This window comes from Bosea sp. 685 (assembly GCF_031884435.1).
In the GTDB taxonomy this organism is placed as follows: Bacteria; Pseudomonadota; Alphaproteobacteria; order Rhizobiales; family Beijerinckiaceae; genus Allobosea.
The window spans coordinates 4,236,031-4,293,168 of the sequence record NZ_CP134779.1; the positions used below are offsets into that span (position 1 = coordinate 4,236,031).

Below are 57,138 nucleotides of genomic sequence, written 5' to 3' on the forward strand. Positions count from 1 at the left end.
CCTTCGTGCCCCAATAGCCGTCATTGCGCTTCACCGTGACGGCGACGCCGCGTTGCCAGCTCTCAAAACGATAGGGACCGCTGCCGACCGGCCTCAGATTGAAGGCGTCATTGCCGACCTGCTCGACGACCTTCCTGGGCACGATCGAGAGCTTCACGAGCTGGGCGAGCAGTGCGGGATAGGGACCGTCGGTGACGAGCTTGACCTCAGTCGCGGAGAGCGGAACCGCCGCGATGATCTTGTCGAATTGCCCGCGCTGGGGACTGGCAAAGGTCTTGTCGGTGATGCGCTTGATGCTGAAGGCGACATCCTCGGCGGTGAGTTTGGAACCGTCATGGAAGGTCACATCGCCACGCAGCGTGAACAGGATTTCCGTGTCGGACAGGTTGCGCCAGCCGGCCGCGATCTCAGGAACGATCTGCCCCGCATCGTCGCGCGTGACGAGATTGTCGAAGATGTTGCGGTAGACATAGTAGCTGTCGGGATTCCACTGAACCTGCGGATCGAGCGTCGAAGGCTCGGCTGCGAGGTCCACCACGAAGCGGTCAGCCCCCGCAAGCGCGGGTGTTGCTGCAGCAGTGAGTGCCAGGGCGGCTGCGACGAGCCATTTGCCAATCTGCGTCATCGCTCAGTCCTTTTTTGCAGTCGGAGCCGGCCGGATGCAAAGGCGGGCGGCCAGGGCGTGCCGCCATTGTGGTGCTGGACCCGAGTGATCACAATTCCATTGTGAGACGTCATCATGGGATGATGTCTCGGCCACGCCGTCTCTCCGAGATGGTTCATCTCCGTCCGGATGCCGTCATGATGCGGCCGTTGCAGTCTCGATCATGATCGATGCTGCCGCCATCGACCTTCTGCCGCTGACTTAACGCTGCAATCTCGCGCTTCAGGCCGCACGATACTGACGCCCTTGACGCTGACTTATGGCTGAGGCTCCCCCGTCATTCCGGGGCGATCCGAAGGATCGAGCCCGGAACCCAGAACCGATGCCGTGAGTAGAGAAGGCACGGGCAGCCGGCTCGCTTCACGAGGACGCGCATCGGTTCTGGGTTCCGGGCTCAGGCCTGCGGCCTGCCCCGGAATGACGGCGGAGGATAACGCCTTCGATCAGCGCAGAAGGCGGTTGGTATGAGCGCACGCCGCGCTCCATGCTGCGGGCCGCAACGAAAACGGCCCCGCATCACTGCGGAGCCGCCTTCCATCGGGAGCTAGCGGTAGCTCAACCTAGGATGTCGCAAGTCTGGCCAGAGCAGGCCAGCAGCGAGCGACATGACTGCCTTACGGCATTGAGATGGCCTGGGCCACTGTCAATTGCGGGGCAAATGGTTCGCCCTCATGCAACGAGGCGCACCGCAAAGCGACGATCAGTCGATCATCGCCACCAAGGTGCACGACGAGTAGCCGCTCAGAACCTTGTTCATCTTGGCGTCGGTGACGCCGCCGCCGCGCTTGATGCACATCAGGCGAGCAATCAAGGTATCCGACATGCCTGTCGACTGGCCGATCTTCGTGCCGCCTTTCAGGAAGCGAACCGACGTAAATTTTGCACCAGCTGGAATTCCTGCCTCGACGAGGACGGCTTTTGTCCATGTCGCGATGTCGGGCAGCGTGATCGTTATCTCGGCCATTGTGTCTCCGTTTCAGGACTGCCTATGACACAACGGGCTCGGAGCACCAACGAAATACGCCTTGCCGTCGGCTCTTCCGGCTCTGATTCTGCCCGGTGGCGTATGATGAGAGATACCCGTTTGGGAGTTTGAATCACTCAGCCGGACGCTATTGGCGAACGTCCGCGGCTGTTATGATGGATTTCGGCAGCCCGAGCTTAGGTCCGCTGCCGCAGAGCTAAAGCCGACATAAGCCCGCATGCTGTTGGGCGCCTTCCGGTCGAAAACCACCCGACGCAGATGATCATAGGCCGGTTTCGCATAGGCTGATCTTGCGAGGCTTCAAACGGATGGCGGGGGATAGCCATGCTGGAAACGGACAAGGTCTTCGCCGGCTCGCTTCCGGAAAACTACGACCGCTATATGGTGCCGCTGATTTTCGAGCCGTTCGCCGCAGACCTTGCACGACGAGCAGCGTCCTTGTCGCCAAGCGCCGTCCTGGAAATCGCCGCCGGAACCGGGGTTGTCACCCGCGCATTGGCGCCAAAATTGTCCCCCCGTGCGAGCTATATTGTCACCGACCTGAACCAGCCGATGCTCGACTACGCCGCCTCGCGGCAAGCTCCCGATGGGCGCATCACGTGGCGCCAGGCGGATGCTTTGGCGCTGCCCTTTGAAAATGCGGCCTTCGACCTCGTCTGTTGTCAGTTCGGCGCGATGTTCTTTCCCGACCGCATATCTGCCTACCGACAAGCCAGGCGCGTCCTGAAGCCCGGAGGACATTTCCTGTTCAACGTCTGGGACCGCATCGAAGAGAACGTCTTTGCCGATGATGTGACGCATGCTCTCGCAAGGCTTTTTCCAAAGGATCCGCCGCGCTTTCTGGCGCGCACGCCGCATGGCTACCACGACACAGCCCTGATCCGCGGCGAACTGGAGGAGGCAGGTTTCTCCGATGTGGCGATCGAGACGAGAGCCGAGCAGAGCCGTGCGCCCTCGCCGCGCCTCCCCGCTATTGCCTATTGCCAGGGAACGCCCCTTCGCAACGAAATCGAGGCGAGAGGCGTGAGGAAACTCGACGCCGCAACCGACTGCGCCACATCCGCAATCGCAGGCAGACATGGCAGCGGCGAGGTTGCCGCCAAAATTCAGGCCCACGTCATCCTGGCTGTATTCTAAAGCGTTGAACGTTCTCTGTTGAACCGGTCGGCGAGAGGGTTTCCGACGGCGTTGTACTTCCCCACCAGCCCGTGGATACCGGAACTAACCGCAAAACCACTCGATAAATGCCCGCAGTTTCGATGGCTGATTCCGCGTGGGATAATACAGCCGGAACTGGAGGGGATGCGGCTCGAACTGCGTCAGAATCTCGACCGGTTCGGCCGTCTCGATGGCGGAGCTTTCCGCCGTTCCGAAGAGCTGAGCGATACCGAGGCCCGCGCGAACGGCAAAGTCGAAATGCTGATTGTCGTCCAACACCAGCCGCGGTGGCGGATCGAGGCGAAATACCTGCCCCTCGACATTGAAGGTCAACGGCTCCAGTCGCTGGCTCCCCGGGAACCTGTAGCGGATAAGCTGGTGATGTCCGAGATCATTGGGATGCTGGGGAGTGCCCGCAGCCTCCAGATATGAGCGTGAGGCCAGGACGCGGCGACGGACAGGCGGACCGATGGCGCGGGCGACCATATCCATCTCCAGGGTATCGGCAAAACGGATGCCCGCGTCGAAACCGCCGGCGACGATATCGGTCAAGCGATCATCCGTTGCCAGCTCGACCGAAATGTCCGGATAGTGCCCAACGAAGGCAGTCAGTCGCGGCAAGATGCAGATCTGAGCCGCCAGCCGCGACAGGTTGATCCGCAAGTTGCCTGCCGGCCGTTTCCCAACAGTCCGAACCCGGTCGAGCGCGTCGGCGATGTCGCCAAAAGCCCGATCCGTATCTTGTAGCAGGAGGCGGCCCGCCTCGGTCAGCCGGACGCTGCGGCTGGTGCGCTCGAAAAGCCGGGCTCCGACAAGGGCTTCGATCTGTCGAATCTTCTGCGATACCGCAGACGGAGTCATGCCCAACCGACCAGAGGCAGCGGTGAAGCCGCCGGTGGTCGCGACCAACCGGAACGCAGGCAGCAGCGAAAAAAGGTCAGGCCCCATCGTTAAACCCTACTTCAAGGCCCTTGAAGCATGGCCCAACTCAACTTCACGATCAAGGTAACGCATCTAGGGAAGCATCCATCCGAACAGGAGCTCCCAATGACCGACGATTCAAAAAACTTGGGCCTATCGAACGCGATCAATGCTGCGATCGAGGGCGCCGTTGCCGATGGCCGCATCGCTGGTAGCGTCGTGCTCGTCGCCGAGCATGGCGAGGTCATCTACGAGCGGGCAGCCGGCTATGCTGACCGTGAGACCGGCAGGCGGATGCAGGTCGAAACGCCCTTCCGTTTCGCTTCTGTGACGAAGGCCTTCACGACGATGGCCATCCTGAAGCTGATCGAAGCCGGACGTTTGTCAGCCGACGACAGGGTGATGACCCGCCTTCCAGGGTTTACGCCTCGTCTCGCCGACGGCTCGATTGCCGACATCCGGATCGGCCATCTGATGGCGCATACGGCCGGGCTAGACTACCGGTCCCAGCAACCTGCGGATGGACCCTATGCCCGTGCCGGAGTGTCGGACGGCCTCGACGAGAGCCGTGGCTCGCTCGAAGCCAATCTCGCCCGCATCGCGAGCGTGCCGCTGAACCGCGTTCCCGGCGAAGGCTGGCGCTACTCCGTCGCGACCGACGTGCTAGGCGGCGTGATCGAGGCCGTCACCGGCATGAGCCTCGACGGCGCGATCAGCGCCCTGGTTTCCGAGCCGCTACAGCTGAGCGCAGCGTTTCATTGGCCGCAGGAGGATCTTGCCGTCCCCTATCACGATGGCAAACCGGCGCCGGTGCGGATGACCGTCGGCGTCGAGGTGCCACAGCCTTACAGCGAGGGACCCGGCGTCCGCTTCGATCCGGAGCGCATTCGGGACGCGACCGCCTGGCCCTCGGGCGGCGCCGGGATGGCCGGACGCGCCCGCGACGTGCTGACGCTGCTCGAGGCCTATCGCACGGGCGCTTTCCTGCGCGACGATCTGCGTGAGGCGGCGAGGATGCCGAGAGTTGGCGCGGAGGCTCAGGCGATGGGGCCGGGATGGGGGTTTTCCTGGATGGGCGCCGTCCTGATCGACCCCGCGACTACCGGCAGCCAATGGAACAATGGGTCGGTTTCCTGGGGCGGAACCTATGGCAATTGGTGGGGTATCGACTTCGCCAGGAAGCGAAGCGTCATCTCGATGACCAACACGGCCTATGAGGGAATGTCGGGCAGGTTTGCCCAGAGCATCGCTGCGGCCGCCTCGATGCCACTCTCGTAGACCCGCGTCGTCGGCGGCCAAGGCATGTGGTCGCCCCGATCCGACGCCGAATAGTCAAGACGCCGGAAGCGAGCGAGCGGCACCTTGGGGTCCGGCTCGCTGGCTGCCCCTGGGCGGATCGGGTGTAGCGCGCCTCGCTCAACGCGTGCGTCAAGAGGCGACCAGGCAGGTACCCAACCCGGCGCAATGGATGATCGAGGCCCCCTCGCCGATAGCCCAGCTACTCCGCCGCGAGCGCCAGCCGGCGCAAGCGCAGTTCGGGATGTTCGTGGAAGGGCTGCAGCGGCGTCATCCAGCGACGCAAGGTTTCCGCCGCCTCGATCCGCGCCGAGAACGGGTCCTTGCCATGGACGGTCCAGGTGATCGCGTCATCGAGCTCGAGCAGGCCCCAGGAGCCGGCCGGCTCCGGCAAGGTGGTGAAGCTCTCGGTCAGCGATTGCAGCGTCAGATGCGGGATGCCGTCGACCGTCGTCAGCGTGTTCCAATGGACATGGCCGGAGAGGCAGACGACCGGGACATTCGCCTGCCGCAGCACGGCGCGCGCTCGCTCCGCACCGGGATAGGTCGAGAATTCGGGATTGCGCTCGAAATAGTAGTTCCCGGTCTGGCCATGACCGGAGATCGGGACATGGCTCATGATCGCGAGCGGGCGGTCGGCGGCGTTCACGGTCGCCGCGAGCCAGAGCAGATCGGCCTCCTGCAGCACGAAGCCGCCGGGGCGGTGGATCTTCGAATCCGCGGCCCAGAGCACGAGGCGCCAGTCGCCGAGATCGATGATGCGATGGCCGAGCGGCTGGCCCAGGATCGCCTCGTTCTCGGCGACGCTGAGATGGTCACGGTCATGATTGCCGCAGAGGTGGAAGCGCGGCACGGCGATGGCCGAGAACGCCTCGGCGACCTCCTGCTCCAGTCGCAGGTCGGTCGCATGGTCGCGGTCCGAGATGCGGTCGCCGAGATCGATCACCGCGTCGGGCCTGGCCTCCGCGACGAAGCGGCGGAACTCCGCCATCAACGGCAGGGCGTGGGCGCCCATCTTGGTGAAGCTGTTCTCGCCGTGATGGATATCGGCGACGAAGGCGAGGCGAAGGGCTTTGGCCATGACACGGCTCACGATTGTGATGGGTTGAGAAGAGGAGGAGCCGGCGCAAGCCGGCCCCTCCCGGGGCGGCTCAGCGGGCGGCCAGCGTCACGCGGCCGGCGCGGAAATCGAGCACATAGGGGATGTGTCCGGGCAGCGGACGCCAGGCGAGCGAGCGCTTCATGCCGTAGGACTCGTAGGGCTGGTAGAGCGGCAGCACCGGCGGGTCGTTCTTGATCATCTGCATCAGCCCGGCATAGGCCTGCTTGCGCTCGGCGAGATCGGTCGAGTAGCGGAACTTCTCCCACAGCGCGCTATAGGCCTCATCGGCCTTGAAGCGGCCTTCCGAGGCGGAGTTGCCGGTCGGCGCCCACATGATGCCGAAGGAGCCGGCGGGATCGGGGAAATACATCGGGTTCGACCAGTTGCGCGCCATCATCGAGGGCTCGGAGCCGGTCCATTGCTCGGTGACGTTGAGCTGGGTCTTGACGCCGACAGCGCCCCACATCTCCTGGATCGCCTGCGCGGCGAGCAAGCCGTTGGTGTAATAGGCGGCCTGGGTGTCGAAGCGGATCGGGAAACCGTCATAGCCCGCCTCCTTCAGCAGGGCCTTGGCCTTGGCGGGATCATATTCAAAGGTGTCGAGCTCCGGCATATAGAGCGGCCCGAACTGCGCGAATGTATGGGAGGTCGGCACCTTCGCCTTGCCGAACCAGAGCGCCTCGTTCAGCGTCTTGCGGTCGATGGCATAGGACAGCGCCTGGCGCAGCTTCGGATTGGCCATCTTCGGGTTCTGGGTGTTGAAGATGACGACGTGGAAGAGCGGCGTCTGCATGCCCTCGACCTTGAGCTTGGCATCGGACGCGATCGGATCGAGCTGATCGGGCGGGATATTGGTGATCAGGTCGACCTCGGCGTTCTTCAGCGCGGTCAGGCGGCCCGAGAGCTCCGGAATGCGCTGGACCGTGACCTTCTGGAACGGCGCCTTCTCGCCCCAGAAGCCGTCGAAACGCTCATAGACCAGCTTCTGGTTGGGCACGAATTCGGTGATCTTGTAGGGGCCGGTGCCGACGGGCTTGAGGGCGAAGGCCTCGAAGTCGCTGGGCTCGGCGACATTGGGATCGCCCGTCAGTGCCATGACGTATTTCTTCGGCACGATCATGCCCTGCTGCACATTGAGCAGGGTCTCGAACAGCGGCTCGGGCTTGGTTGCGGTGATCCGCACCGTCTCGGCGTCAACAGCCTCGACCTTGGCCATGTTGGGCAGCGTGTCGCGCTTGCGCACGGTATAGGGCGGGAAGGTCGAATTGATGATGCGGTCGAAGGAGAAGACCACGTCCTCCACCGTCATCGGGTCGCCATTGTGGAAGGTCACGCCCTGGCGGATCTTCAGTTCGATCTCAGTCGGCGAAACCTGCTTCCAGCTCGTAGCGATGCCGGGCTGCCAGACGCTCTCGGCGCGGGTGGCGTCCTTGCCGATCAGCGGATCGAAGGCGTTGAAGTAAAACTGCGAGCCGACATTGGAGAAATCGCGGCCGGGATCGAGCCAGGGCGCCATGTTCTGCACGCCGACCTTAAGCTCCTGCGTGGCGGCAAGCCCGGTGAGCGCCGTGGTGGCGAGCGCCGTAGCGAGCGCGGTCTTGATCAAGGTCTTGAGCATGGTTTCAGCCCTTTCGAGACGAGCGGGAGAGGAACAGGCGTGGCAAGCAGGCGTGAAAAGCAGGCGGCCGTCAGCGTTCGCGCAGGCGCACGTCGAGATGGTCGCGCAGGAAATCGCCGAGCAGCATGGCAGCGAGGCTGACGAGCACGATCAGCAGCGCCGGCACCGCCACGATCCAGGACGCGGAGGCCATGTAGTCGCGCCCCTGCCCGACCATGGAGCCGAGCGTCGCGGTCGGCGGCTGGACGCCCAGCCCCAGGAAGGAGAGCGCCGATTCCAGCAGGATCAGGTTGGAGAAGTTCAGGCTCGCCATCACCACGATGGGCGAGACGATGTTGGGGATCATGTGCACGGTGGCGATGTGCCAGCGCGTCGCGCCCGCCGCCCGCGCCGCCTCGACGAAGGGCAACTCCCTGAGGCCGAGCACCTGGGCCCGCACCAGCCTGGCGAAATGCGCCCAATAGGCGATGCCGAGCACGCAGATCAGCACCGCCACATCGGTTCCAGCCAGCGCGATGACGAGGAGCGCGACGAGCGTGAAGGGCAGCGACAGCATGATGTCGACGAAGCCCATGATCAGCGCATCGGCCCAGCCACCGAACAGGCCGGCGACGAGCCCGAGCGAGACCCCGAGCATGAGGCCGATCAGCGTGCCGAACAGGGCCAGCGCCAGTGTCAGCCTGAGGCCATGGAGGCAGCGCGAGAGCAGGTCGCGGCCGAGCTGGTCGGTGCCGAACCAATGCGCCGGATTGGCGCGCTCGAAGCCGATCGGCGGGCGTAAGCGGGCGAGCAGCTTCTGCTGGTCAGGCTCGAAGGGCGCGAGCGCCGGTGCGAAGACCGCGAGCAGGACGAGGACGAGCGCGAGCAGCGCCGCGCCTGCGACGAGGACGCTGACGCTGACGCCCTTCGGCCAAGCGAGGCGCCGGCGCGACTTGGGCTGCGCGCGTGGCTTGGGCTGCGGCGGAAAAGCGATATTGGCGTCCAGAATCTTGGCATCGAGGATATCGGTCATGACCGCTCAGGCTCCAGCCAGGCGCACGCGCGGATCGACCAGCGCATAGGTGAGATCGACCAGGAGATTGACGAGGATCACCGCGCTCGCGACGACGAGGACGCCGAATTGCAGCACCGGGTAGTCGCGCTTGATCGTCGCGCCGACCAGGAGATCTCCGACCCCGTTCCAGGCGAAGACGGTCTCGACCACCACCGCGCCCGAGACCAGCGTGGTGATCTGCAGGCCGAGCACGGTGATGACCGGGATCAGCGCATTGCGCAGGCCGTGCTCGAGGATGATCGCGCGCTCTGACAGGCCCTTGGCGCGGGCGGTGCGCATATAGTCCTCGGAGAGGACATCGAGCATGGCGTTGCGGGTGTAGCGCACCAGCGCCGCGACGAAATAGGCCGACAGCGCGATCGTCGGCATGACGTAATGCAGCAGCGTGCCGGAGCCGGCGCTGGGCAGCCAGTGCAGCGTGTAGGAGAAGACCAGCAGCAGCAGGATGGCGAGCACGAAATTCGGGATGGCGTAACCGAGGAAGGCGGCGAAGAGCACGCCGCTTCCGCCCGATCGGCCGCGCCAGACCGCCGCCAGGATGCCGGCGGGCACGCCGACGCCGATCGTCAGCGCCAGCGTCGCGACCAGGAGCGAGGCGCTCTGCCAGAGCCGCTCGGTGAAGATCGTCGCCACCGGCCGGCGCTCCATCAAGCCGAGGCCGAAATCGCCTGACAGCAGCGAGCGCCAGAACAGCCAGTATTGCTCGACGACCGAGCGATCGAGCCCCCAATAGGCGATCATCTCGCGCCTCGATGCAGCATCGAGCCCTTCCGGCATCAGGAAGTCGATCGGGTTGCCGGTCAGGCGAGTGGCGAGGAAGACGACAGAGACGATCGCCCAGAGCGTGATCGCCATCCGCAGCACGCGACCGGTGAGGAATTCGAGCATGTCTTCCCCCTGCCTGGGTTGCTACGGGACATCGCATTCGCTGCCCGGCTTGCTCCTTGGGCTTTGCTGCGATGCCGATGTGGTGGCAGCGCTTCATGACAGGACGATGAACTTAGCTCAGTAAATATCCAGTTTGACACTGAGTTAATCTCAGTTCATGGCTTCAGGCCTCTGGCTTGCAGATTTTGAGATTCGCGCGATGGGCTCGCTTCAGGATGTTCGCGGTTGTCTCGTCGATCTCGACGGAACCCTGGTGCGCGGCCAGCAGGCCCTGCCGGGCGCGAGCGCCTTTCTCGAGGCGCTGGAGGGCCGTTTCGTCATCGTCTCCAACGACGCCGAGCATACGCCGCTGGAGCTGTCGCGCGGCCTGAAGCGGCTTGGCCTGGCGGTTAATCAGCGCCGGATCGTGCTTGCGGGAACGACAGCGCTCGACGAGATCGCACGCCGCCTGCCGCGCGCCCGCATCTTTATGATGGCGAGCAAGAGCCTGATGGCCCATGCGCGCGACCAGGGGCTCGTGCCGGTGCAGACGCGACCCGACATCGTCTTCCTCGGGCGCGACCGGCAGTTTTCCTATGAACGCCTGATGATCGCGGCCAATGCGGTGCGCGACGGCGCCGAGCTCGTCGCCGCCAATCCCGACCTCGTCCATCCCGGCCCCAATGGTGCGATCGTGCCGGAGACGGGAGCACTGCTGGCAGCTCTCATCGCCTGCACCGGCCCGGTGCAGCACCGCGTCATCGGCAAGCCCGAGCCTGCCTTGTTCGAGGCCGGGCTTGCCCTGCTCACATTGCCCAAGCGTGCCGTCATGATGGTCGGCGACAATCCGGCGACCGACGGCGAAGGTGCACGGCGCTTCGGCCTGCGCTATTTCGAGATCCGCGACGGGGTGTTCCCGCTCCTGGGAAGCGTTGTGACGCATCACGGAAGCACCAGTGCATTGGCCCTGACCGCATGACAGCCGCCAAGCCCGCCTCCAAATCTGCAGAGATTCGCAAGCCCACGGAGATCCGCAAGAGCCCGTCATCCTCCGGTCTGGAGGGCGCGCTCGATCGCCTGCAGGCGCTGCGCGCCAACCTGCCGCCGACCGCCGCCCGCATCGCCGATTTCTTCATCAGTCATGCCGGCGAGGTCGTGCACATGTCGGTCACGGAAGTGGCCGAGCGCACCGGCGCCAGCGAAGGCAGCGTCATCTCGCTGTGCCAGCAGCTCGGCGCGCGCGGCTTCCAACAGGTCAAGATCGCGCTGGCGCGCGACCTGGTGCAGCCGGTCCAGTTCATCCATGAGGATCTCGCCCGCAGCGACGACACCGGCACGGTGATCGAAAAGATCTTCCGCAGCGATCTCCAGGCCCTGCACGACACCATGAAGGTGCTCGACACCGGCGCGATGGAACGGGCCGTCGCCGCGATCCTGAAAGCGCGCCGCGTCGAACTCTACGGCATCGGCAGCGCCGCCCCGATCGCGGAGGATGCGAATTACCGCCTGCTGCGCATCGGCGTCGAGGCCAAGGTGGTGGTCGATTCCCATGTCCAGGCGATCAGCGCCTCGCTGACCGGGCCGGATGTGGCCACGATCACCATCTCCCATTCCGGCAGCACGCATGAGACCGTGACGGCAACCAAGCTCGCCAAGGAGGCCGGCGCGACGACGATCTGCATCACCAATTTCGGCAAGTCGCCGCTGCTCGCTTATGCCGATATCGTGCTGCACACCATGGCGCGCGAAACCCAGTTCCGCACGGAGGCGATGACCAGCCGCATCGCCCAGCTCGCCATCATCGACGCGCTGATCGCCTGCCTGTCGCTGGCCGATTACGACAGGGCCCTGGCGACGATCGGCAAGACCTTCGACGTGCTTTCGACCAAGCGGTATTGAGGTTTTTTGGAGCCGGAGCCCCCCGTCATTGCGGGCACCCGGGTCTTGCCTTCGGCAAGCCCGAGTACAGGCTCCGCGAAGCAATCCAGGGGGCGTAGAGCGAGCCCTCCTGGATTGCTTCGTCGCTTTGCTCCTCGCAATGACCGGACAGGCTGAACAGAAAGCCCCTTAGCGACGTTCCCGCTGGCGGATCAGCCGGCGGTGGCCGCGCCAGTGCCGGGAGCGGCCGAGCGGGCTCAGATCCGCCCGCAGGACCAGCCGGGATTTGAACGGCCGCGCTCCAGCCTGCACCTGGCGGTTCCCGTTGATAGGACCGAGCCAATGGCGGGGCCGGAGCCAGGGCAGTCCACCGGACACCTGGCTCGCTTTTCCGGTTCTGGCCTCCGCGATGCCCATCGAGCGCAACGCCCGACCGGCCCGCGAGCCCTGCCTAAACCGCCTCCGAACGCTGCGGCTCCTCGCACGCCTCATCGAGGATCGCAAAGCCCGTCCTGGCCATCACTTCGGCCTCATGAGCAACAATGTTCAGGACATCCGCGAGCGAGCGCAGACCGCTTTTGCGGGTCAGGCTCGCCAGGGATTGCGCCAGTTCGGCGACATAGTCCGCCGTCTCACATTGCGCCTGCGACAGCATCGCCAGCCCGTGCAGTTCGTTGCGCGCCGTCACCGCATTCGCCGACAGCCAGGCGGAAGCGCCGCTCTTATCACCATGCGACCGCGCTTCGGTTGCGCCAGGGTGTTTCTCCAAGGATTTCGTCGCCATGTCAGTCCCCCGAGTGGCTGCATTGTTGAGGCGTCAGCAGCCGACGACGACAAGTTAGGCTCGGGATGTTGACGAGCTATTTACCATTTTTGCAGCCCGTTCGCTCCATTTGGAGTCAGTTTGAACAATTCTTGCGCCAGAACCCGGCTAACAATACACGCAAAGCGCGAAATTTGCTCATATGTGGCCTCGTACGATCGCACCGGTCACTACGCCGGCCTCAGGCTGGGCGCACGGCCGGCTTGCCATTCGGCGGCGTGACAAAATCTGCCCCCGCCTTCACGAGCGCGTGATGGATTTTCTCGACTGCGCTCGCATGCGAGCCGACGAAGCCGTCGAACTCCTCGATCCTGCGGATGGTCGAGACGGGTACGCCCGTCGCTACCGAGAGCTGCTTCACCGACCAGTTGACGATGCCGCGCCCGCCGCGGATCTGGGCGCCGCTGAGTCCCCCCGTCGCGCAGCTCGGCGCGGGCCATTCCTTGCTGTCGTGGATGTCGATGCAGCCGCCGACCCATTCGGTGATCTCACCCGTGTCGTCTCGGACCGGAATGCTGCGCGCGCGCACCCAGCGATAGCCGCCGCCGCGCAGGCGAACGCGCATCTCGATTTCGCACACGCCACCGGCTTCAAGCGCCTTCTTGCGCTCGGTGACGACACGCTCGGCATCGTCGGGATGGAGCATCGCGACCCAGCCCCAATCACGGCTGTGTTCGGGGCCCTGCCCCGTCAGCTCCTCCCAGCCTTCGAGCCATTCGATGCGCCCATCCGGCCCGGCGCTCCACCAGACCGGAGTGCAGGCGGTCGCCATCGCATCGAAACGCCGCTGGCTCGCCTTGCTCAACTGCCGCGCCTCGTATTCGGCGGATACGTCGAGAAAGGAGCCGATCAAGCGATGTGGCCTGCCGCGATCGTCCAGCAGGAACTCGGCATTGACCCTCACCCAGCGCAGCCGCCCTTTCGGGTTCAGGATGCGAATATCGCGGTGGAGCGGCATGGCGTTGCGCAAGATCAGTTCGATCTCGGCCCGCGGGCCGAGATCGGCCGGGTGAATCAGCGCATGGAACATCTCTTCGGACGGCTGGTGCGTTTCCGGGTCGAGGCCCAGCAGCCGGAACATGCCAGCCGACCAGCGCACCTTGCGCGACGGCAGCGCCATCGAGAAAATGCCAAGCGGTATCCGCTCCTCGATGAAACGCAGGGTTTCACCGAAACTCTCATCTTCGTTGAAGAATGCCAGCATTGGACCCCCCGATCCAGTGTCGACGCGCTTCGCGGCATCTGCCGCAAATACTCTGTCTCGAATCAATCACGACAACACCACTTTAGAACAATGCTAAAATTGGCGGTCAAAGATAGAGGCACCCACGATTGAGTCGCCGCCCGTTATCGTAACATAGACAGAGCCTATCTGTTCCATCTCGGTCGCCAGGAGCATGCCCCGGCTTCCGTAACGAAAATTGAGATTTTCGCCAGACGCTGCTTGGGTGATTACTCGCCCGGCAAACTCGAATAACGCTCCAAACGTAATATTATTACAATTTGTGCTCGCAACCTGCTTAATAGCCGCGCTTGGAGCCGGATGCGAAAGAATGGAAACCGGTTTTTCGCATTGATCCTGCTCTCACTCTTAGACGAGAGACGGATTCAGATATCAGATGGGGTCACTTCGTGATGCCATCTGACATCATCGCGCTCTCGCCCTCAGTAAACGTCGGCCTGATAACGCCCGACCTTCTTCAGCGCGGCGACATAGGCCACAGCCTCGTCTGCCGAGCGGCCGCCATGCTCGGCGACGACATCGACCATGGCGCGCTCGACATCCTTGGCCATGCGCTTGGCGTCGCCGCAGACATAGAAATGCGCGCCCTGCTCCAGCCAGGCGAAGAGCTCGGCGCCGCGCTCGCGCATGCGGTCCTGAACGTAGATCTTCTCAGCTCCGTCGCGCGACCAGGCGAGCGTCAAGCCGGTGAGGACGCCTTCCTGCTTCATCGCGTTCAATTCGTCCTCGTAGAAGAAATCCGAAGCCCGGCGCTGATGGCCGAAGAAGAGCCAGTTCCTGCCCGGCGCCTTCGTCGCCCTGCGGTCATGCAGGAAGGCGCGGAACGGAGCGATGCCGGTGCCCGGCCCGCACATGATGACCGGCGTCGCGGGGTTCTCCGGCAGGCAGAAGCCATGCGCCCGCTGGACATAGACCGGCACCTCATCGCCGGGCTGGACGCGCTCGGCGAGATAGGTCGAGGCCACGCCCCAGCGCGGGCGCGTGCCGATCTTGTAGCGCACCGTATCGACCGTCAGCGTGATGCGGCCGGGCGTGGCGAGATGCGAGGACGAGATCGAATAGAGCCGCGGCTGCAACGGGTCGAGCGCCTCGACGAAGGCCTCGGCCGAGAGCTTCGCCTGGCCGAATTTGTGCAAGGTGCCGAGCACGTCGAGCCGGTCGAGATCGCCATCGGGATCCTCGCCCGCCGCCAGGCGCTTGGCCTTGGCGCGAGTTTCGCCGCCCGTGACATAGGAGATCAATTGGAACAGCGCATCGGGCGCCGGGCCGAGCGCGCAATCGCTGACGAGCGCCTCACGCAGCGTCTTGCCGTTGACGGGCGCGTCCGGCCGCGCGCCGAGCAGCGCGATGACCGCATCGGCCAGGCGCGGATCGTTTTGGGCGACGATGCCGAAAGCGTCGCCGACGATGTAGTCGAGCCCGCATGCCGAGAGATCGAATTCGACATGCCAGGTCTCCTTCTCCGAGCCCTCGCCATTGAGCTTGCGGCGCGAGAGGAAGGTCGCCATGGCCGGGTTTTCGCGGGAGCGGCCGACCGGGCCGGCGGGCGCGACTGGCGCGGCTTCCGCCATCGGCGCAGGCGGCGCGGCGCCGCCCTCCTCCACCAGCGCCTTCAGCATGCGCAGCGTATCCTTGCCGCCGGGCGCGCAGAGGTTCAGGCGCGGCTCCTGCCCGGAGGCGATCGCCGCCGAGTAGGTCTCGCAGACATAGCCGCACTGGCCGCAATCCTGCTGCGCCATGGCGGCGAAGAGCTTGCGCGGCATAGGCTTGCCCTGCGCGAGCTTCATGCGCTCCGCCATCTCCATTGCCGGATCGTGCCAGGGCGCGCCGTCATCGTCCTCGCCCATCACGGCGGCATTCTCGGCGGGCGAGAGCGCGGTGACGCCGGCATTGTCGAGCGAAAGCAGGCCGGCAAAAAAGCCGTTCAACCAGGAACGCTGCTCCTCGGAGAACGGCGCTGTCTCGGGCAGGACCTGGACGATGGGGGACGGGGACTGGAGCGTCATAAGGTGCCCCTCCCCGTCATGCTCGCCCTTGTGGCGGGCATCCACGTCTTGATCATAGAGCGCGACGACGGAAGACGTGGATGGTCGGCACAAGGCCGACCATGACGGTTGTGCAGCGCCGGGCTCATGCCGCGTCTCCGGTTTGCGCGACCAGCGCCTGCAACGCCTCGATCTCGTGGCGGCGGGCGAAGGCGACGAAGCTTTCATCGGGCGCGGCGCGATGAATCTGCCAGGTGCGCAGGACCGCCTCGACCAGCGCCGGAGCGTCCTGCGCCTTGACCTTCTCGCGAAAAGGCCGCGCCATGCCGCCATCGACGCCATAGCCGCCGCCGACGAGCAGATCATAGCCAGGCTCGGTGTCGCCCTCCTCATTGACCGGCACTTTTGCGCCGATCAGGCCGATATCGCCGATATAATGCTGGGCGCAGGAGTGGTGGCAGCCGGTCAGATGGATGTTGACCGGCGTCTCCAGCGTGATGCGCGGCTCGCAATGGGCGGCAATGGCGAGCGCATCCTCCTTGGTGTGGGCGGCGGCGAATTTACAGCCCGTCGCGCCCGTGCAGGCGATCAGCCCCGCGCGCAGGATCGAGGTTTCGGCGGAGAGGCCTATCGCCTGGAGATTGGCGACGACATCCTCGACCTTCGCGTCCGACACGCCGGAGATCAGCAGGTTCTGCCAGACGGTCAGGCGGATATCGCCATCGCCGCAAGTGTTGGCAATCGAAGCAATCACGCGCATCTGCGCCACGGTGAGCTTGCCGACCGGCAGCGCCACACCGATCCAGTTCAAGCCGACCTGGACCTGCTTGTGCACGCCGATATGGGCGAGGCGGTCGTAAGCCGGGCGCGGCTTCACCAGGCTCGCATCGACTCGGACCAGCTTGCGCCCGAGCTTGTCTTCGACCGCGGCGAGGAATGTGTCGAAGCCCCAGGCATCGAGCACGTATTTCAAGCGCGACTTGTTACGGTCGGTACGGTTTCCATTGGCGATGAAGACGCGCACGATCGCGTCGGCGACTGCAACCGCGTCAGACGGCGCGACGATGACGCCGGTGTCGCGGGCGAGGTCGTGATGACCGGTGATGCCGCCCAGCGCCAGGCGATACCAGATGCCAGGCTCAATCGGCTGGCCTTCGAAACTGGCGCCCTCGCCCAGCTCGATCGCCTGGAAGCCGATATCGTTGGTGTCCTCCAGCGTCGCGATCGAACCCGCGCCGTCAAAGGCGACGTTGAACTTGCGCGGCAGGCCATAGAGCGAGCGGTCGTTCAGGATGTGGTGGTGCCAGGCGCGGGCATGGGGACGCGTATCGAGCAGTTCGAGCGGGTCGATGCCTGCGGTGGCGGAGCCCGTGACGTTGCGGATGTTGTCGGCGCCCGAGCCCTTGGCGGTGAGGCCGAGATCGGCGAGCCCTTCGAGCAGCAGCGGTGCGTTCTCGGCGCTGATCTCGCGGACCTGCAGATTGGCGCGGGTGGTGACATGGGCATAGGGGCCGCAGAGCTTTTCCGCGAGATCGGTGACGCCTTCGAATTGCCAGGCCTTGAGGATGCCGTTGGGGATGCGCAGCCGGCACATATAGCTGTTCTGCGCCGGGGCCACATAGAACAGCCCGTGATAGCGCCAGCGGAAATTATCGTCCGGTTTGGGGTAGAGGCCGGCCTCGGCCTGCGCCTTGAAGCGGGCATAGGCGTCGAAGGGGTGTTCGGCCGCCTTCCACTTCTCCTGATCAACGAGTTTGCCGCCGCCGGCGACTGCGCGGCCTTGCGCCTCCTGATGCTCCTTGTCGGGACCGCTCGGCGCGGCGGCACCAGCACCAGCAGCCCCGCCAAGCGGGCCGAGCCCACGCGCCGCGCGGGCGGACTGCATGCCGCTCATGAAGCCTTCGAGATAGCGCTTCTGGTCCGGGCTGAAATCGTCGCTCATGTTGGTTCTCGGTCATCCCGGACGACGCGAAGCGGCGATCCGGGACCGTCCTCAGAATGAAGCGCCGTTGCTGGCGCCATACGCGTCTTGCGGTCCCGCATCTGCGCAGCAGCACTGCGTGCCGCAGCGCGTGCGGGATGACAGTCCCTGCTCACGCCGCCTCGACGAAGCGGTGGCGCTCGTAGAGGAATTTCAGCACCGCCTCGCGGGCGGCGATGTAAGTGCGGTCGGCGACCAGATCGAGCCGCTTGCGCGGACGCTCGAGCCGCACGTCGAGCACCTCGCCGATGCGGGCGGAGGGGCCGTTGGTCATCATCACGATCCGGTCCGAGAGCAGCACGGCCTCGTCGACGTCATGGGTGATCATGATCATGGTGTTTCCGAGCGCGGCATGGATCTGCATGATCGAATCCTGCAGATGGGCGCGCGTCAGCGCGTCGAGCGCGCCGAAGGGCTCGTCGAGCAGCAAGATCTTGGGCTCCATCGCCAGCCCGCGCGCGATGCCGACGCGCTGCTTCATGCCGCCCGAGATCTCGGCCGGGCGCTTGTCCCTGGCGTGGGCCATCTGGACGAGGTCGAGATTATGCATGATCCAGTCATGCCGCTCGGCCTTGCTCTTCTGGCGGCCGAAGACCTTGTTCACGGCGAGTGCGACATTGTCGTAGACGGTGAGCCAGGGCAGCAGCGAATGGTTCTGGAAGACGACGGCGCGCTCGGGCCCCGGCGAATTGACCTCCTTGCCCTCCAGCAGCACCGCGCCGGCGCTGACCGGGGTCAAACCCGCGATGATGTTGAGCAGGGTCGACTTGCCGCAGCCGGAATGGCCGATCACCGAGACATACTCACCCTTGTCGATGACGAGGTTGATGTCCTTGAGCACCTCGGTCGTGGCGGCGCCGCGCTGGAAGCGTTTGTCGACATGGTCGATCTTGAGATAGCTCATCGCATCCTCCTCAATTGGTCAGGGTGCCACGGGTGACGATGGTGCCGATGAAGGCGACGAGGCGGTCGAGCACGAAGCCGACGACGCCGATGTAGATGAGCGCCACGATGATGTCGGACAGGCGCGAGGAGTTCCACGCATCCCAGATGAAGAAGCCGATGCCGACGCCGCCGGTCAGCATCTCGGCCGCGACGATGGCGAGCCAGGACAGGCCGACGCCGATGCGAAGCCCGGTGAATATGTAGGGCGCGGCGGAGGGCACCATGATCTTGAAGAAGAACTCGATCTGGTTCAGCCGCAGCACCTGCGCGACATTGCGGTAATCCTGCGGGATGTTGCGGATGCCGACCGCCGTGTTGATGATCACCGGCCAGATCGCGGTGATGAAGATCACGAAGATCGCCGAGGGCTGGCTGTCGCGGAAGGCCGCCAGCGAAAGCGGCAGCCAGGCGAGCGGCGGCACGGTGCGCAACACCTGGAAGACCGGATCGAGCCCGCGCATCGCCCAGACCGACTGGCCGACGAGCGCCCCCAGCAGCACGCCGACGACCGCCGCAAGGCTGAAGCCGATGGCGACGCGCTGGAGCGAGACCAGGATGCGCCAGCCCAGACCGATATCCTGCGAGCCGTTCCAGAAGAACGGTTCGGTGATCAGGTCCTTGGCTTCCGACCAGATCTTGGTCGGCGGCGGCAGCGAGGATTGCGGGCCATGCGCGGTGAGCTGCCAGACCAGCAGGATCAGCGTGACCGTGATCAGCGGCGGCAGGATGTTGACGAGAACCGCCTTGAGCCAGGCGCCGAGCCGCTCGCGCAACGGCTTGCCCGCAACCGCCGGCAAGGTCACCACCTCGGCCTGCACGGCCGATAATGCGACGACCTTCGCGCCCGCTGTCGCATTCTTCAAGACAGTCTGACCCATCCCGATACTCCTCTGATTGAATTGGTCCGTCGCGTCCGTCATGCCGCCACCGTCTCGCGCGCTTGCGCGCCGATGCGCCGGATTTCCGGCAGGCAGGAGCCGCAATTCGTGCCGGCCTTGAGCTGCCGGCCGATATCCTCTGGCGTCATCGCGCCACCGCCGGCGAAGGCCGCGCGGATCGCATTGAGGCCGACGCCGAAACAGGCGCAGACCGTGGGGCCGGGATCGGCCGCGCCATCGAGCCGGCGGCCGGCGAGCAGGGCGAGCCGGTTTTCCGGCGCGAGGCCGGCATCGGCGAAGGCGAGCTTGACCGTGTCCCAGAGCGGTGCGCGCCCGGAGGGGCCGACGAAGAGCGCAGCGATCAGCCTGCCTTCAAGCGTCACGGCGCAACGATAGGCGCCGCCCTGACGGTCGATCATCTCGGTGAGACCATCCTCACCGAAGGCTGAGCGCACCGCCGCCATCAGATCATCGACCGAGGCGTCGGTCGCAAACAGACGGCCCTGCCCGCCTTCGACCGCAACGCTCGCCCACCAGCTTCCCGCCGGCAGGGCGAAGGCCTCACGCGACAGCACGAAGCCCTGCGATGCATAGCTCACGGGCGCAACGGAAGAGGGCGTCGCCTTCATCTCCGGCTGGCCGGAATAGGGATCGCAGAAGGGCTGCACGGCCGCGCCGATACGCGCATCCGACGCCGTCTCGGCCGACCAGTGGATCGGCGCGAAGAGCGAGCCGGCCGGCACGCCCTCGTCGCGCAGGACCTTGAGCACGACCGCGCCATGGGCGTTGGCGATGCGGGCGAAACCGCCCTCCTCCAGGCCGAAACGGGCGGCATCGGCCGGATTCACATGGACACTGGGCTCGCTGACATGGGCTGAGAGGCGCGCGCTCAGGCCGGTGCGCGTCATGGTATGCCAGTGATCGCGGACGCGGCCGGTGTTGAGCAGCAGCGGAAACGCCTCGCTCGGCTCAGCCGCCAGCGCAGGCATGGCGAGCGGCTTCATCTGGGCGCAGCCATCGGGCGTGAAGAAGCCGCCATTGGCGAAGAGCCGCGCTGTGCCCTGCGATCGACCGGCGGGCACGGGCCATTGCACGGGCCTGAGCGCGTCATAGCCGCGCCTGGTCAATCCGGCATGGGCGCCGATGTCGAAATCGCGGGTGCCGTCATTCTCGAAGGCGGACAACGCTGCGTGCTCGGCATAGATTTCGGAGGCATCGGCGAAGCCGAAGCCGGCGGCGAAGCCCAGCCGCCTGGCGATCTCGCAGATGATCCACCAATCCGGCCTGGCCTCGGCGGGCAAGGGCAGGAAGGCGCGCTGGCGCGAGATGCGGCGCTCGGAATTGGTGACCGTGCCGTCCTTTTCGCCCCAGGCGGCTGCCGGCAGGATGAAATGCGGCTTGGCGGCGAGCGTGTCGTTGGAGAGCACATTCTCGGAGACGATGAAGAGATCGAGCCCCCGCAGCGCCGCCATGACATGGTCGGCGCGCGGCAGGGAGACGGCCGGGTTGGTCGCCATCACCCAGAGCGCCTTGATGCGCTTGTCTGCCACAGCATCGAGCATGGCGACGGCCTTCAAGCCTTCATGCTGCGCCATGTTGGGCGCCTTCCAGAAGCGGCGGACGCGGTCGATCTCGACGGCCGAATAGCCCATATGGGCGGCGAGCATATTGGCGAGCCCGCCGACCTCGCGCCCGCCCATGGCGTTGGGCTGGCCGGTCAGGGAAAACGGCCCGCCGCCGGGCCGGCCGATGCGGCCGGTCGCGAGATGGCAATGCAGGATGGAGGCGACCTTGTCGGTGCCTTGCGCCGACTGGTTGACGCCTTGGCTCCAGGCCGTGACCACGGCAGGCGTGCCGGCCCAGAGCGCATAGAAGGCGGCAATATCGGCCGGGCTCAGGCCGGTGCGCGCGGAGACGGCGGCGATGTCGGGCGCGATGCCGCGCGCATTCTCCAGCACGGCCTCGAAACCGCTGGCGTGGCGCGCGAGATAGGTCGCGTCGGTCAGGCTGTGCTCGGCGAGATGGACGAGCAGTCCTGCGAACAGGACGCTGTCGGAGCCCGGCTTGAGCTGCAGAACCAGGTCGCAATCCTCGGCGGTAGCCGTCACGCGCGGATCGATGACGACGACCTTGGCGCCGCGCTCGCTGCGGTTCTGCTGGATGCGACGGAACAGCACCGGATGGCACCAGGCGGTGTTTGAGCCGACCAGCACGATCAGATCGGCGCTGTCGAGGTCCTCGTAATTGCCCGGCACCGTGTCGGAGCCGAAGACGCGCTTGTGGCCGGCGACCGTGGAGGACATGCACAGCCGCGAATTGGTGTCGACATGGGGCGAGCCGATGAAACCCTTCATCAGCTTGTTGGCGACGTAGTAATCCTCGGTGAGGAGCTGGCCGGAGAGATAGAAGGCGACGGCCTCAGGGCCATGCTGTCGAATGATCGATCTCAAACCACCTGCGACCGCATCGAGCGCGAGCTCCCAGGTGACGCGGTCATAGCCACCCGCCGCATTGCGCTTCAGCGGGTGCATCACACGGCTGCCCAGGTCGAGCGTCTCACCGAGCGCCGAGCCCTTCGAGCAGAGCCGCCCGAGATTGGCGGGGTGGGCGGGATCGCCCGCGATCGCCGCTCCGCCCTTGCCATCGCGCGTCGCCAGCACGCCGCAGCCGACCCCGCAATAGGGGCAGGTGGTGCGGATCGCCGGATCGGGAATACCAGGGCCTAGCGAGGCGTCATCGATGCGCATGTCAGGCGGCCTCCCTGATGCAGTAAGGCTCGCCGAAGGGCAGATCGGCGCGGATCGCGGAGATGTCCTGCCCGGAGCGGATCAGGCCGAGATAGAACAGGGCGCCTTGCGTATCGCCGACGAGGACGCAGCCCGCGAGCCTGCCATCGCGCAGCACGAATTTGCGGTAGATGCCGGCGGCGGGATCGCGCAGCACGAGGACCTCAGTGCCCTCGCCCGCCTCGAACTCGCCGGCCGAGAAGACACCGACGCCGCTGACCTTGAGATTGGTCGCCAGCAGCGAGCCGGCGTAAGCCGCCTCCGTGCCCGCAGATTCTTGCCCCGCGGATTTTTGGCCCGCAAGCCGCATCGCCAGCACGCGCGCCTGCTCATAGGCCGGCTCGACGAGGCCATAGACCTGGCCGCGATGCTCGGCGCATTCGCCGATCGCGAAGATATTGGCATCCTCGCTCGCCATCGCATCGTCGACGACGATGCCGCGATTGACGGCGAGCCCCGCCGCCCTGGCGAGATCGGCGTTGGGCCGCACGCCGATGGCGATGACGACGAGATCGGCAGGGATGATCGTGCCGTCCTGAAGCTCGACGCCCTCGACCTTGTCCGTGCCGACGAAACCCTTGGTCGCGCTGCTCAGCCGGACATCGATGCCGCGCGCCGTGATCGCGGCTGCGAGCAGGCCCGCGCCCTCGGCATCGAGCTGGCGCTCCATCAACCGGTCGACCAGATGCAGCAGCGTGACTTGGCCGGGCGTGACTTGGCCGGCCCTCTGACCGCCGGCTTTTGAGAGACCATAGGCCGCCTCGAGCCCGAGCAGGCCGCCGCCGATGACGACGATGCGCGCCCCGCGCTGCGCATAGGCCCGCATCATCCCGACATCGGCGGTGTCGCGGAAGGTCGCGACGCCCGGCAGATCGCCGCCCGGGAAAGGCGGCTTCAGAGGCTTGGAGCCGGTGGCGAGGACGAGCTTGCCGTAAGGCAAGACCAGCCCGTCCTCCAGCGTGACCGTCCTGGCAGCGCGGTCGATGCCCGCAACGCTGCGGCCATAGATCATCGAGACGCCGCGCGCGCGCCACCAGGCGGCGGGCTTCAGCTCGATATCGGGCTCGGCGATCTCGCCCGCCAGCAAGGGCGAGAGCAGCACCCGGTTATAGGCGAGCCGGCCTTCCGCGCCGATCACCGCGATGGAATAGCGCCCGAGCGCGCGCTGGCTGAGCTCGTCAACCAGCCGCGTCGCGGCCATGCCCTTCCCCACGATGATCAGCGGCTCGGCCATGCGATCAGGCCACCCGCTTGATCTTGAGTGCCTTGAGATAGTCCAGCGGCGCAGCGGGATCGAACTTCACGCCGTCGAAGAAGGTCTCGACGCCGCGCGAATCCACTGTGGGAGCCCCCGCCACGCCGAGCGTCTTGGCGGCCTCGCGCCAGAGATCGGCGCGATTGGTCTTGTCGACCAGGGCCTTGATGTCGATCGTCGGCTCGAACTTGCCCCAGCGGATGTTCTCGGTGACGAACCAGCTGTCGTGGCTCTTGAAGGGGTGGGAGACCTCGCCACCTTCGCCCCAGAACTTCATGTAGAGGTTGGTACCCTTCACCTCGCGGCCATTGCCGTAGTTGATGTCACCCTGCAGGCGCTTGTTGATGTCGGTGACGGGGACGTTGAACCATTGCCGGCGACCGACGATCTCGGCCAGTTCCTGGCGGTTCTCCATCTTGTCGGCCCAGATCTGGGCTTCCATCACCGCCATCAGGATGGCCTGCGTCGCCTTGGGATTGGCGTCGACGAAATCGGCGCGCATGCCGAGGATCTTCTCGGGATGCTTGAACCAGAGCTCGCCGGTGGTGAGTGCAGTGTAGCCGATGTTCTGGTTGACGAGCTGCTCGTTCCAGGGCTCGCCGACGCAGAAGCAGTCCATCGTGCCGACCTTCATGTTCGCCACCATCTGCGGCGGCGGCACGGTGATGACCTTGATGTCGCTGTCGGGATCGATGCCGCCGGCGGCGAGCCAGTAGCGGATCCAGAGATCATGCGTCCCGCCCGGGAAGGTCATCGCGGCCGTGAGTTCCTTGCCGGCGGCCTTCTTGCGCTCGAAGGCTAGCTTCAGCGGCGAGGAATCCTTCTGGACGTTGAGGTCCTTGTATTCATTCGAGACCGAGATCGCCTGCCCGTCCTGGTTGAGGTTCAGCAGCGTGTACATCGGCAAAGGCTGGCCGTTCTGCATCACCTTGCCGGTGCTGTAGAGATGCGTCTTCGGGCGCAGGATATGGCCGCCATCGATGCCGTTGTTCTTGAAGCCGAGCGCCATGTTGTCGCGCGTCGCGCCCCAGGAGGCCTGTTTGGCGATGTCCATGTCGGGCAGGCCGTATTTGGCGAAGAGGCCCTTCTCCTTGGCGAGGACCAGGGGTGCAGCATCGGTCAAGGCGATGTAGCCGAGGCGCGTGCCCTTGACCTCGGGTCCGGCCGATTGAGCGAAGGCGCCCGACGGCAGCGCAGCCCTGGCAGCGGCAAGCAAGGCGGCCGCGCCGGAGAGTTTTAGGAGCTGGCGGCGGCTGGCGGTGGCTTTCGCCGGCTTCACCCTGGTCTCGACTGTCTCTGTCATCGATCGCCTCTCTGCTGGACTTAAAGCTGGGGTCTGGGTCGAACTCGTCTGCGCCGCCAAAACGAAAAACGCCGCGCGAAAGCACCCGGTTGAGGCACGTTCGACAGCGGCGTTGCTGTGCGTTTCGATTTGAAATTGGGCGCGGGCAGCCTTGGCCGCGTCACTCCAACGCCAACAAGGATCGTGCCAACCGGCTCAGGCCAGGACAATTCTTAGAATTTCAATAGCTTAGAGGTATTGTCCCCCCGCCGGCCCTGGTCGCGGCGCGCCTTATTGCGCCGCACAATTCAACCGCACCCGCACAAAAAATGCGCAACCCCTCAAGGGCGATGGCCGTTGCCTGCAAAGAGAGCAGGCCGGAAGACGGCCCTGGCCTGCTCCGTCATCTCCGGGCTGCGGATGATCTGGCCGGCCTGTTCCATGCCTGCGAGAATCCAGTCGGCATGCCCGGGATCGGGCCGCAGCGCCTCGCGGTCGAAGCGGATGAAGCGCTCGACCTTGCGGGGCGGCCGCCCCGCTCCCTGCAGCAACTCCCAATGCAGCACCGGCTCCAGGATATCGGCGGGTAGCGCGAGCCGATCGGGCTTCGACAGATGCATGGCGATGCGGCCGAAATTGGCGGGCTGGCAGGCCCAATCGCTCGCCCGCAGGATCGCGGCATTGAGCTTCGAGACCGCAGCCGCACGGCGGTCCGCATCGTCGGCGCGCCAGGCCAGCACCTTGTCGGGGCAGTTGCGGCGCAGATCGACGCTGCAATGGACCATGGCGCCGACGCCGGCAGCGACAGCGGCCGTGTTCCAGGGCGCACCCGCGCAGAAACCGTCGACCCGCCCGCTGGTCAGCGCCTCCACCGTCTGCGGCGGCGGCACGACCTCGAAGCGAATGTCCTTGCCGAGGACGAGCCCGGCCTTGGCCAGCCACTCGCAGAGCAGATAGGTGTGGCTGGAGAAGCCGAAGACAGCGGCAAGCGTCAATGGCGGCAGGCCCGAGGCCTTGCGGCGCTCGACCATGGCGGCGAGCGCCCGGGCGGAGACCGTGGTGTCGGCCATGTCGCCCTCTGCGAGCCGCGCCAGCTCCTCATAGCGGCGCACCGAGAGGGTGATCGCCGCGCCGTCGAGGTTGAGCGCCAGCGGCACCGCCATCGGCGCCTTGACGCCGCCGACGCCCAAGGTCGCGGCGATGGCGGCCGGTCCCAGCATATGGGCGGCGTCGAACAGCCTGACATTGAGCTTGTCGCGCAGGTTCGACCAGGAGACCTCGCGCACCAGTTCGAGGTTGAGGCCCTCGGCCTCGGCAAAACCCTCGTCCTTCGCCAGGATGACGAGGGCGCAATCGACCAGCGGCATGAAACCGACGCGCAAGTGCAGGGTCATTTCAGCACCTCGGCGGCTGTGATGATGGAGCGCGCGATGTCGACGAGCTTGCGCTTTTCGTTCATCGCCGTGCGCCGCAGGAGCGCGTAGGCCTCTTCCTCGGGCAGGCCCTTCATGCGCATGACGATGGCCTTGGCGCGGTCGATCGTCTTGCGGTCCTCGAGCTGCGAGCGGGCCTCGTCGAGTTCCTCGCGCAATTTGCGGAAGGCGTTGAAGCGGCTGATGCAGGTCTGCAGGATCGGCTGCATGCGCTCCTTCTTCAACCCGTCGACGATATAGGCGGAGACGCCGGCCTCGACCGCCGCCTCGATCGAGGCCGAATCCGACTGATCGACGAACATGGTGATCGGCCGCCGGACATGGCGGCTGACCAGGAACATGTCGGCAAGCGCATCGCGGCTGGGATCCTCGAGGTCGATGACGACCACGTCGGGGTCATGCAATTCGATCGCCGCGACGAGCCCGTTGGTCGCGCCGATGCGAACGAGATCGGTGAAGCCGGCCTCGCGCAGGCCCTCATCGATGATGGCCGCGCGCACCGGATTGGCATCGACGATCAGGATTTTCAGATCTGGTCTCATGGTCCGCAAGGGGGCGCCGGCATTTCACCCGCAAGTCTTCGCCACCCACAGGTGTTACGCCGGTGTCGATAGGCTGGAAAGCCAGCAAGAGTCAGGCCAGCGGCCGCGATGGCTCACGCCGCAGGCGCAGCCCGGAGCCCGCCCGCCGTCTCGATGAAATCCACCACCACATCGACGCCCTCCCCCAGCTTCGTATTGGTGAAGACGAAGGGGCGCTTGCCGCGCATCAGCCGCGAATCCCGGTCCATGACCCCAAGATCCGCGCCGACATGGGGGGCGAGATCGGTCTTGTTGATGACGAGCAGGTCCGAGCGGGTGATGCCCGGCCCGCCCTTGCGCGGGATCTTCTCGCCGGCCGCGACATCGATGACGTAGATCGTCAGGTCGGCGAGCTCGGGCGAGAACGTCGCGGCGAGATTGTCGCCGCCGGACTCGATCAGGATGATGTCGAGATTGGGGAATTTGCCGCGCATCTCCTCGACCGCGGCGAGGTTGATCGAGCAGTCCTCGCGGATCGCGGTATGGGGGCAGCCGCCGGTCTCGACGCCCATGATGCGCTCCTGCGGCAACGCGCCCGCCACCGTCAGCAGGCGCGCATCCTCCTTGGTGTAGATGTCGTTGGTAATGGCGCAGAGATCGTAGGTGTCGCGCATGCGCTTGCAGAGCACCTCCATTAGCGCGGTCTTGCCGGAGCCGACAGGGCCGCCGATGCCGACGCGCAGCGGGCCGTGGGGGAGCGTGTCACCGATCACAATCCTTCGAAGAGCAGAACCGCGTAGCCCGCGGCGATCGCGAGGCATAGAGGCGCGTAGCAACACCTGTCGAGCGTAGCGAAAGGTTCGAGCACATGCTTTCGCTGCCAGGCCGGGACATAGCCCGCGACCCCTCTTAGCAAGAACACGGCCATGATCGCGACGCCAGCGCCCAGGATCAGCCGGCGGGGCGCCACGCCCGCGAAAGACCCGGCGAGCAGCAACGGCCAGAGCGCGGTGACCGCAATCGCGGCGGCGACAGCAATGCACAGGAGCGGCGGCGGCATGCGCTTCAGCCTCGCATCGCCGACGACGGTGCTGACGAGGCCCTGCTGGGTCGAGGCCGGCCAGCGGCCGCCCAGCCCCCAATAGACATGCAAGCCTGCGATCGCGGCCAGAACGAGCGCTAAAACCGTCGCAACCGCCATGATCATGAGCGGAACAGCCGCGAATACTGGGTCTCATGTCGCAAAGATGCGAGATCGGAGCGCAGGGCGCAGCCGCCGAGATCATCGAGCGTCGCCGTCTCGGCAGCTGCAGCCGCCTCATGCAAGGCCGGCACCAACCCGGCCGTGATGCGCTGCCCATCGGTCTGGCCGACGATGCCCAGGCGCACCGAGGCCGAGACGAGGTTGGCGACGAAGCCAAGCCCATAGGCCTCCAGCGACGGCCGCAGCGGCAGGCCGTGACCGGCGGCCGCCACGCCGACAGCGATGGGATAGGCGATGTCGCCCTGCCAGATGCTCCGCAGATGCTCGATCGCGTCGCAAGGCCAGGCGGCGCGCACCGCTGCGATGAAGGCGTTGCCCTGCGTCACCGTTTCCAGCCGGCGCTCGGCCGAATTGGCCAGCGCCAGGGCCAGTTCCGCGGTCTCGATGAGACCCGCATCATCGCCGGCGCCCACCATGCGACAGGCGTTGGCGAACAGGATCAGGTCGTTGCGCAGCGAGCCGTGGACGACGAGCGCTTCGAGCCAGTCCCGCAGCGTCGCGGCGTCGTGAAGATCGCCCGCCTCGAAAGCCCATTCCAGCCCGTGCGAATAGGCGAAGGCGCCGACCGGGAAGGACGGCGACAGCCAGACCATGAGCGGGAGATGGGCCGACGACATGAGCAGCGCTCAGTGGTCGTGGCTATGGCCCTTGTGACCATGTTCGGCGCCATGCTTGTGGCCATGATCGTGCTTGTGGTCGTGGTCGTGCCCACAACCGCAGCCATCGTCATGAGCGTGGGCCTTGTGGTCGTGCCCGTGATCATGATCCTTGTGGTCATGATCCTTGTGGTCGTGGGCCTTGTGGTCATGGGCCTTGTGGTCATGGGCCTTGTGGTCGTGGCCCGCATGATCGTGCCCGTGATCATGGTGGGCATGGTCGTGATGGGCATGATCATGGCCGGCATGATGGTCGTGCCCGCAGCCGCAAGCATCCGCCGCATGGGCGTGGCCATGGTCATGCCCGTGATCGTGATGATCATGGCCGTGGTCATAGGCGCCGCGCTCGGGCTGGAAGGGACGCGTCACCGCGTTCATGGCGCAGCCCTGGCCCCGGATCATCTCCGCCAGGACATGGTCGTTCTCGATATAGATCGCGTCGCCGCTGATCTCGGCCGGGGTATGGCGGTTACCGATATGCCAGGCCAGCCGCATCAGGCGCAGCGGGTTCTCGGCGCGGATCTCGAGCAGGCTTTGGGCGGCCGCCTTGATCACGACCAACCGGCCGTCTTCGAGCCTGACCGCGTCACCGTCGCCAAGCGCGGTCGGCTTGTCCAAGTCGAGCAGGATGTCGAGCCCGCCATCGCCCTTGAGCGCAAGGCGGCGGCGATTGCGATCCTCATGGTCGAGCGTCAGCGTCTCGACGATTCTGTCCGCTTTGACTGCAGCCTTGCGAACGACGGAGGTGGCGCGCAGCATGATGTTTAAACCCGTGACGATAGTGGATCAGAGGCGGTCGATGGACCGCGGTTCGACCACTTCGATCACCGGAGGGGCGCTGACGCAAGCCCCTGCGACATTGAGGAAGGCGATGAGATGCGGCTCGCTCATGTGGCGATCGACATCGGCACGCGTCTCCCAATGCTCGACGGTCATGAAACGGCCGGGTTCGGTGAGGCTTTCATGCATGTCGTAGGAAAGGCAGCCCTGCTCGCGGCGGGTGGCGATGATGCAGTCGCGCGCAGCGGCCGTGAATTTGGCGCGCGCCTCGGCCAGCACCTGCGCTCGCGCGATGACGATAATCGGATCGGACATACGGCCTGAAACTCCGGATCGATCGAGGGTTGCCTGATTCCTGGATTACATCTCGACGTTGTATCCGGATGCAACCGCACAAGCTGCATGGTTGACCGAAGATTAACAAAAAAGAGCGTCGGAGACCGTTGGAGAGTTGGGCTCTCATCCTGAGGCGTCGCGCAGCGGCGTCTCGAAGGAGGCTCCGGGAGCACGCTGGTTAGGCTCGGAATCGCGCCGTCATCCTGGGCGTAGCGAAGCGGAGGCCCGGGATCCATCGTAGGGCTGTGGAGCTCTCCGATGAATCCCGGAGCTGCGCGGCTTCGCCGCTTGTCCAGGATGACGGCGTGGTTCCGAGGATGAACGGCATATGCATGGGAGCCCCTCCAAGCGATCTCTTAGCGCCCGGCCATGCCCACTGCTGCGATCTTGCGCGGCTGCTCCTCACTGAGACCGGCGCGCTTGTCGAAGGCCTTCTGCGCCCGGCTGATCTCGCCATGGTGCTCATAGGCCCATAGGCCGAGCGCCTGGACCGGCAGCCAGAGCGAGCGGCCGAGATCGGTCAGTTCATAATCGACGCGCGGCGGGATCGTCGGGAAGACAGTGCGGTTGACCAGCCCGTCGCGCTCGAGCCCGCGCAAGCTCAGGGTCAGCATGCGCTGCGAAATGCCGTCGACCATGCGCTTGATCTCGTTGAAACGCCGCGGCCCATCACCGAGCAGGCGAACGATCTGGACGCTCCATTTGTCGCCGATGCGGTTCAAGATCGGCGCCACGACGCGGCAGCTATCGGTCACATCCGTGTGCCCTTGTTCCAAAAATGTGCCTCCTTGTCGCGATTTAGGCAGGCTCGTACATAGCCTCAGTATCAAACATATACCAGAGAGGCTTCCCATGAAACTGCTTCATCTCGATTCCAGCATCCTCGGCGAGAATTCGGCCAGCCGCGAGGTTTCGGCAGCCATCGTCGCCCGCCTGCGCCAGGCCGATCCGAGCCTCGACGTGACCTATCGCGACCTTGCCGCCGATCCCGTCCCGCATCTGTCCGGCGCCTATCTCGCCGCAGCCGCCGGCGCGCCGGGCAGCGAGGCGCTCCAGCAGGAGATCGCCACCAGCACGGCGATCATGGACGAGTTCCTCGCGGCCGATACCGTCGTGATCGGCGCGCCGATGTACAACTTCACCATCTCGACCCAGCTCAAGGCCTGGATCGATCGCATCGCCGTCCGCGGCAAGACCTTCAGCTATTCGGAGAACGGGCCGCAGGGCCTGGCAGGCGGCAAGCGCGTCATCGTCGCCGTCACGCGCGGCAATATCTATTCAGCCGGCGCGCCGGCTGCAGCGTTCGATTTCCAGGAGCCCTATCTGCGCGCCGTGTTCGGCTTCATCGGCATCAGCGATGTCGAGTTCGTCCGCGCCGAGGGCATCAACTTCAGCCCCGAGCACCGCAAGGCCGCGCTGGCGAGTGCGCAGGAGACCGCGGCTGCGCTCAAGCCGACCCTGCGGAAGGCAGCGTGACCGCAAACTGCTTTGATATCATTGTGCTTTCTTGAGGCTTAGTAGCACAGATCGACGTTCGTGCTGCTAAGATCGAGGTTGCACCTAGTGGCCATCCTCGCCGTCATTCCGGACAAGCGGCGCAAGCCGCGCCGATCCGGAATCCATCGTAAAGCTCTGCCCTCTACGATGGATTCCGGGTCTTCCCTTCGCTACGCCCGGAATGACGGCGAGGTTCGGCAGAAAACTCGCGGCCCTCAGAACAGGAAATAGCGCTGCGCCAGCGGCAGTTCCTTGGCGGGCTCGCAGACCAGCAATTCGCCGTCGGCCACCACGGCATAGGTCTCGGGGTCGATCTGGATGTCGGGCGTGGCGTCGTTGTGGATCATGCTCTTCTTTGAGATGCCGCCGCGCGTGTTTTCGACCGCGACCATCTCCTTGTCGGTGCCCAAGCGCTGCTTCAAGCCGTTGGCGATCGCAGCCTGCGAGACGAAGACCAGCGAGGTCGAGGTCACGGCCTTGCCGAAGGCGCCGAACATCGGGCGGTAATGCACCGGCTGCGGCGTCGGGATCGAGGCGTTGGGGTCGCCCATCGGGGCTGCCGCGATCATGCCGCCCTTGATGATCAGGTCCGGCTTGGCGCCGAAGAAGGCCGGCGACCAGATCACGAGATCGGCGAGCTTGCCCACGGCGATGGAGCCGATATGGCGCGAGATGCCATGCGAGATCGCCGGGTTGATGGTGTATTTCGCGACATAGCGCTTGGCGCGGAAATTATCCGCCCCCGTGCCGGCATCCTCCGGCAGCGGGCCGCGCTGCTGCTTCATCTTATGGGCGGTCTGCCAGGTCCGGGTGATGACCTCGCCGACGCGGCCCATGGCCTGGCTGTCGGACGACATCATCGAGAGCGCACCGAGATCATGCAGGATGTCCTCGGCCGCGATCGTCTCCTTGCGGATGCGGCTCTCGGCGAAGGCGAGATCCTCCGGGATCGAGGGCGAGAGGTGGTGGCAGACCATGAGCATGTCGAGATGCTCGTCCAGCGTATTGACCGTGAAGGGCCGCGTCGGATTGGTCGAGGAGGGCAGCACATTGGGCAGCCCCGCCACCTTCATGATGTCGGGCGCATGGCCCCCGCCCGCCCCTTCCGTATGGAAGGCATGGATGGTGCGGCCCTTGAAGGCCTTGATCGTGTCCTCGACGAAGCCCGACTCGTTCAGCGTGTCGGTGTGAATCATCACCTGGACGTCGTAATCGTCGGCAACCGAGAGGCAGTTGTCGATCGCGGCCGGCGTCGTGCCCCAATCCTCATGGAGCTTGAGCGCACACGCCCCGGCCTCGACCATCTCGATCAGCGCGCCGGGCAGCGCCGCATTGCCCTTGCCGGCGAAGGCGAGGTTCATCGGGAAGGCGTCAGCCGCCTTGATCATCTGGCCGAGATGCCAGGGGCCAGGCGTGCAGGTCGTCGCCAGGGTGCCGTGGGCCGGGCCGGTGCCGCCGCCGAGCATGGTGGTGAGGCCGCTCATCAGCGCATCCTCGATCTGCTGCGGGCAGATATAGTGGATATGGCTGTCGAAGCCGCCGGCCGTGATGATCTTGCCTTCGCCCGCGATCACCTCGGTTCCGGGGCCGACGATGATGGTCTCGGACGGGTTGAAATTGCCGAAGCCGCTCTGGATGTCGGGATTGCCGGCCTTGCCGATGGCGCAGATGCGCCCTGCCCTGATGCCGATATCGGCCTTGACGATGCCCCAATGGTCGAGGATCAGCGCGTTGGTGATGACGGTATCGACCGCACCGTCGGCATTGCGGACCTGGCTCTGGCCCATGCCGTCGCGGATGACCTTGCCGCCACCGAACTTCACCTCCTCGCCATAGGTGGTGAAATCGCTCTCGACCTTGATGACGAGCTCGGTATCGCCCAGGAGCACCGTATCGCCGGTGGTGGGGCCGAACATTGCGGCATAGGCGTTGCGTGGGAAGGGAAAGGGCATGGGGTTTCTCGGATCCCTGTTTTCTCAAAAACCTGCCAGCAAGACTCAGGCCGGTTCGGGCGTGGCCGGAGGCGCTGACGAGCCCTCCACTTTCGGCTTCGGTTTCTTCTTCGCCTTCCTGACCACCACCTTCGGCCGTTTCGGCTTTATCGCCTGCTGATCCTGCAGCAATTCGAGCTGGACCTGCTGGATCTCGGCCAGGCGCTGCCATTGCCGCGTGATCAGGTGGTCCATCTTCTCGTGGAGATGGCGGATTTCGAGTTCGGCCTTGAGGTTGACCTGGTAGTCGTTGGAGGAACGTAAGCGGTCTTTCTCCTCCTGCCGCTTCTGGCTCATCATGATGATCGGCGCCTGGATCGCGGCAATGCAGGACAGCACGAGATTGAGCAGGATGAAGGGATAGGGATCGAAGGCCTTGCCCTCGCCGATGATCGCATTGATCGCCATCCAGACGACCAGGACCAGGCCGAAGCTGATCAGGAAGGACCAGGAGCCACCGAACTTGGCGAGACCGTCGGAGAGGCGCTCGCCCAGCGTGCGATGCTCTTCGAAATCATCCTCGATGTTCTCGGCGATCGTCTCCTGCCGCGCGATGCTCTCGGCGACCTCGCGGTCGAGATCGGAATATTCGCCGTGCTCCTCGCGCAGGATCTCCTCGACATAGCGCGTGCGATAGCGCGCCAGCTCCTTGATGCTGATCAGGCTGTGGTCTTCGAGCTCGGGAAAATCGCGCCTGATATGCTCGGCCAGCGTCGGCCGCAGGCTGTCGAGGACGACGAGGTTCTTGCGCGCCATCTCGACGCCGGTGAGCGCGCAGACGCCCTTTTTCTTGCTGAGCTGCGCCACCGCCTCGGCAGGCGGCAGCTCGGCCTCGTTCAGCGCATCATTCATTACCAACTGGTCCGTTCAAAGCTTGCCCATCACATCCTGGCGGAAACCATAGACCTCGCGCTTGCCGGCGAGCGCAACCAATCTCACCTCGCGGGTCTGGCCGGGCTCGAAGCGCACCGCCGTGCCGGCCGGGATGTCGAGCCGGAAACCGCGCGCCTTGTCGCGCTCGAAGCGCAGCGCCGGGTTGGCCTCGTAGAAGTGATAATGCGAGCCGATCTGGATCGGCCTGTCGCCTGAATTGGCGACAGTCAGCGTCAGGCTCTCGCGACCCTCATTCATGATCAGGTCGCCCGGCAGCGTCGTGACCTCGCCGGGCTTGAGCCTGCCGGCCGAGCCGCGGATCGGCTCATGCACGGTGACGAGCTTGGTACCGTCGGGAAAGGTCGCCTCGACCTGGACGTCGTGGATCAGCTCAGCGATGCCGTCCATGACCTGGTCGGCCGTGATGACATGGGCGCCGGCCTCCATCAGATCGGCGACCGATCTGCCGTCGCGCGCACCTTCGACGACGTAGTCGGTGATGAGCGCGACGGCTTCGGGATAGTTCAGCTTGACGCCGCGCTCGAGCCTTCGCCGCGCCACCATGGCAGCCATGGCGACGAGCAGCTTGTCCTTTTCGCGCGGCGTCAGATTCATGCCTTCACCTTTTCGTCTTCATGCTCGGAGGTCTCATCTTCGGCGACCTCCTCGTCGTCTTCTTCGTCTTCGTCGCCGTCTTCCTCGGACTCGTCGTCCTCGTCCTCATCGCCGTCAAGCTCGGCATATTCATAGGCGAAGACGATCTCGCCGGTGGCGGGGTCGAAGCTGCTGGAGGTCGATTCGTCAAAGGCTTCGATCAGCATCTCCGCATCATCGGGGCCGTCGACGTCGAAGCGGCGCACTGCCTCCTCGCCCTCGCCGCTCAGGGCAAGCTCGACCGCCCACCCGCGCGCGCCGGTGTCATAGATGCATTTCAGACCGTGGATCGCCAGCATGATGCTCTCCTCAAATTGACCAGGTGCGCGGCAGCGCACGGCCGGTCAAATGCCCGAGCAGCGTGACGAGGACGCGACGGAGCGCCTGCGCATCCGGGGAGAGCAGACGGACCACCAGCAAATCGGAGACGATGCCGGCGCCCGCCTCGACATCGGGAAGGGCGTCCGCGAGCAGCCCGCGCACGTCATCGAGCCCCAGGAGATGCTCGGGCCCCACTGCGACCAGCGTGGCGGAGGCGCGCGCACCGGCGGCTATCGCAGGGCGCGCCAGGCTCGCCGCCACAGCCCCTTCGAGCCGCAGATCATCCGCGAAGACCAGCTTGCCCTCGCGCCGGATGCGCCAGCGATCGCGCAACGAGCCACGCAGCATCGCCTCGCCCATGGCGCTGCGGCCAAAGAAGACGGACTCGCAGGCGACCAGCCTGGCATCCGCCGCGAGATCGATCGTCAGGTTGCGCGCGAGCCTGGCGCCCGAGAACAGGATGCTTTCCTGCGGCAGCCAGGCCAGGCTCGCGCCCGCCTTGAGCGTGAGAGCCGTCTCGATGCGGGTCTCAGTGCCTTGGCTGCGATAGATCTTCTCGGCGGCCTGGCTGGTGATGACCGCGTCGCTGCCGGCTTCCAGCACGGCTGCGACCCGCATCGCGTCGCCGCCGGCCATGCCGCCGCCGGTATTGATCAGCACGGCCTCGCAGCTTGCATCGAAGGTCGTGGGAAAACGGGCGCGGTAGCCGCCCGATTCCGCCAGCTCGAGACGATGCGTCCGCTCGCCTACCCGGCCGAAGCGCAATCGCACGCCACCATCGGCCCGCACATAGGCTGGCAGGAGCGGATCACCGGCTACTGGCACGGGCGGCGCGAACATGGGAAACCTTGCAACGAGCGAACGCCGCCAATCTTCCGTGCGGCTCTTGTCCGGGCAAGGGCTTGCGCGAGCGGGTCTGCCTAAATTTCAGGCAATATCTCGTCATGAACCGCCGACAGTCAGGGGCGTTGCGCCAGCCGTCGCTGCAGGAAATCCGCCGCGCTCTGATGCGCGGCCCTGGCCTGGCTCGTTCCCGGGCGGAGAAAGAAATCATGCCCGGCGCCTTCATAGACATCGAGGCTTGCCTTTCCCCCCAGCCCCCGCGCCATCCGCTCCAGATCGCGCCCCAAGGACAGCGGGAAAACCCGGTCGGCGCTCCCCCAGATCAGCTGCAAGGGCGGAAGCGCACGAACCTGCCTGGAGTAACCCTCGGGAAACCCGCCATCGACCAGGACCAGGGCTGCGACATCGACATTGTCGGCGGCGCTTGCGGCCGCCACATTAGCGCCCAGCGATATGCCGAGCAGGCCGATCGTCCCGGCATGGCGAGGCTGGGTTTTCAGAAAGGCGGCAGCGGCGCGCGCGGAGCCGATCCAATCCGGAAGACGCTGCGCGTAATATCGCTTCCGCGCCGCAGCGCCATTAGTTCCGGCAATTACCCGCACATCCTCCCGCGACAGGACATGCAGGAGAAAAACGTCGAGGCCGGCCGCGTTGAACGCCTGCGCCATCTCGCCATAAGCGGGCGAGCCGAAGCCTTTGCTGCCGCTCAGGACGACGATAGCGGAGTGCGGCCCCTGCCCTTGGTGTTCAAAGGCTTCCATCGCTACGGGCCCGGTCGGGGTGGGCACATTCATTTCTCGGCGGGAGACCTCCGTCGCCGAGGCCGCGGCCAGCCCAAGCCAGAGCCATGCAAAGGCAGCCAACGCTTTCAGGACAATTGACAATCAAGGGCTCCGTGCCGGCGAACGCTAACTGAAAACCGAGGCTCTTCGTCAGCCCGCCTGCGCCAGAAAGCGCTCGACCTCCTCGCGCCGCGGCGCGCCGGCGCGGCCGCCGAAACGCGTGCATTTGATCGCGGCGGTCGCCGAGGCGAAACGGATCGCCGCGCGCTCGTCCTGCCCCTCCGCCAGCGCCAGGGCGAAGGCGCCATGCCAGACATCGCCTGCGCCCAGCGTATCGACCGCCGCGACGGGAAAGGCGGGGATATGCGCGATCTCGCCATTCTCGACGAAGAGCACGCCGTCCTTGCCGAGCGTCACTGCAAGCCAGGTCTTGGCAAACCAGGTCTCGGCATCGCGAGAGATCTTGGCGAGGCCGAGGCGCGGATCCTCCTCCTCAGACAACTCCCGCAGCGCCTGCGCGCTGAAGGCGACATGGCTCGCGGTCGCGACGAGATCGGGATGGGGCGGCTTGCGGTCGGCGTCGAGCACGCCGGGGAGGCCGGCCTTGCGCGCCAGGGCCAGGGCGGCAAGCGCACCCTCGCCCCAGCGCGTATCGGCCAGCACCGCGCCCGCCCCGTCCGGCAGGCTCCCGGGCAGCCAATCCGTCGTCACCGGCATGGCGGGATCGGAATAGGAGATCACCATGCGCTCGCCTTCGGCATCGACCAGGATGGCGGAGACCGGCGAGCGCAGGCCGGGCGCGCGCAGGGAGAAGCCGGTATCGACGCCCTCGCCTCTGAGCTCGGCGACGATCTGGTCCCCGGTCAGGTCGTCGGCGAGCCGCGTCGCCAGCCATGAACGGCCGCCGAGCCGCGCGATCGCGACCGAGGCGTTGCCGGCGCAGCCGCCGCCGACCACGGCGAGATCGCGCGAGCGATATTTTTCGCCGCGCGTCGGCATGGTCTCGACGCTGTAGACATAATCGAGCGTGGCGATGCCGAGGGAGAAGACGCCGGTCATGCCGCCGTTTGGCCTACCAGACCCCGGTATTCGGCATGCTCGTCCAGGGCTCGGCCGGCGCCTTCGGATCGCCCTTCTGCAGGATCTCGATCGAGATGTTGTCGGGCGAGCGGATGAAGGCCATGTTGCCGTCGCGCGGCGGGCGGTTGATCGTGACGCCGGCCTTCATCAGCTTGTCGCAGGTGGCGTAGATATCGTCGACCTCATAAGCGAGGTGACCGAAATTGCGGCCGCCGGTATAGACCTCCGGGTCCCAGTTATAAGTCAGTTCCAGCGTCGGGCGGCCACGGCTGCCCTGCTCCCTGACGGTCTCGACCTCGTCGGGCGCGGCCAGGAAGACCAGCGTGAAGCGACCTTTTTCGCTCTCGATGCGGCGGGTCTCGACGAGCCCAAACTTGGTCACGTAGAAATCGAGCGCGGCGTCGAGATCGGTGACGCGGACCATGGTGTGGAGATAGCGCATCGTGGACTGCCTCTTGTTTCGATCATGGCGGGTTTTCAAGGATGGGCGGGTTGATCTCGATCCCGGATCGGGCCAAACCCTGCGCCTTCCTAGAGCATGACGCCGAAGAGTGGGAACTGGTTTTCGGACCAAGTCCTGCTTTGACCCCAAATCCTGCTCTGACCCTAGATAACGGCCCGATACGGGATTTGCCATGACGAGAACGGACGACGCAGACGAGCGGCCGGCGCCGACCGCCCTGCAGATCAGCGCGATCAAGCGCCGCGCGGCGATGCTGTCCGTGATGGCGACCATCCTGCTCACGGCCGCCAAGGTCGTGGCGGCAATGATCTCGGGCTCGCTGGCCCTGCTGACCGACGCCCTCCAGGGCATCGTCGATATCGGCTCGACCCTGTTCACCTGGTTCGCCGTCCATGCCGCCGACAAGCCGGCGGATGAGGAGCACCATTACGGCCATGGCAAGCTCGAGGCGCTGGCCGCACTGGTCGAAACCGCGATCCTGTTCACGCTCGCCGGCGCGATCCTCTGGGAGGCGGGCTCGCGACTCTGGCTCGGCATCGCCGAATATGTCGCGGTCACGCCCGTGGTCATCGGCGTGATGCTGCTCTCGATGACGGTCGATGCGCTGCGCTGGCGCTCGCTCGCCCGCGTCGCCAAGGAGACCGGCAGCGAGGCGCTGGCCGGCGAGGCGACGCATTTCTCGACCGATTTCGTCGGCTCCGCGCTGGTGCTCGCCGGGCTCATCGGCGTCTGGGCCGGCGCGCCGCGCGCCGACACGATCGCCGCCTTCGCGATCGCGGCCTTCACCGCCTTTTCCGCCTTCAGGCTTGCCAGGCGAACCATCAACACCTTGATGGATGCGGCGCCGGAGGGCGTCAGCGAGCGCTTGAACAAGATCGCGGCTGCCGTGCCCGGCATCGTGGCGATCGACTGGATCAGGGTCCGCCCGGCCGGCGGGCGTACCTATGGCGAGATCGGCATCCGTGTTTCGCGCACCTTGCCGCTCGACCGGGTCGTGGCGATCAAGCAGGCGCTGCTCGACGCCGTGGAGAAGGAAGAGCCCGGCGCCGAGATCACCATCGCCGCCAACCCGATCCAGGTCGATGACGAGACGGCGCTGGAAAAGGTGCTGCTGATCGCGCTCAAGCTCAAAATCCCGGTGCATCACGTCACTGTCCACACCATCGGCGGGCGGCTCTCGGTGAGCCTCGACATGGAGGTCGACGCCAAATTGCCGCTGGGCGAAGCCCATGACATCGCGACCCGGCTGGAGGTGGCGATCCGGGAAGAATTCGGCGGCGAGACCGAGGTCGAGACCCATATCGAACCGATGGAGACCGGCGCGCCGGCCGGCCACAACGCCGCCTGGGAAACGGTCGAGGACATCGGCAAGGCCCTGGCGGGCGAAGCCTCCAAGCTCGCCGGGCCGATCCACGACATTCACAGCGTCCGCGTGCGCCAGACCGAGAATGGGCTGGTGGTGAACTACCATTGCCGCGTCGACCCCGCGCTCGATGTCGCCGCCGTCCATGCCGCCGTCGATGCGATCGAGCGCGCGGTCCGGATCGCCCGCCCGCAGGTCTGCCGGCTGGTCAGCCATGCGGAGCCGGCGCGCATGGCCACCGCGCCCGATCCGCTGCCCGGGTTGTGATCGCCGTTCACAGCTGATGCATTCCAGGTCCACGTCGCGGTGAGAGGTTGCAGCCGCCAAACGCTGTCGCTTCCGAACAGCGTGGCATGACGAGGGACATCATTACTCATGGCCGATGCTCCAGGCCTGCGGCGCGCGCGGACTTTCGAGCGGAGGAGGCTCGGGCTACACACAAGGCTCGAGAGTCGCTTCTGTCAGGTCAGTCCATGCGCGCCGAAGACACCCCCTTGATCCGCCTCGAGGACTACCGCCCATCCGACTGGCTGATCGACACGGTCGACCTCGACATCAGCCTCGCTCCGCAGCAGACCCGCGTGCGCGCCTTGCTCGGCCTGCGGCCCAACCCGGCGGGCCAGCCGGGTGCGCCCTTGATCCTCGATGGCGACGAGTTGGTGTTGAGCGCAATCAAGCTGGACGGCGCGCCGCTCGATGCGAGCGCCTTCACTGCGGGCCCGCAATCGCTGACCGTTCATGCGCCGCCCCGGCGCGGCTTCACCCTGACGATCGAAACGGTGCTCGACCCCTCAGCCAACACCAAGCTGATGGGCCTCTACCGCTCGTCCAAGGTCTATTGCACGCAATGCGAGGCGGACGGCTTCCGCCGCATCACCTATTTCCTCGACCGGCCCGATGTGATGTCTGTCTATACGGTCAGGCTGGAAGCGGCGAAGACCGAGGCGCCGGTGCTGCTCTCCAACGGCAACCGCGTCGCGACGGGCGAAGTGCCCGGCAGCGACCGGCATTTCGCCGTCTGGCACGACCCCCACCCCAAGCCCGCCTATCTCTTCGCCCTGGTTGGCGGCGCCCTCGACCATGTTCGCGAAGGCTACGTCACCGCGGATGGCCAGCAGGTCGAGCTTGCGGTCTATGTCGAGCCCGGTAAGGCCGGGCGCGCCGGCTGGGCGCTGGATTCGCTGGTGCGCTGCATGCGCTGGGACGAGCGCGTCTTCGGCCGCAATTACGATCTCGACGTGTTCAACGTCGTCGCCGTCTCGGATTTCAACATGGGCGCGATGGAGAACAAGGGCCTCAACATCTTCAACGACAAATATGTGCTGGCCGACCCGCAAACCGCAACCGATGGCGACTATGCCTCGATCGAGGCGATCATCGCGCATGAGTATTTCCACAACTGGACCGGCAACCGCATCACCTGCCGCGACTGGTTCCAGCTCTGCCTGAAGGAGGGCCTCACCGTCTTCCGCGATCAGGAGTTCTCCGCCGACGAGCGCTCGCGCCCGGTGAAGCGCATCAGTGATGTGCGCACGCTGCGCGCAACGCAGTTCTCCGAGGATGCAGGCCCGCTTGCCCACCCAGTCAGGCCCCGCGCCTACAAGGAAATCAACAACTTCTACACGCCGACGGTCTATGAGAAGGGCGCGGAGGTGATCCGCATGCTCAAGGTCCTGATCGGTGCGGACGCCTTCAAGCGCGGCATGGACCTCTATTTTGAGCGCTGCGATGGCACGGCGGCGACGATCGAGGAGTTCCTGGCCTGCTTCGCCGAGACCTCGGGCAAGGACCTTTCCCATTTCGCGCGCTGGTACGAGCAGGCCGGCACGCCCACCATCGTCGCCTCGGGCCGCTATGACGCGCGGGCGAAGAGCTACACGCTCGACCTCGCCCAGACGACGCCGCCGACGCCGGGCCAGACGACGAAGCAGCCGGTGGTGCTGCCGGTCGCGCTCGGGCTCGTCGGCAAGGGCGGCGACCTGCCCCTGACGACCGGATCGAGCGCCTATGCCGGGGACGGGCTGATCGTGCTCGACCAGCCCTCGCTTTCGGTGGTCTTCAGCGATGTCGTGGAAGCGCCGATCCCCTCGCTGCTGCGCGGCTTCTCGGCGCCGGTGCGGCTCGAGCTCGATCTCTCCGATGCGGACCTGCTTCGCCTGTTCTCGGCCGACAGCGATTCCTTCAACCGCTGGCAGGCGCTGCAGAGCGTGGCGACGCGGGCGCTGGTCGCCGGCGGCCGAAAGCAGATCGGTCTCGTGGAAGTGCAGACGCGGTCAGCACCAATCGCGGCCGCGCTCGAGGCGTTCCTGTCTGGGCAGGCGGTGGCCGACCCCGCCTTCGCGGCTCAGGTGCTGCGCCTGCCTTCCGGCGGCGATGTCGCCCGCGAGATCGGACAGGATGTCGATCCGGACGCGATTCACGCTGCGCACCGTACCCTGGCGACGGAGCTAGGCTTTGCGCTGACGCCGCAGCTTCTCAAGCTCCTGACCAAATTCGACGCCTCCGCTCGGTATTCACCCGATGCCGCGTCAGCCGGTCGGAGGGCCTTACGCAACGAAGCACTGATGCTGCTCGCGGTCGCCGACATTCAGTCCGGGCCAGCTCTTGCCGAGGATCAGTTCGACATGGCCAATAATCTAACAGACCGCCTGGCCGCGCTTTCAGCAATCACCCTAACAACAGGCGAGGCACGCGAAGAGCTGATCGAGCGCTTCGCCACACTCTATGCCGACGAGCCGCTGGTGCTCGACAAATGGCTGATGGCGCAGGCTCTGATCGCCGAACCGGGCACGCTCGACCGCGTCAAGCGGTTGATGCAGCACAAGGCCTTCTCGCTTAGCAATCCCAACCGCGTGCGCGCCCTGATCGGCGGTTTCGCGGCGAACCTGACCCAGTTCAACCGGGCCGACGGCGCGGGCTACGCATTCGTCGCCGACATGGTCATCGCGCTCGACCGGACCAACCCCCAGGTCGCCTCGCGCCTGCTCGGCTCGTTCAAGAGCTGGAGGATGCTCGAACCCATCCGCAAGGATCTCGCTCAGGCGTCCCTGGCGATGGTCGCGCGGATGCCTGGATTGTCGCGAGACGTCGCCGATATCGCCGAGCGCGCGCTCGCCTAAAGCGTTTTCGAGCGAAGTGGACGCCGGTTCGCGTGAAGAAAACGCGTCAAACCAAAAGCCGAGAACAGGATGCGAAAAAGCGGGAACCGGTTTCTCGCATCCTGTTCTGAGCGGCGTCGGGGCCGTTTCGAAACTCCGCGAGCCCTCATCCTGAGGAGCGGGCGCAGCCCGCGTCTCGAAGGATGCTCCAGGAGGTTCCGGAACCATCTGGAGCATCCTTCGAGACGCCGCTACTCGGCTCCTCAGGATGAGGGCTCACATGTCCAAACCGGCACCGAGGGGCCGCCCAGACGGGTACCGAGGGCGCGCCTGTCCGAAACGTTAACGTTTCATTACCCGTACAGGATTCATTGATTCGATCGATACAACCTTAAGGCGAATTCTGACGCTCCGATTCAACTCAAGGCTAGACAAACCGGCTCGCGCGGATTCAACTCAAAGTGATTCGAGGGGATGCGGCACGTCTCCCGATCTTGCTGACGGTACGGATTATCCGAAGGGGGACGGGCATGACGCGTGCCAACGCGAGCTGCGCATCTATGCGCGCAGACACGATTCTGGGGGTCGCCAGATCGCTGACGCATCCGCTCTATCGACGCTTCGAGAGCCTCGAACCGATCTTTCGTAAAGTCTTGCCGGCGCTCGTCGCCGTGTTCATGCTCATCCTGGGCGCCGGGGCCCTGGTTCAAACCTCGGCCATGCGAGATGACGCCCTGCTCGATGCTGCTGGCGACATCGATCTCGTCTCGGCGCTGATCGTGCGAGAACTTGAGGTCGCCGTCCAGACCGGCGCCTCCCCCTCCTCTCTTCTTGCAACGCTGGCCTCCAAGCACCTCGCCCCCCATGGCCGCATCGTCCATGTCAGCGCAGCCGATGGGCAGGTCATCGCCAGCGAGCCCGTCATCGGCCAGACCCAGCGCACGCTGGTCGACTTCCTCGGCCAGACCCAGCCCCTGACCGTGTTCGGCGACCGCGCCGGCGTGATGCGCATCACCTTGCCGGGCGCGACCGAGGTGTTCGCGACCGTCCGCAATCTTCCTGCCCCGCTCGGCCAGGTCGCGGTGATGCAGCCCGTCTCCCGGGCGCTTTCGACCTGGCAGCAGCGCCGCAGCGCGCTCCTGGCGCTGATCGGCTCGGCCGCGCTCGTGCTCACCGCCATCACCCTCGCCTTCATCTTGCAATCGCGGCGGGCCTCGGCCGCCGACGAGGATTGCGACCGCGTGCGCCAGCGCATCGACTCAGCCCTGAACCGCGGCCATTGCGGCCTGTGGGACTGGGATCTGGCGCGTGGCCGGATCTACTGGTCAGATTCGATGTACGCCATGCTCGGCTATGACCGCTCCGGCGACTACATGTCCTTCGGCGAGGTCAGCGCCTTCATCCATCCCGACGATGTCGATCTCTACGCGCTCGCCGATGCGATCAGCCGTGGCGAGGCCGAGCATCTCGACCAGGAGTTTCGCGTCCGCGGCGCCACCGGCGAATGGGTCTGGCTCAAGGCCCGCGCCGAGCTCGTGATCGACCGCCGGACCCATTCGCAGCATCTCGTCGGCATCGCCGTCGACATCTCCGAGCAGCGCAACATGGCCGAGCGCACGGCGACCGCCGACGCCCGCCTCCGCGACGCCGTCGAGGCGATCTCCGAAGCCTTCGTGCTCTGGGATGGCGATAACCGCCTCGTCCTGTGCAACGCAAAGTATCAGCAGCTCCACCAGCTCCCCGCGGAATTGCTCCAGGTCGGCATCGGCCATGATCAATTGATGGCGCTGAGCGCCCAGCCCAATATCGACCGCGAGCCGGTGCGCACGATGCGCGGCACGGTCGGCGCCTCGTCCTATGAGGCGCGCCTGTCTGACGGCCGCTGGCTGCAGATCAACGGCCGCCGCACCAAGGATGGCGGCTCGGTCTCGGTCGGCACCGACATCACCAAGCTGAAGCAGCAGGAGGAGCGCCTGACCCAGTCGGAGCACCAGCTCCTGATGCATGTCACCGACCTCAAGGCCTCGCGCCAGAAGCTGGAAGCGCAGGCGCAGCAGCTCGCCGACATGGCCGAGCGCTATCTGGAGCAGAAGGCCGCGGCCGAGAGCGCCAACCGGGCCAAGTCGGAATTCCTGGCCAATATGAGCCATGAACTGCGCACGCCGCTCAACGCCATCATCGGCTTCTCCGAGATCATGGAGAACGGCCTGTTCGGCAGCCTCGGCTGCGACCGCTATCTCGACTATGTCCGCGATATCCGCTCCAGCGGCGGCTATCTGCTCGGCGTCATCAACGACGTCCTCGACATGGCCCGCATCGAGGCCGGCCGGATGCGGCTCGAAAAATCCGACGTCGCGGTGGGCCTGGTCATCGACGAAGCCGTCCTCAAGGCGCGCGCCGAAATCGACCGCAAGCACCTCGCGCTGCGCATCGAGGGGCCGCGCGACCTGCGCCTGGAGGCCGATCCGCACGCGCTCTACCAGATCCTCGGCAATCTCATCGACAACGCGGTCAAGTTCACGCCCGAAGGTGGGCAGGTCGCGGTGCGGCTGCGCCAGGTGCCGGGTGCGCTCAACATCTATATCGAGGACACCGGCATCGGCATCCCCAAGGAGAAGATCGACCGTATCGGGCGGCCCTTCGAGCAGGTCGAGGGCGACCTCACCCGCAGCTATCAGGGCTCGGGGCTCGGCCTCGCCATCGCCCGTTCACTGGCCGAACTGCATGGCGGCTCGCTGCGCCTGCGCTCATCGATCGGCGCCGGCACCATCGTGATGGTGCACCTGCCGGTGGATGGCGGCGCCGGGCGCATCACCGCCCAGGCTGCCTGAACACTCACCCGGCGCGGGCTGCGCCAAGCAGCTTCTGGAACAGGGCGCGGACGCCGGCGCGCATCTCGTCCAGCTCCGCCCGCAGCACCTTGGCGTCCGGCCGGCCTACAGCCGTCGCGATCCGCTTGAGCACGCGCGGCGGCACGGCAGCGGGATCGAACGCATCCTCGACGGTGAAGCGCTGCCAGAGCTGAACATCGCCGATCAGCCTGTGCGCCTCGATCAGGAACGCCGCATCGGCCGCCGATAGCAACCCAACCTCCCGCGTCGCGGCAAAAACGGCGGCGGTATCGGGCGCGACCAGGCCAGGGTGGCGCGCGGCATGGGCCAGCACCAGGAACTGCGCCAGGAAATCCAGATCGGTCAGGCCCCCAGCCACGAGCTTCAGATCCCTGGGGTCGCTCTCGCCCTTCTCCTTGGCGATCAGGGCGCGCATCTCCAGCACCGCAGTTGCGACCTTCGCCGGCTTGCGCTCGCGCCGCAGGATCTGCCCGATCGCAGCCTGCGCCCGGCGCGCCAGCCCGGCATCGCCGGCGACGACGCGGGCGCGCGTCAGCGCCATCTCCTCCCAGATCTCGGCCTCGCCCGTGTGATAGGCCTCGAAACCGGAGAACTGGGTCGCAACCGGGCTCTTATTGCCCGTCGGCCGCAGCCGCATATCGACCTGGTAGAGCCCGCCGCGCCGCGTCGGCACCGTCAGCGCCGCCACCAGCCGCTGGGTGAAGCGGACATGCCAGGTGACGGGGTCGAGGCTTTTGGCGCCGTCGCTGGGGCCTGCGTCCTCCGGCCGGTCATAGAGCAGGATCAGGTCGAGATCGGAGGATGGTGTGAGTTCGCCCGCGCCGAGCCGGCCCAGCCCCAGCACCACAGTCTCCGCGCCCGCAATGACGCCGTGATCGGCGGCGAAGGCGGCCCGGGTATCGTCGAAAGCGACGCGCAGGCAGCCTTCGGCCACGGCGCAATAGGCCTGGCCCGCCTGCTGGGCCCGGTAGACGCCCGAAATCAGGCGCGCACCCACCAGGAAATTCTCCTGCCGCGCCGCATCGCGCAAGCGGTCGAGCCCATCCTCGACGCTGGGCGGCGGATTGCCGACGACGGCCCTGATGCGACCGGTCAAGGCATCGGTGTCGAGATTGGCCGAGGTGAAGGCCGGGTCGATGATGCCGTCGAGGACATGGGGATAGAGCGCCGCGACCTTGGCGAGCCTGGGCGCGCTGCCGAGGATGTCGGCGAAGATCGTCAGCAGCGAGGCATGCGAGCGCAGCAGCGTCAGCAATTCGACCGCAGCCGGCATGCGCACGAAGGCGTTGTCGAGATGGGCGAGCGCGCCGTCGGGGTCGACGGTGCGGCCGAGCGCCACCAGGAGCGCCGGCGTGAGCTCGGTCAGGACCTCGCGGGCACGGGCGCTGGTCACGGCGGCGCGGCGGCCGAAATGCCAGCCGCGCACCGTCTCGGCGGCGGTGCCGGGGTCGCGGAAGCCGAGCTTGCGCAAGGTCGCCAAGGTGTCCGGGTCGAGCTCGGTACCGGTGAAGCTCAGCGTGCCCGCTTCGCTGGCCAGGCTCGGCCCCTCCTCGAAGAGCAGCGCGTAATGCCCCTCGACGCGCCTGGCATGCGCCGTCAGCGCCTTGCCGAAGGCCGCAGTCGAGGGATAGCCGCAGAAGCGCGCGAAGGCCTCCAGATCGCCCTTTGCCTTGGGCAGGGTCTGCGTCTGCTCGTCATGGCGCATCTGCAGGCGATGTTCGATCACGCGCAGATAGCGATAGGATTCGGCCAGCTCGTCGCGCGCCTTGGGCGTGATCCAGCCTTCATGCGTCAGTTCGCCGAGCATCTCCAGCGTGCGCGGGCCGCGCAGCGCCGGGCGCCGGCCGCCGAAGACGAGCTGCTGCGTCTGCACGAAGAACTCGATCTCGCGGATGCCGCCGCGCCCGAGCTTCACATTATGGCCCTCGACGGCGATCGTCTCATGGCCCTTCACCGTCTGGATCTGGCGCTTCATCGCATGGATGTCGGCGATCGCGGCGAAGTCGAAATATTTGCGCCAGATGAAGGGGGCGAGATCGGCGAGGAAGCGCTTGCCCAACGCGAGGTCGCCTGCGACCGGCCGCGCCTTGATCATAGCGGCGCGTTCCCAGTTCTGGCCGACGGTCTCGTAATAGGAATAGGCTGATGGCAGCGCGACCGCGACATGGGTCGAGGCCGGGTCCGGCCGCAGGCGCAGATCGACGCGGAAGACATAGCCGTCGGGCGTGCGCTCCTGGATGATGCGGGCGATGGTTTGCGTCAGCTTGACGAAGAAGCTCGACGGCTCGGTGACGCCTGCAGCCTCGGCCGCCTCGGGGTCGAAGAAGACGACGATGTCGATGTCGGAGGAGTAGTTCAGCTCGCCCGCGCCATGCTTGCCGAGCGCGAGCACGACGAGGCCGCAGCCCGCGCCGGGATCAGCCGGATCGCTCAAGCGGATGCGGCCGAGATCGGCCGCCTGCCGCAAAACATGCTCGGTCGCGAGATGCACGGCAGCATCGGCCATCGCCGTCAGCGCCGCGGTGACCGTCTCGACATCCCAGACGCCGCCGATATCGGCGAGCGCGATCAAGAGCGCCATCGCCTGCCGGAAACGGCGTAGCGCCCGCATGAGTTCAGCCGTCTCGACGCCCGACGCGGCGATGGCTGCGATCTCGGCGAGCAAGGCATCGCGGCGCGCTTCCGGCGCTGTCGTCAGCGCCGAGACGAGACCTGCGGGATCAAGCCGCATGATTTGCGTCAGGAAGGGCGAATGCGCCAGGATGCCGGCGACGAGATCGACTGATGCCGGATTGTTGGCGAAATGCTGCGTCAGGGCCTCAGTGGCGGCATCGTCGCGCAGGCGCTCGATCAGCTCGCGCGTCAGCAACGCCTCGCGGCGGGCTTTGGCCGGCAGCACGGGCGCGGCCTTCAGTCGATCGCAAAGCCGCCCGTCCATCGTCTCAGTCCCGCTAGATTACGCGGATTGCAAGCCAGCAGGGTTCGGCTGCGCTGTCGAGGCCGGGAGCACGCCGCCCTCGCGCATGTCCACAGGCTTCGGCTGCGCTTGGGGCAGGGAGATCACCACGCGCAGGCCAGGCGCGTTGTCCTCCAGCCTGAGCTGGCCGCCATGCAGCCTGACGACGCCAGCCGCCAGCGACAGGCCGAGCCCGAAGCCCGGCTTGCTGCGGCTCTGGTCGAGCCTGACGAAGCGCTCCAGCACGCGGCCGCGATCGGCCTCCGGGACGCCCGGCCCGTGATCGGCGACGACGAGCTCGATCTCGGAGCCGACAGGAGCTGCCGAGACGACGACCGTCGCCGCCCCCGCGCCCGCGCCCGCCTCGACCGGCTGGCCGTATTTCAGCGCGTTGTCGATCAGATTGGCGAGCGCCTGGCCGAGCAATTCGCGATTGCCCGAGACATGCAGCTCCGGCGCAACCTCGGTGACCAGCGACACCCCCGCCTCCTCGGCCAGCGGCTCGTAGAGCTCCACCATGCCGGAGACGATCTCGGAGAGGTCGAGCACATCCATGCTGTCTTGGATGCGGCCGGTCTCGAGCCGCGCGATCATCAAGAGCGCGTTGAAGACGCGGATCAGGTTGTCGGCCTCGTCGATCGAGCCATCGAGCGCGGCGCGCAATTCGTCGGGGGATTTCGCCGTGCGCAGCGCCTCCTCGGCGCGGTTGCGCAGCCGGGTCAAGGGCGTTTTCAGGTCATGGGCGATGTTGTCTGAGACCTGCTGCATGCCGGCCATCAATTCACCGATGCGGTCGAGCATGGCGTTGAGGTTCAGCGCCAGACGGTCGAGCTCGTCGCCCGTGCCCGAGATCGACAATCGGCCCTTCAGGTCACCGGCCATGATCGACTGGGCCGTGTCGGTCATGCCGTCGACGCGCTTCAGCACACGGCGCGCCACGAACCAGCTCGCAAAGCAGCCGAGCACGAAGACCAACAGCAGCGACCAGCCAGCCGCGCGCCTGATCACGACGCCGAGACGCTCGCGCTCCTCGACATCGCGCCCGACCAGCAGCCTGAAACCCGCCGGCAGCACGAAGACGCGCACGATCGCACGGCTCGGCGTATCGACCGCGTCGGCGGAGCGCGCATATTCGATCTCGCTTTCGCCCGGACGATCGAGCGCACCGGGCGGCACGGCCTCGACATTGCCGGCGAGACGATCGCCCACCGGCGTGGTGACGAGATAGAGCGAAGCGCCGGGCCCGCGCGAGCGCCGCTCGATGATGTTGACGAGCCGCCTGATGCCGCCCTGGCGCTGCTGCTCGGCGAGTCCCTGGATCTCGGCGTCGATGGTCGAGCGGATCTGGTCGTCGAGCAGGCGCTTGGCGTTCCAGGCGACATAGCCCAGCACGAAGCCGGCGAAGAGCGCGAAGATGACGAGATAGACCGCCGTCAGCTTGAAGGCGGTGGTGCGGAACAGGTTTGGCAAAAGATGCGTGGTCATGGGATGCGTGGTCGTCTTGCGCGGAACGCTCTGCGCAGCCGCGTCCTGCCCGGCCGGATCAGCGCGCCGTGTCACGGACCATGTATCCCGCGCCGCGAATGGTGTGGATCATCGGGTGCTCGAAGCCCTTGTCGACCTTGGCGCGCAGGCGGCTGACATGCACGTCGATGACATTGGTCTGGGGGTCGAAATGATAGTCCCAGACATTCTCCAGCAGCATGGTGCGCGTCACCACCTGCCCGGCATGCTTCATCAGATATTCGAGCAGGCGGAATTCGCGCGGCTGCAGCGGAATTTCCTCCTCGCCGCGCGCGACGCGATGGGCGAGCCGGTCGAGCGCGAGATCGCCGACGCGATAGGTCGTGGGCTCGGAAGCCGGCGCGGCGCGGCGGCGCGACAGCACCTCGACCCGCGCGAGCAGTTCGGAAAAGGCATAGGGCTTGGGCAGGTAATCGTCGCCGCCGGCGCGCAGGCCCTTCACGCGGTCATCGACCTGCGCCAGCGCCGAGAGGATCAGCGCCGGCGTCACGTCGTTCTGCTCGCGCAGCGAGCGGATCAATGACAGCCCGTCGAGACGCGGCAGCATGCGGTCGACCACCAGCACGTCATAGCCGCCGCCCTCCGCCATGGCGTAGCCTTCGAGCCCGTCGGCGGCATGGTCGGCGACATGGCCGGCCTCGCGGAAGGCCTTGGTCAGATAGGCCGCTGCCTCGGCGTCATCTTCAACGATCAGGAGTCGCATGGGATAAGCCTATCCTACAAAACGTAAAAACGGCAGGCCGGACGATACGCATCCGGCCTGCCGCGGTGAAGGCTGGTCTCCCGGCGGGGGCGACAGGAACCGTGAGACTCGAGCCCGCCCCTTTTTAGGCCGCCGGCTGGCGGCCAACCTCGAAGCTGAGCTGACGCTCCTTGCCGTCACGCCAGACCGTGAGACTGGTCTTGGTGCCCGGCGCGAATTTGGCGATCCGGCGCGAGAGGTCGCGCGCATCCTTCACCTGCTCGCCATTGACAGCGATGATGGTGTCTCCGCGCTTGACGCCGGCCTTGGCGGCCGGGCCGTTCTGCTCGGCGCTCGCGACCAGGGCGCCATGCGCCTCCTTGAGGCCGATCGCGTCGGCGACTTCGCTCGTCACCGGCTGGATCTGCACGCCGATGAAGCCACGCGCGACCGAGCCGTCCTTCTTCAACGCATCGACGACCTGCTCGACGGTCGCGGAGGGAATGGCGAAGGCGATGCCGACGCTGCCGCCCGAGGGCGAGAAGATCGCAGTGTTGACGCCGACGACCTGACCCTGCTGGTTGAAGGTCGGGCCACCGGAATTGCCCTTGTTCACCGGCGCGTCGATCTGCAGGAAGTCGTCATAGGGGCCCGAGCCGATATCGCGTCCCTGGGCCGAGACGATGCCCGCGGTCACGGTGCCGCCGAGCCCGAAGGGGTTGCCGACCGCGAGCACCCAGTCGCCGATGCGCGGCTTTGCCGAGGCGAGCTGGACGTATTGGAAATTGCCGCCATCCTTGACCTTCAGCAGCGCGAGATCGGTGCGCGGATCGGTGCCGACGACCTTGGCATCGAGCGTCTTGCCGTCATCGGTGACGAGCTGGACCTCGACCGCGTTCTCGACGACGTGGTTGTTGGTCACGACATAGCCGTCCTGGCTGACGAAGAAGCCGGAGCCCTGGGCCATGCCTTGGCGCGGCTGCGGCCGGCCCTGACGCGGGCCATCCTGGCCGCCTTGGCCGTCCTGGCGGAAGAAGCGCCGCAGTCCGGGCGGCAGGTCGTCCAGGCTGCCCTGGCCGTCCTCATCGGCGGCGGCGACGGTCTGGGTCTTGACGCGGACGGAGACGACGGCGGGCTTCACCTTCTCGACGATGTCGGCGAAGGAGGGCAGCTGCGTCTGGACGCCCGAAAGCTGAATCGGCTGGGCGAAAGCCCTGTGATCGAGCTTCAGCGCGCCATCGGCGATACCGGCGGCAAGGCCGATGCCGAGCGTGGCGGCGCCGGCAATCAGGACGCCGCGCTTCAGAATGGATTTTGAGGTGGTGGTCGTCATGGCGAAACCCTCGGTCAAATCGGCAGGGCCTTCCCTGTCTGTGCCGACGACCATGACGGGCGCAGCCTTACCCGGATTTGGCGCGAAGATGACGATTTCGTAAGGTTGGGGCCGTCGCGCGCACCCGCACGCTTGACGGGCATTTACGCTGCGGAAACACTCCGTCCGCGAACCGGCCTTCGCGGGGGGATTGGTAATGAGCGTTCTCAGACATGCGGTCGCCGCCATGCTGCTGCTCGGCAGCGATGCGGCGCTGGCACAGACCGTCACCGCCTATCAATCCGGGCTGCGAATAGCCCAAGGCCGAGGCTACGCCAATGCCGGCTGCTACGCGCAGGTCTTCGCGAAACACGCTGTCGTCGTGGAGAGGGCCGATGGGCGGCGGAACTGGCATGCGGCCTCGACACCCGCCTATAACGCCGAGCAACGCAGCCGGTGCGGGATCGACCGGCTCGCCGACGTCTCGTCGCGCCGTGCCATGCGCGCGACGGCTATGCGGCCCGCCAGACCGGCGAGCTCTGCCTATGCCACCGGACTGCAGGTTGCCTCCGAGTACGGCCATGGCGGATCCCGGGCTGCGTGCTTTGCGCGGGTCTTTTCCACCTATGCATCGACAAGCCAGCGTCGCGACGGTCGCGTGTACTATATCGTGGAGGGCCGCTCGGTCCCCGTCTACGCGCTCGAGCTTCGAAGCAGTTGCGGCATCAGCCTCTGAGCCGGCCTACTCGCCGTCCCGCTTCATCAGCGCCGCGATGCGCGCCTGCTCGTCCGGCGACAATGGCGCTGCCGCCGCGCCCAGCGGCTTCATGCGCCGTCCGCTGCGCCAGATGAAGGCGAGGCCAAAGAGCAGGATCAGGAACGGCCCGGCCCAGAGCGCCACGGTGCGGATCGTGAAGGGCGGGCGCAGCAGCACGAAATCGCCATAGCGCGCAACGACGAAGTCCTGCACTGCGGCGTCGCTGTCGCCCGCGACCAGCCGCTCGCGCACCAGGATGCGCAGGTCGCGCGCCAAGGGCGCATCGGAATCGTCGATCGACTGGTTCTGGCAGACGAGGCAGCGCAAGCCGCCGGAAATCGCCCGGGCGCGGTGTTCGAGCGCAGCGTTCGGCAAAACCTCGTCAGGCTGGACGGCGCGGCCGGGAGCGGCCCAGCCCAGGCAGAGCGCAACGATGACAAGGGCGCGCAGCATCGGCCTCACTCCGCCGGTTGAGGCGTAGCGGGGACGGGCTTGGCGCGGGTTACCTTGGCGCGCTGCGGCGCCGCCAGCCGGAAGCGCCTGTCGGTCAGCGACAACGCGCCGCCGAAGGCCATCACGATCGCGCCGATCCAGATCAGCAGGATCAATGGCTTGTCGTAGAGCCGGACGGCGATGCCACCATCGCTCTCCATCTCGCCCACATTGACGTAGGCCTGGCTCAGGCCGTCGGTGCGGATGCCGGCCTCGGTCGTCGGCATGGCGCGGGCCGTATAGACGCGCTTCATTGCCTCGACCGGCTTGAGCGGCCTATCGCCCGAGAGGATGCGGAAACGCACCACATCCTCGCGGAAATTGGGGCCGGGGCGCGGGGTGATGCTTTCCAGCACCACGGTGTAGCGGCCGCTGGTCAGGCTTTCTCCCGGCTTCAGGATGCCGATCGCCTCCGTGCTCCAGGCGGCGGCGGCGATGCCGATCACGCTCAGACCGACGCCCGCATGGGCGAAGGCCGTGCCCCAGGCGGAGCGCGGCAGGCCCTTCGCCCGCGACAGAACGGCCCGCAGGCCACTGGCGCGCGCGACGATGCGCTCGCCGAGGTCGAAGATCGCGCCCGTGACCAGGAAGACGCCGAGCCCGATGCCGAGCGGCGCCAGGACCGGCCCGCCGCGCATATAGGCGAGCACGCCCACTGCCACGAGGATGCCGAGCCCGAAGGCGGCAGCCGTACGCTGCGCCGCGCCGAGCAGATTGCCGCGCTTCCAGGCAAGCGACTGGCCGAGCGGCAGGACCAGCAGCAGCGGCACCAGCAGCGGCACGAAGGTCGCGTTGAAGAAGGGCGGACCGACCGAGATCTTGTCCCCGGTCAGCATCTCCAGCACCAGCGGATAGAGCGTGCCGATGAAGACAGTGGCGCAGGAGGTCGCGATAAAGACATTGTTGACGACGAGCGCCCCCTCGCGGGAGACCGGCGCGAACAGGCCGCCCTGCCTGAGCAAGGGCGCGCGCCAGGCGAAGAGCGCCAGCGAGCCGCCGACGAAAAAGATCAGGATCGCGAGGATGAAGAGCCCGCGCGCCGGGTCGCTGGCGAAGGAATGCACCGAGGTCAGCACGCCGGAGCGGACGATGAAGGTACCCAGCAGCGAGAGCGAGAAGGTCAGGATCGCGAGCAGGATCGTCCAGACCTTGAGCGCGTCGCGCTTCTCCATCACCACGGTGGAATGGATCAGCGCCGTGCCGGCGAGCCAGGGCATCAGCGAGGCGTTCTCGACCGGATCCCAGAACCACCAGCCGCCCCAGCCAAGCTCGTAATAGGCCCAATAGGAGCCCATCGCGATGCCCAGCGTCAGGAACACCCAGGCGAGCAGCGTCCAGGGCCGGACCGCGCGCGCCCAGACCGCGTCGATGCGCCCGTCGATCAGGGCCGCGACCGCGAAGGCATAGGTGATGGAGAAGCCGACATAGCCGACATAGAGCAGCGGCGGATGGATCGCGAGACCGAGATCCTGGAGGATCGGGTTGAGATCCTGGCCTTCACCCGGCACTGGGTCGAGCCGCCGGAAGGGGTTTGAGGTCAAAAGCGTGAAGGCGAGGAAGGCGACCGTGATCGTGCCTTGCGCGGCGAGCGTGCCGGCCCGCAGCCGCGCCGGCAGCGAGCGGCGCGACAGCGCCACCAGCGCCCCGAACAGCGTCAGGATCAAGACCCAGAGCAGCATCGAGCCTTCGTGATTGCCCCAGGCCGAGGTCAGTTTGTAGATCAGCGGCTGGGCCGAATGCGAGTTCGAAGCGACGTTCTCGACCGAGAAGTCGGACCGGACATAGGACGCGACCAGGGCCGCGAAAGACAACGCGACCAGCAGGAAGCAGGTGATCGCCGCGGCGGTGCCGACCGAGGCCAGCGCCCGGTCATGACGCGCCACGCCCCAAAGCGGCACCAGGGCCTGGACGACGGCGACGCCAAGCGCCAAGGCAAGCGCGAAATGGCCGATCTCGACGATCATGCGCGCCTCATTTGGTGACAGGGGATGGCGTGACGGGGGATGGGTTCGGGCCGGTCAGGCCGGGCTTGGTCATGCCCGGCTGCCAATGGCCCTGCTTCTTCAGCGTGTCGGCAACCTCGCGCGGCATATAGGTCTCGTCATGCTTGGCCAGGACCGAGTCAGCGCGGAAGCGGCCCGCGCCCTCGAAGACGCCCTCGGTGACGACGCCCTGCCCTTCGCGGAAGAGATCGGGCAAGAGCCCCTGATAGGTCACGTTGAGCGTGGTCTTGCTGTCGGTGACCGCGAAGACGACGCGCTGGCCCGGGCCACGCACGACCGAACCTGTCTCGACCAGCCCGCCGAGCCGCATGCGCGTGCCGGGCGCGAGCCCCTTCTCGACGATCTCGGTCGGTCCGTAGAAGAAGACGATGGTGTCGCGCATGGCGACGAGCACCAAACCGGCGGCGAGGCAGAGCACGACGCCGGCAGCGGCGATCAGGGCCAAGCGGCGCTGCTTACGGGTCCAGCGGCGCTTGGCGGCGACCGGACGTAACGGCGCGGCAGCGGGCTCGGCAGTGGGCTCGGCAGTGGTCATGGCGCCGGCTCCTTCAGCCCGAGTTCGCCCGCGAGCTGGTCGAGCTGCACGAGTGCGGCGCTGTCCTGCGACAGGCGCGAGCGCGCCATCGCGACAGCCTCGCGTGCGGCGGCCTTCTCGCCGAGCACGCTTTGCGAGCGGACCAATCTTTCCCATTCGGCCAATGTGCCGCCGCCCGCCTTCAGGCGCTCGGCCAGCCCCTCGACCATGCCGCGGATCGCGGCCTGCTGATCCGCCGCCGGCAGCCCGGCGATCGCGGCCCGCGCCGCGGCTCCGTCGAGCAGTTGGCTATCGAGCGCTTGCAGCCTCTGGCGCACGGCCGGGACCCAGACCGCGCCGGGCGGCGCATCCTTGAGCAGGCTTTCGAACGCGGCAACCGCGCCCCGGCTGTCGCCGTCCTGTTCCCTGGCGATGGCGAGAAAGTAGCGCGCGCGGGGATTGCCGGGCTCGCGCTTGAGCGCCTCGGCCAGGGTTTCGCGCGCTTCGGCCGTCACCACGCCGCCAGCGTCGAGGATCTGGGCCTCGCCGAGACCGGCGCGCATCTCCGCCCCATCCTCGCCATTGCGGATCGCGGCGGCAAAGGCGCGCGCCGCGTCATCGGGGCGGCCCTGCCGCAGATAGACCGGCGCGAGCACCGCCCATCCGCGCCCATCCGCCGGATTGGCCGCCAGATGCGCCTCGATGCGGGCCAGCGACACCGCGAAATCCTGCTGCGACGGATCGCTCTGCAACCGCGCCGACAAAGGCTGGTCGGGGCGCGTCGGCGAGCCATAGGCACCGTAGACCAGCAATGCGAGCAGCGGCACGCAGGACAAGGCCAGCGCCGAACTGGCGCGGCGGCGGCGCAGCGACGATTCCGTCTCGCCGGCCGGATCACCCTCCTCGTCGGCCGCGCGCAGGAGACGCCGCGCAGCCTCGACACGGGCGGCTTCAGCCTCGGCCAGGCCGATCAGCGCGCGGCCGAGATCGCGGTCGATCTCACCGAGTTGGGCGCGATAGAGGCTCGCGGCATCCGAGCCGTCGGCGAAAGCCGCGCCCTGGCCACGGCCGAGCGGCCAGAGCAGCGCGAAAACCGCCGCCCCCGTCATGACCGCGAAGATGATCCAGATCAGCATCAGGAACTCTTAGACAATCGCGGGCCGCGCTTCACGCGCGAAGGTGGCGACAAAGGGTCACGCAGGCGCCTCGCCTCGGACGGCAAGTCTTCTTAAACCGAAGGCAGGACGAGGCGCGCCCGCAAGCCGCCCAGCGGCGATTTCTGCAGCGAGAGGCCGCCGCCATAGAGCTTGGCCAGATCGGCGACGATCGACAGGCCCAGCCCCGAGCCTGGAATCGTCTCGTCGAGCCGC

General features: G+C 66.3%; 50 protein-coding genes (2 of these 50 cut by a window edge). 9 read left to right on the forward strand and 41 right to left on the reverse strand.

The genetic code is table 11. The annotated features are described in order from the left end of the window. Both RMR04_RS20990 and RMR04_RS20995 read right to left on the reverse strand, forming a co-directional pair. Window positions 1-625, reverse strand: partial view of an ABC transporter substrate-binding protein gene (locus RMR04_RS20990; protein WP_311910312.1) — the beginning only. It extends 875 nt beyond the left edge of the window; the window shows 625 of its 1,500 coding nt (coding positions 1-625); the start codon lies at window positions 623-625; the stop codon falls past the left edge of the window. Between the two features lie 739 nt (window positions 626-1,364). Further along, window positions 1,365-1,628, reverse strand: coding sequence for a hypothetical protein (locus RMR04_RS20995; protein WP_311910313.1), 264 nt, complete (start codon window positions 1,626-1,628; stop codon window positions 1,365-1,367). Window positions 1,629-1,973: 345 nt separating this feature from the next. Between RMR04_RS20995 and RMR04_RS21000 the strand changes: the two genes are divergently transcribed. Beyond that, a complete protein-coding gene (locus tag RMR04_RS21000) occupies window positions 1,974-2,786 on the forward strand; it encodes a class I SAM-dependent methyltransferase (protein WP_311910314.1) in 813 nt (270 codons plus the stop codon). 84 nt (window positions 2,787-2,870) lie between these two features. On the opposite strand, the gene RMR04_RS21005 is transcribed toward RMR04_RS21000, so the two are convergent. Further along, the gene (locus tag RMR04_RS21005; protein WP_311910315.1) at window positions 2,871-3,755 is read right to left on the reverse strand and encodes a LysR family transcriptional regulator; all 885 of its coding nucleotides are present in this window, start codon (window positions 3,753-3,755) and stop codon (window positions 2,871-2,873) included. Window positions 3,756-3,854: 99 nt separating this feature from the next. On the opposite strand from RMR04_RS21005, the gene RMR04_RS21010 reads away from it, so the two are divergent. Next, window positions 3,855-5,006: a serine hydrolase domain-containing protein gene (locus RMR04_RS21010; RefSeq protein ID WP_311910316.1), complete on the forward strand. Its 1,152-nt coding sequence runs from the start codon at window positions 3,855-3,857 to the stop codon at window positions 5,004-5,006. 220 nt (window positions 5,007-5,226) lie between these two features. On the opposite strand, the gene RMR04_RS21015 is transcribed toward RMR04_RS21010, so the two are convergent. The 4 genes from RMR04_RS21015 to RMR04_RS21030 form a co-directional block, all read right to left on the reverse strand. Beyond that, the gene (locus RMR04_RS21015) at window positions 5,227-6,105 is read right to left on the reverse strand and encodes a metallophosphoesterase family protein (RefSeq protein WP_311910317.1); all 879 of its coding nucleotides are present in this window, start codon (window positions 6,103-6,105) and stop codon (window positions 5,227-5,229) included. Between the two features lie 70 nt (window positions 6,106-6,175). Then, the gene (locus RMR04_RS21020) at window positions 6,176-7,744 is read right to left on the reverse strand and encodes an ABC transporter substrate-binding protein (protein ID WP_311910318.1); all 1,569 of its coding nucleotides are present in this window, start codon (window positions 7,742-7,744) and stop codon (window positions 6,176-6,178) included. A 70-nt stretch (window positions 7,745-7,814) separates the two neighbouring features. Continuing rightward, window positions 7,815-8,756 (reverse strand): ABC transporter permease, encoded by a 942-nt coding sequence (locus RMR04_RS21025; RefSeq protein ID WP_311910319.1) that lies wholly within the window; start codon window positions 8,754-8,756, stop codon window positions 7,815-7,817. A 6-nt stretch (window positions 8,757-8,762) separates the two neighbouring features. Next, window positions 8,763-9,686 carry an ABC transporter permease gene (locus RMR04_RS21030; protein ID WP_311910320.1) on the reverse strand — a complete coding sequence of 308 codons (924 nt, stop codon included), beginning with the start codon at window positions 9,684-9,686 and terminating at the stop codon, window positions 8,763-8,765. Between the two features lie 199 nt (window positions 9,687-9,885). Here RMR04_RS21030 and RMR04_RS21035 point away from each other — a divergent pair, with 199 nt between their 5' ends. Next, the gene (locus tag RMR04_RS21035) at window positions 9,886-10,644 is read left to right on the forward strand and encodes an HAD-IIA family hydrolase (protein WP_311910321.1); all 759 of its coding nucleotides are present in this window, start codon (window positions 9,886-9,888) and stop codon (window positions 10,642-10,644) included. Further along, entirely contained in the window at window positions 10,641-11,564 is a 924-nt protein-coding gene (locus RMR04_RS21040; RefSeq protein WP_311910322.1) for a MurR/RpiR family transcriptional regulator, read from the forward strand. The genes RMR04_RS21035 and RMR04_RS21040 overlap by 4 nt, the downstream gene beginning before the upstream one ends. 430 nt (window positions 11,565-11,994) lie before the next feature. Here RMR04_RS21040 and RMR04_RS21045 read toward each other — a convergent pair whose 3' ends face one another. The 17 genes from RMR04_RS21045 to RMR04_RS21125 form a co-directional block, all read right to left on the reverse strand. Continuing rightward, window positions 11,995-12,231, reverse strand: coding sequence for a hypothetical protein (locus tag RMR04_RS21045; protein ID WP_311910323.1), 237 nt, complete (start codon window positions 12,229-12,231; stop codon window positions 11,995-11,997). Between the two features lie 316 nt (window positions 12,232-12,547). Then, a complete protein-coding gene (locus tag RMR04_RS21050; protein WP_311910324.1) occupies window positions 12,548-13,570 on the reverse strand; it encodes a PAS domain-containing protein in 1,023 nt (340 codons plus the stop codon). Window positions 13,571-14,031: 461 nt separating this feature from the next. Continuing rightward, window positions 14,032-15,615, reverse strand: coding sequence for a sulfite reductase subunit alpha (locus RMR04_RS21055; RefSeq protein ID WP_311910326.1), 1,584 nt, complete (start codon window positions 15,613-15,615; stop codon window positions 14,032-14,034). A gap of 124 nt (window positions 15,616-15,739) precedes the next feature. Next, entirely contained in the window at window positions 15,740-17,536 is a 1,797-nt protein-coding gene (locus RMR04_RS21060; protein WP_311910327.1) for a NirA family protein, read from the reverse strand. Window positions 17,537-17,687: 151 nt separating this feature from the next. Beyond that, window positions 17,688-18,479, reverse strand: coding sequence for an ABC transporter ATP-binding protein (locus RMR04_RS21065; RefSeq protein ID WP_311910329.1), 792 nt, complete (start codon window positions 18,477-18,479; stop codon window positions 17,688-17,690). Window positions 18,480-18,489: 10 nt separating this feature from the next. Beyond that, window positions 18,490-19,398, reverse strand: coding sequence for a nitrate ABC transporter permease (gene ntrB, locus RMR04_RS21070; RefSeq protein ID WP_311910330.1), 909 nt, complete (start codon window positions 19,396-19,398; stop codon window positions 18,490-18,492). Window positions 19,399-19,436: 38 nt separating this feature from the next. Continuing rightward, on the reverse strand, window positions 19,437-22,145 hold the full coding sequence (locus RMR04_RS21075) for a molybdopterin-dependent oxidoreductase (protein ID WP_311910331.1): 2,709 nt from the start codon (window positions 22,143-22,145) through the stop codon (window positions 19,437-19,439). A 1-nt stretch (window position 22,146) separates the two neighbouring features. Next, window positions 22,147-23,418: an NAD(P)/FAD-dependent oxidoreductase gene (locus tag RMR04_RS21080; RefSeq protein WP_311910333.1), complete on the reverse strand. Its 1,272-nt coding sequence runs from the start codon at window positions 23,416-23,418 to the stop codon at window positions 22,147-22,149. 4 nt (window positions 23,419-23,422) lie between these two features. Continuing rightward, a complete protein-coding gene (locus tag RMR04_RS21085; RefSeq protein ID WP_311910335.1) occupies window positions 23,423-24,742 on the reverse strand; it encodes a CmpA/NrtA family ABC transporter substrate-binding protein in 1,320 nt (439 codons plus the stop codon). Window positions 24,743-25,062: 320 nt separating this feature from the next. Further along, window positions 25,063-26,115, reverse strand: coding sequence for a CmpA/NrtA family ABC transporter substrate-binding protein (locus tag RMR04_RS21090; RefSeq protein ID WP_311910336.1), 1,053 nt, complete (start codon window positions 26,113-26,115; stop codon window positions 25,063-25,065). Then, window positions 26,112-26,696, reverse strand: a complete 585-nt coding sequence (locus RMR04_RS21095; RefSeq protein WP_069690482.1) for an ANTAR domain-containing response regulator — start codon at window positions 26,694-26,696, stop codon at window positions 26,112-26,114. The genes RMR04_RS21090 and RMR04_RS21095 overlap by 4 nt, the downstream gene beginning before the upstream one ends. A 113-nt stretch (window positions 26,697-26,809) precedes the next feature. Then, entirely contained in the window at window positions 26,810-27,445 is a 636-nt protein-coding gene (gene ureG, locus RMR04_RS21100; RefSeq protein ID WP_311915899.1) for an urease accessory protein UreG, read from the reverse strand. Continuing rightward, window positions 27,445-27,882, reverse strand: coding sequence for a DUF3995 domain-containing protein (locus RMR04_RS21105; RefSeq protein ID WP_311910338.1), 438 nt, complete (start codon window positions 27,880-27,882; stop codon window positions 27,445-27,447). The genes ureG and RMR04_RS21105 overlap by 1 nt, the downstream gene beginning before the upstream one ends. Further along, window positions 27,879-28,556 carry an urease accessory protein UreF gene (locus RMR04_RS21110; RefSeq protein ID WP_311910339.1) on the reverse strand — a complete coding sequence of 226 codons (678 nt, stop codon included), beginning with the start codon at window positions 28,554-28,556 and terminating at the stop codon, window positions 27,879-27,881. Before RMR04_RS21110 ends, RMR04_RS21105 begins: the two co-directional genes overlap by 4 nt. Window positions 28,557-28,565: 9 nt before the next feature. Continuing rightward, a complete protein-coding gene (locus tag RMR04_RS21115) occupies window positions 28,566-29,354 on the reverse strand; it encodes an urease accessory protein UreE (protein WP_311910340.1) in 789 nt (262 codons plus the stop codon). A gap of 27 nt (window positions 29,355-29,381) precedes the next feature. Further along, the gene (locus RMR04_RS21120) at window positions 29,382-29,690 is read right to left on the reverse strand and encodes a putative quinol monooxygenase (protein WP_311910341.1); all 309 of its coding nucleotides are present in this window, start codon (window positions 29,688-29,690) and stop codon (window positions 29,382-29,384) included. 377 nt (window positions 29,691-30,067) lie between these two features. Beyond that, window positions 30,068-30,487, reverse strand: a complete 420-nt coding sequence (locus RMR04_RS21125; protein WP_311910342.1) for a winged helix-turn-helix transcriptional regulator — start codon at window positions 30,485-30,487, stop codon at window positions 30,068-30,070. 76 nt (window positions 30,488-30,563) lie between these two features. Between RMR04_RS21125 and RMR04_RS21130 the strand changes: the two genes are divergently transcribed. After that, window positions 30,564-31,187 (forward strand): FMN-dependent NADH-azoreductase, encoded by a 624-nt coding sequence (locus tag RMR04_RS21130; RefSeq protein ID WP_311910343.1) that lies wholly within the window; start codon window positions 30,564-30,566, stop codon window positions 31,185-31,187. 236 nt (window positions 31,188-31,423) lie between these two features. On the opposite strand, the gene ureC is transcribed toward RMR04_RS21130, so the two are convergent. From ureC to RMR04_RS21170, 8 genes are all read right to left on the reverse strand, one after another. Next, the gene (gene ureC / locus RMR04_RS21135) at window positions 31,424-33,160 is read right to left on the reverse strand and encodes an urease subunit alpha (protein ID WP_311910344.1); all 1,737 of its coding nucleotides are present in this window, start codon (window positions 33,158-33,160) and stop codon (window positions 31,424-31,426) included. Window positions 33,161-33,205: 45 nt separating this feature from the next. Then, window positions 33,206-34,051, reverse strand: coding sequence for a DUF1003 domain-containing protein (locus RMR04_RS21140; RefSeq protein ID WP_311910345.1), 846 nt, complete (start codon window positions 34,049-34,051; stop codon window positions 33,206-33,208). A 15-nt stretch (window positions 34,052-34,066) separates the two neighbouring features. Continuing rightward, window positions 34,067-34,687, reverse strand: coding sequence for an urease subunit gamma (locus tag RMR04_RS21145; protein ID WP_083269318.1), 621 nt, complete (start codon window positions 34,685-34,687; stop codon window positions 34,067-34,069). Next, entirely contained in the window at window positions 34,684-35,025 is a 342-nt protein-coding gene (locus RMR04_RS21150) for a hypothetical protein (RefSeq protein ID WP_311910347.1), read from the reverse strand. The genes RMR04_RS21145 and RMR04_RS21150 overlap by 4 nt, the downstream gene beginning before the upstream one ends. Before the next feature lie 10 nt (window positions 35,026-35,035). Then, window positions 35,036-35,887: an urease accessory protein UreD gene (locus tag RMR04_RS21155; RefSeq protein ID WP_311910348.1), complete on the reverse strand. Its 852-nt coding sequence runs from the start codon at window positions 35,885-35,887 to the stop codon at window positions 35,036-35,038. 119 nt (window positions 35,888-36,006) lie between these two features. Continuing rightward, window positions 36,007-36,684 carry a dienelactone hydrolase family protein gene (locus RMR04_RS21160; protein WP_410492142.1) on the reverse strand — a complete coding sequence of 226 codons (678 nt, stop codon included), beginning with the start codon at window positions 36,682-36,684 and terminating at the stop codon, window positions 36,007-36,009. Window positions 36,685-36,822: 138 nt separating this feature from the next. Next, window positions 36,823-37,731 carry a PfkB family carbohydrate kinase gene (locus tag RMR04_RS21165; protein WP_311910350.1) on the reverse strand — a complete coding sequence of 303 codons (909 nt, stop codon included), beginning with the start codon at window positions 37,729-37,731 and terminating at the stop codon, window positions 36,823-36,825. A 13-nt stretch (window positions 37,732-37,744) separates the two neighbouring features. Continuing rightward, entirely contained in the window at window positions 37,745-38,194 is a 450-nt protein-coding gene (locus RMR04_RS21170; RefSeq protein WP_311910351.1) for a VOC family protein, read from the reverse strand. A 193-nt stretch (window positions 38,195-38,387) separates the two neighbouring features. Here RMR04_RS21170 and RMR04_RS21175 point away from each other — a divergent pair, with 193 nt between their 5' ends. The 3 genes from RMR04_RS21175 to RMR04_RS21185 all read left to right on the forward strand — a co-directional run bounded on the left by RMR04_RS21175 (window position 38,388) and on the right by RMR04_RS21185 (window position 45,507). Then, window positions 38,388-39,845 (forward strand): cation-efflux pump, encoded by a 1,458-nt coding sequence (locus RMR04_RS21175; RefSeq protein WP_311910352.1) that lies wholly within the window; start codon window positions 38,388-38,390, stop codon window positions 39,843-39,845. Between the two features lie 206 nt (window positions 39,846-40,051). Continuing rightward, on the forward strand, window positions 40,052-42,697 hold the full coding sequence (gene pepN, locus RMR04_RS21180) for an aminopeptidase N (RefSeq protein WP_311910353.1): 2,646 nt from the start codon (window positions 40,052-40,054) through the stop codon (window positions 42,695-42,697). A 539-nt stretch (window positions 42,698-43,236) separates the two neighbouring features. Further along, window positions 43,237-45,507: a PAS domain-containing sensor histidine kinase gene (locus RMR04_RS21185; RefSeq protein WP_311910354.1), complete on the forward strand. Its 2,271-nt coding sequence runs from the start codon at window positions 43,237-43,239 to the stop codon at window positions 45,505-45,507. Between the two features lie 4 nt (window positions 45,508-45,511). On the opposite strand, the gene RMR04_RS21190 is transcribed toward RMR04_RS21185, so the two are convergent. The 4 genes from RMR04_RS21190 to RMR04_RS21205 form a co-directional block, all read right to left on the reverse strand. Then, window positions 45,512-48,466: a bifunctional [glutamine synthetase] adenylyltransferase/[glutamine synthetase]-adenylyl-L-tyrosine phosphorylase gene (locus RMR04_RS21190; protein WP_311910355.1), complete on the reverse strand. Its 2,955-nt coding sequence runs from the start codon at window positions 48,464-48,466 to the stop codon at window positions 45,512-45,514. Window positions 48,467-48,484: 18 nt separating this feature from the next. Next, window positions 48,485-49,969, reverse strand: coding sequence for a HAMP domain-containing sensor histidine kinase (locus RMR04_RS21195; protein ID WP_311915900.1), 1,485 nt, complete (start codon window positions 49,967-49,969; stop codon window positions 48,485-48,487). 58 nt (window positions 49,970-50,027) lie between these two features. After that, window positions 50,028-50,711, reverse strand: a complete 684-nt coding sequence (locus RMR04_RS21200; RefSeq protein ID WP_069690458.1) for a response regulator transcription factor — start codon at window positions 50,709-50,711, stop codon at window positions 50,028-50,030. Between the two features lie 124 nt (window positions 50,712-50,835). Next, a complete protein-coding gene (locus RMR04_RS21205; RefSeq protein WP_410492143.1) occupies window positions 50,836-52,077 on the reverse strand; it encodes a trypsin-like peptidase domain-containing protein in 1,242 nt (413 codons plus the stop codon). A gap of 142 nt (window positions 52,078-52,219) precedes the next feature. Here RMR04_RS21205 and RMR04_RS21210 point away from each other — a divergent pair, with 142 nt between their 5' ends. Further along, the gene (locus tag RMR04_RS21210; RefSeq protein ID WP_311910357.1) at window positions 52,220-52,738 is read left to right on the forward strand and encodes a hypothetical protein; all 519 of its coding nucleotides are present in this window, start codon (window positions 52,220-52,222) and stop codon (window positions 52,736-52,738) included. 6 nt (window positions 52,739-52,744) lie between these two features. Here RMR04_RS21210 and RMR04_RS21215 read toward each other — a convergent pair whose 3' ends face one another. The 5 genes from RMR04_RS21215 to RMR04_RS21235 all read right to left on the reverse strand — a co-directional run. Continuing rightward, window positions 52,745-53,212, reverse strand: a complete 468-nt coding sequence (locus tag RMR04_RS21215) for a cytochrome c-type biogenesis protein (protein WP_311910358.1) — start codon at window positions 53,210-53,212, stop codon at window positions 52,745-52,747. Window positions 53,213-53,217: 5 nt separating this feature from the next. Next, window positions 53,218-55,215: a heme lyase CcmF/NrfE family subunit gene (locus RMR04_RS21220; protein ID WP_311910359.1), complete on the reverse strand. Its 1,998-nt coding sequence runs from the start codon at window positions 55,213-55,215 to the stop codon at window positions 53,218-53,220. A gap of 7 nt (window positions 55,216-55,222) precedes the next feature. Then, window positions 55,223-55,789, reverse strand: a complete 567-nt coding sequence (gene ccmE, locus RMR04_RS21225; protein ID WP_311910360.1) for a cytochrome c maturation protein CcmE — start codon at window positions 55,787-55,789, stop codon at window positions 55,223-55,225. Then, window positions 55,786-56,904 carry a c-type cytochrome biogenesis protein CcmI gene (ccmI, locus tag RMR04_RS21230; RefSeq protein ID WP_311910361.1) on the reverse strand — a complete coding sequence of 373 codons (1,119 nt, stop codon included), beginning with the start codon at window positions 56,902-56,904 and terminating at the stop codon, window positions 55,786-55,788. Before ccmI ends, ccmE begins: the two co-directional genes overlap by 4 nt. 92 nt (window positions 56,905-56,996) lie before the next feature. Continuing rightward, a protein-coding gene (locus RMR04_RS21235) for an ATP-binding protein (RefSeq protein WP_311910362.1) crosses the window boundary here: on the reverse strand, window positions 56,997-57,138 show its 3' end. 395 nt of this gene lie beyond the right edge of the window; 142 of the gene's 537 nt are visible here — the last part of the coding sequence; its start codon lies off the right edge, out of view; its stop codon occupies window positions 56,997-56,999.

Bases quoted from the DNA above. Each gene is read 5' to 3' on its own strand.
- RMR04_RS20995 (WP_311910313.1), bottom strand. From the start codon at position 1,628: ATGGCCGAGATAACGATCACGCTGCCCGACATCGCGACATGGACAAAA.
- RMR04_RS21000 (WP_311910314.1), top strand. From the start codon at position 1,974: ATGCTGGAAACGGACAAGGTCTTCGCCGGCTCGCTTCCGGAAAACTAC.
- RMR04_RS21005 (WP_311910315.1), bottom strand. From the start codon at position 3,755: ATGGGGCCTGACCTTTTTTCGCTGCTGCCTGCGTTCCGGTTGGTCGCG.
- RMR04_RS21010 (WP_311910316.1), top strand. From the start codon at position 3,855: ATGACCGACGATTCAAAAAACTTGGGCCTATCGAACGCGATCAATGCT.
- RMR04_RS21015 (WP_311910317.1), bottom strand. From the start codon at position 6,105: ATGGCCAAAGCCCTTCGCCTCGCCTTCGTCGCCGATATCCATCACGGC.
- RMR04_RS21020 (WP_311910318.1), bottom strand. From the start codon at position 7,744: ATGCTCAAGACCTTGATCAAGACCGCGCTCGCTACGGCGCTCGCCACC.
- RMR04_RS21025 (WP_311910319.1), bottom strand. From the start codon at position 8,756: ATGACCGATATCCTCGATGCCAAGATTCTGGACGCCAATATCGCTTTT.
- RMR04_RS21030 (WP_311910320.1), bottom strand. From the start codon at position 9,686: ATGCTCGAATTCCTCACCGGTCGCGTGCTGCGGATGGCGATCACGCTC.
- RMR04_RS21035 (WP_311910321.1), top strand. From the start codon at position 9,886: ATGGGCTCGCTTCAGGATGTTCGCGGTTGTCTCGTCGATCTCGACGGA.
- RMR04_RS21040 (WP_311910322.1), top strand. From the start codon at position 10,641: ATGACAGCCGCCAAGCCCGCCTCCAAATCTGCAGAGATTCGCAAGCCC.
- RMR04_RS21050 (WP_311910324.1), bottom strand. From the start codon at position 13,570: ATGCTGGCATTCTTCAACGAAGATGAGAGTTTCGGTGAAACCCTGCGT.
- RMR04_RS21055 (WP_311910326.1), bottom strand. From the start codon at position 15,615: ATGACGCTCCAGTCCCCGTCCCCCATCGTCCAGGTCCTGCCCGAGACA.
- RMR04_RS21060 (WP_311910327.1), bottom strand. From the start codon at position 17,536: ATGAGCGACGATTTCAGCCCGGACCAGAAGCGCTATCTCGAAGGCTTC.
- RMR04_RS21065 (WP_311910329.1), bottom strand. From the start codon at position 18,479: ATGAGCTATCTCAAGATCGACCATGTCGACAAACGCTTCCAGCGCGGC.
- ntrB (WP_311910330.1), bottom strand. From the start codon at position 19,398: ATGGGTCAGACTGTCTTGAAGAATGCGACAGCGGGCGCGAAGGTCGTC.
- RMR04_RS21075 (WP_311910331.1), bottom strand. From the start codon at position 22,145: ATGCGCATCGATGACGCCTCGCTAGGCCCTGGTATTCCCGATCCGGCG.
- RMR04_RS21080 (WP_311910333.1), bottom strand. From the start codon at position 23,418: ATGGCCGAGCCGCTGATCATCGTGGGGAAGGGCATGGCCGCGACGCGG.
- RMR04_RS21085 (WP_311910335.1), bottom strand. From the start codon at position 24,742: ATGACAGAGACAGTCGAGACCAGGGTGAAGCCGGCGAAAGCCACCGCC.
- RMR04_RS21090 (WP_311910336.1), bottom strand. From the start codon at position 26,115: ATGACCCTGCACTTGCGCGTCGGTTTCATGCCGCTGGTCGATTGCGCC.
- RMR04_RS21095 (WP_069690482.1), bottom strand. From the start codon at position 26,696: ATGAGACCAGATCTGAAAATCCTGATCGTCGATGCCAATCCGGTGCGC.
- RMR04_RS21105 (WP_311910338.1), bottom strand. From the start codon at position 27,882: ATGATCATGGCGGTTGCGACGGTTTTAGCGCTCGTTCTGGCCGCGATC.
- RMR04_RS21110 (WP_311910339.1), bottom strand. From the start codon at position 28,556: ATGTCGTCGGCCCATCTCCCGCTCATGGTCTGGCTGTCGCCGTCCTTC.
- RMR04_RS21115 (WP_311910340.1), bottom strand. From the start codon at position 29,354: ATGCTGCGCGCCACCTCCGTCGTTCGCAAGGCTGCAGTCAAAGCGGAC.
- RMR04_RS21120 (WP_311910341.1), bottom strand. From the start codon at position 29,690: ATGTCCGATCCGATTATCGTCATCGCGCGAGCGCAGGTGCTGGCCGAG.
- RMR04_RS21130 (WP_311910343.1), top strand. From the start codon at position 30,564: ATGAAACTGCTTCATCTCGATTCCAGCATCCTCGGCGAGAATTCGGCC.
- ureC (WP_311910344.1), bottom strand. From the start codon at position 33,160: ATGCCCTTTCCCTTCCCACGCAACGCCTATGCCGCAATGTTCGGCCCC.
- RMR04_RS21140 (WP_311910345.1), bottom strand. From the start codon at position 34,051: ATGAATGATGCGCTGAACGAGGCCGAGCTGCCGCCTGCCGAGGCGGTG.
- RMR04_RS21145 (WP_083269318.1), bottom strand. From the start codon at position 34,687: ATGAATCTGACGCCGCGCGAAAAGGACAAGCTGCTCGTCGCCATGGCT.
- RMR04_RS21150 (WP_311910347.1), bottom strand. From the start codon at position 35,025: ATGCTGGCGATCCACGGTCTGAAATGCATCTATGACACCGGCGCGCGC.
- RMR04_RS21155 (WP_311910348.1), bottom strand. From the start codon at position 35,887: ATGTTCGCGCCGCCCGTGCCAGTAGCCGGTGATCCGCTCCTGCCAGCC.
- RMR04_RS21160 (WP_410492142.1), bottom strand. From the start codon at position 36,684: ATGAATGTGCCCACCCCGACCGGGCCCGTAGCGATGGAAGCCTTTGAA.
- RMR04_RS21165 (WP_311910350.1), bottom strand. From the start codon at position 37,731: ATGACCGGCGTCTTCTCCCTCGGCATCGCCACGCTCGATTATGTCTAC.
- RMR04_RS21170 (WP_311910351.1), bottom strand. From the start codon at position 38,194: ATGCGCTATCTCCACACCATGGTCCGCGTCACCGATCTCGACGCCGCG.
- RMR04_RS21175 (WP_311910352.1), top strand. From the start codon at position 38,388: ATGACGAGAACGGACGACGCAGACGAGCGGCCGGCGCCGACCGCCCTG.
- pepN (WP_311910353.1), top strand. From the start codon at position 40,052: ATGCGCGCCGAAGACACCCCCTTGATCCGCCTCGAGGACTACCGCCCA.
- RMR04_RS21185 (WP_311910354.1), top strand. From the start codon at position 43,237: ATGCGCGCAGACACGATTCTGGGGGTCGCCAGATCGCTGACGCATCCG.
- RMR04_RS21190 (WP_311910355.1), bottom strand. From the start codon at position 48,466: ATGGACGGGCGGCTTTGCGATCGACTGAAGGCCGCGCCCGTGCTGCCG.
- RMR04_RS21195 (WP_311915900.1), bottom strand. From the start codon at position 49,969: ATGACCACGCATCTTTTGCCAAACCTGTTCCGCACCACCGCCTTCAAG.
- RMR04_RS21200 (WP_069690458.1), bottom strand. From the start codon at position 50,711: ATGCGACTCCTGATCGTTGAAGATGACGCCGAGGCAGCGGCCTATCTG.
- RMR04_RS21205 (WP_410492143.1), bottom strand. From the start codon at position 52,077: ATGGTCGTCGGCACAGACAGGGAAGGCCCTGCCGATTTGACCGAGGGT.
- RMR04_RS21210 (WP_311910357.1), top strand. From the start codon at position 52,220: ATGAGCGTTCTCAGACATGCGGTCGCCGCCATGCTGCTGCTCGGCAGC.
- RMR04_RS21215 (WP_311910358.1), bottom strand. From the start codon at position 53,212: ATGCTGCGCGCCCTTGTCATCGTTGCGCTCTGCCTGGGCTGGGCCGCT.
- RMR04_RS21220 (WP_311910359.1), bottom strand. From the start codon at position 55,215: ATGATCGTCGAGATCGGCCATTTCGCGCTTGCCTTGGCGCTTGGCGTC.
- ccmE (WP_311910360.1), bottom strand. From the start codon at position 55,789: ATGACCACTGCCGAGCCCACTGCCGAGCCCGCTGCCGCGCCGTTACGT.
- ccmI (WP_311910361.1), bottom strand. From the start codon at position 56,904: ATGCTGATCTGGATCATCTTCGCGGTCATGACGGGGGCGGCGGTTTTC.